Raw genomic sequence first — 56561 nt, 5'->3', positions numbered from 1 at the left:
CGGTTGGCGAGTTCGGCGATCTCCAGGGCGCGGGCCGCGTGCCGCATCGCGGTGAGCAGGGCGCCGACGCGGATGCGGTGGCCGTTGCCGCGGGCGATCCGCTCCCCTTCCCGGAAGCCCTCGTTGACGGCCTCGACGACCTCTTCGAGGGTCAGGCCCCCTTCGAGGTGCTGCTCGGGGGCGTAGCGCACCTCGGCGTAGACGACACCGTCCTCGGCGAGGTCCTCGGCGCACTCGGCGGCGACCCGGACGAGCGCGTCACGGGTCTGCATGACGCCGACGGTGTGCGAGAAGGTCTCCAGATACCGCTCCAGGGAGCCGGAGTCGGCGGCCTCGCGGAACCAGAGGCCGAGCTTGTCGGGGTCCGTGTCGGGGAGCCGGGAGATGGGGGCACCTCCCACGCCTTTCGGGCTGTGGGGGACGGTCGCGCGGGCGAGGTCGATGACGGTGCCGGGACGCAGCCCGCCGTCGAGGTGGTCGTGCAGCAGAACCTTGGGTGCCCGGCGGATCTGGTCCGGGCTCGGGGTGTGCCTCATCCGGTCAGTCTGGCTCGTCATTTTCGCACTCTAACTCCTACGCGCGTAGATCGCCGGGTGTGCGTTTCCGTCGATACGTAACGGTGACCGTGCGGACGGGTGGCGTACACCGGTGCTTCTGACACTGTTCTGTCATGGCACAGCAAGCGACGCCGGTTCGCACGGCCCGGCTGGGACGGGCACTCGGTCCGGAACCGACGGCGGTGAGCGGAGTGGTGCTGCTGCTCCCCGGCGGCGTGGAGGTCTCCACCCGCAGGCCCTCTGCGCTGCTCGCGGCCGCGTCCGTACGGGGGTTGGGGCGCCGTCTGGTACGCGCGGGGCGCGCGGAGGGGCTGGCCGCGCATGTCCTGTACTACCGCTGTCGCGGGTGGAACGGCAGCGAGGCGCATCTGGCCCGGGACGCCGCCTGGGCGGCGGACGAGGCGGTACGCCGGTACGGCGACGTCCCCGTCTGCCTGGTCGGGGTCGACATGGGTGGGCGGGCGGCGCTGCACGCGGGTGGGCACGAGGCCGTCAACTCCGTGCTGACGATTGCACCCTGGCTGCCGGAGGACGATGTGGCGGCCTCACCCGAACCGGTGAAACAGCTGGTGGGGCGGCGGGTGTTGATCGTGCACGGCACGAATGACGAGCGGACGGACCCTGAGCTGTCGTTTCGGTATGCGGCGCGGCTGAAGAAGGTCAATCGGGATGTGTGCCGGTTCGAAGTGCACTCGGACCGGCATGGGTTGCATCACCATCGGGACGAAGTGCTGGCGTTGGCCGCGGACTTCGTGATGGGGGTGTTGTTCGGGCGGGGGTTTTCCCGGCCCGTCGAGGACGCGTTGGCGGCTCCGCCGCCGTTGGGGTTGCGGATGCCGTTGGCTGCGGGGTTCGGGCGGTCGTTGCGGCGGTAGCGCCGTGGGGGTTCGGCTGTGTTCGGGGTGCGGCTGGTGGGGGCTGGTCGCGCAGTTCCTCGCGCCCCTTAGCGGCGAGTCCGCTCAGGCCGGGAGCAAGTTGCCCCTTCTTGAGAGGAGGAACTTTGTGAAAGCTGCCACCGGTGGAGTGTCCGGGCGGCCCTCCAGCCAGGCCACGCCGATTTCGCGTACCGCGCGTGGGGCCGTGACCGTCAGCTCCACCACGCCTGGGCGGGCCACCGCCGGGGGCGGGAGGAGGGCCACGCCCAGACCTGCGGCGACGAGTCCTCGTAGGGTTTCCGCCTCTTCGCCCTCGAAGGCGATGCGGGGCTTGAAGCCGGCCTCTCGGCAGAGGGCGTCGGTGATGCGGCGCAGGCCGTAGCCGGGTTCCAGGGTGACGAAGGTTTCCTCGGCGGCCTCGGCGAGGCGGATGCGTCTGCGGGTGGCGAGGCGGTGGTCGGCCGGGACGACGAGGCGGAGTTTCTGTTCGTCGAGGCGGCGGGCCACCAGGTCGGGGGCGTCGGGGACCGGCGAGGTCAGGCAGAGGTCCAGCTCGCCGGCGCGCAGGCGTTCGAGCATGGCCTCGCCGTAGTTCTGGACCAGGCTGAACCGGACCCGGGGGTGGTCCGCGCGGAAGGCGTGCAGCAGGCCGGGGACGGTCTCGGCGCCCATGGTGTGCAGAAAGCCGAACGCGACCTTGCCGGTGGTGGGGTCGGCGTCGGCGCGTACCTCGTCCGCGGCCCGCTCGATCTCGGCGAGGGCGCGTTCCACGGAGGCGAGGAAGGTGCGGCCCGCGGTGGTCAGGGAGACGGTGCGGCCGCGGCGGGCGAACAGGTCGACGCCCAGGTCCTCCTCGAGGCGGACCATGGCGCGGGAGAGGGTGGACTGCGGGACGTTCATCTCCTGAGCGGCCCTGGTGACGTGCTCGGTGCGGGCGACGCCGGCGAAGTACGCGAGACGGGGGGCGAGGAGGGTGACGATGTCCTGCCTGTCTTCCATGTCTTTTGTGTCACTGGTTGGTGACAGCCGGGGCTGTGAGCTTTGTTGATGCACCATGGGAATGATTATGGCGATTCCATGCATTGGACGGATGAGCGGGAGCGTACATAGCTTCGAGGCATGACTCCCGCCAGTACCGGGGCGTCCACCACCGTGGGCGCCGCCTCTTCCGTTCCTGTAGTCGACTCCCGTATGGCCCCGGGCGGCCCCGGCTACCGCCGGATGAGCTTCGCCCTCTTCCTCGCGGGTGTGGCCACCTTCGCGCTGCTGTACTCCACGCAGGCGCTGCTCCCCCTGATCTCCGGGGACCTCGGGGTGACGGCGAGCGAGGCGAGCTGGACGGTGGCGGCGTCGACGGGTGGTCTGGCGCTGTTCGTGATCCCGATGAGCGCGCTGTCCGAGCGGTTCGGGCGTCGTACGGTGATGACGGCGTCGTTGGCGGTGGCGGTGATCGTGGCGCTGCTGGTGCCGTTCGCCGGGTCGCTGACCACGCTGGTCGCGCTGCGGGCGGTGCAGGGGGCCGCGCTGGCGGGACTGCCGGCGTCGGCGACCGCGTATCTGGCGGAGGAGGTCCGGCCGAAGGCGCTGGTCACGGCGATCGGGCTGTTCGTCGCGGGCAACAGCGTCGGCGGGATGAGCGGTCGGGTCATCACCGGGTGGGTCGCGCAGGAGTGGGGCTGGCGGGTGGCGGTCGGTGCGCTCGGCGTGCTCGCCGTGGCTTGCGCGGTCGCGTTCCGGGTGCTGCTGCCCGCACCGAAGCACTTCACCGCGGGGTCACTGCGGCCTGGGGTGCTGTTCCGGGTGGTGCGGGGGCATTTGGGCGATCCGCTGCTGCGTCGGTTGTACGCGATCGGGGCGCTGTTCATGACGGTGTTCGGCGGGGTGTACACGGTGATCGGGTACCGGCTGACGGAGGAGCCGTTCGGGTTGCCGCAGGGTGTGGTGGGGTCGATCTTCCTCGTGTACCTGGTGGGTACGGTGTCGGCGTCCGCGGCGGGGCGGCTGGTGGGTCGGCTGGGGCGGCGAGGTGCGCTGTATCTGGGCGGTGGGACGACGGCGGCGGGGCTGGTGCTGTCGCTGGCCGACTCGCTGGTGCTGGTGCTGCTGGGGCTGGTGCTGATCACGGCGGGGTTCTTCGCGGGGCATGCGGTGGCCTCGTCGGCGGTCAGCAAGACGGCGACGCAGGGGCGGGCGCAGGCGTCGGCGCTGTATCAGTCGGCGTACTACGTCGGGTCCAGCGTGGGGAGCACGGTGGGGGCGATGGCCTTTCATGCGGGGGGCTGGCCCGGGACCGTGGGGGTTGGGCTGCTGGCGGTGGTGGGGGTTGTGGGGATCACGGTGCTGGGGTCGCGGGCGGCTCGGGTGGCTGCGGCGGCGCGGGGGGCGTAGGGGTGCCTGCGGCGGCCTGCTCGGCTGAGTGGGGGTTGCTGTAGCGCCTACGGTGCGGGTTGTGGTCGGGGCCGCGCCGGGGGGGTGTCCGTCCTAGGAACGGCGCGGAATCGGTCACTCACCAACTCACCCGGGTTGACGCGCCAACCGCTGCGGGCGGACACCCCCGACACGTCCCCTTCCGTGCGTACGCGAGTGCGGCTGTCGCGGTGGCGCGCGTGGCGCTCTGAGCTGGCCCTTTCTCCGCTCGGGGCGCCATTGTCAGTGGGCTGCGGTAGCTTCCGAAGTGCTGGACGCAAAGGCGTACGGGAACGGCCACAGGGGTGGGTGGACGATGAGCAACGGCACGGCGGCGACAACGGACCTCGACGCCATACTGGAAAAACACCGGGTCGAGCTGACGGGCTACTGCTACCGCATGCTCGGCTCCTCCTTCGAGGCGGAGGACGCGGTTCAGGACACGCTCGTCCGCGCCTGGCGCAGCTTCGACAAGTTCGAGGGACGGTCCAGCGTCCGGTCCTGGCTCTATCGGATCGCGACCAATGTGTGCCTGGACATGCTGAACGCGGGCAACAAGCGCGCCCGGCCGATGGACCTGTCGGAGTCGACCCCGCTCGCCCAGGCCGCGCTGTCCCCGCGCCCCGACCACACCTGGCTGGAGCCGATGCCGGACGCCCGTGTGCTGCCCTCGACCGCGGACCCGGCGGAGGCGGCGGTCGCCAAGGAGTCGGTGCGGCTGGCCTTCATGGCCGCCCTTCAGCAACTGCCGCCCAAGCAGCGGGCCGTGCTGATCCTGCGCGAGGTGCTGGCCTGGAAGGCGAGCGAGGTCGCCGAGTTGCTCGGCACGTCGGTCGCGTCGGTCAACAGCGCGCTGCAACGCGCCCGCGCGACCCTCGCCGAGCGGCACGACAAGGCGGCCGACGCGGTGGTGTCGGATCCGCTGGATGAAGAGCAGCGCAAGCTCCTGGAGCGGTACGTCGCGGCCTTCGAGGGCTATGACATGACGGCGCTGACCGCCCTGCTCCACGAGGACGCCGTGATGACGATGCCGCCGTTCGACCTGTGGCTGCGCGGCCCGGCCGACATCACCGGGTTCATGACCACCCTCGGTTCCGCCTGCGCGGGCTCCCGGCTGCGGCCCGTCGAGGTCAACGGGCTGCCGGGCTTCGCGCACTACAAGCCGGACCCGGAGTCGGGCGGCTTCGCCGCGTGGGCGGTGCAGGTGCTGGAGATATCAGACGGCCGGATCACCGGGTTCCACTGCTTCCTCGACACCAAGCGCTGGTTCCCGCTGTTCGGGCTGCCCCTCCACCTCGAAGCGGAGGCCGACCAGGTCGAGGAGGGCGTGTAGGGCGGGGTCGGGATCGCGGAGACGGATGCCGCGCCCGGCCCGCTTGGCCGTGAGCGCCAGCCGGGCCAGGAGGTCGACGGATGCGAGACCCGGTGGTCCGAGACCTCCGACGTCGCACACGATCACTGGCGCCCCTGTCGCCTCCAGCAACTCCCGCACGTCGTCGCAGAGCCCTGTCACCTCGTCCCGGGTGACGGGGCCGGCCAGCACGATTTCGGCGGGGGTGATGTCATCCACGTCCGGTAGACCGGCTCAGGTCGCATAACTCATCGCGGGCGACCACGCCGCGAGGATCACATTGACCTGGGCGAGGGCCGCCCCAGAGGGTTGAGTGTATGACCCATGGATCATTCCCGTCCGCGATGTCCGGTGCGCGTCTCCTCGCCGAGGAGGCTTTGTGCAGGGGGTTTTGAGCGGCTTCGCGGTGATCGCGGTGGTCATCGGCGTCGGTTACGCGATCGGGGTGCGTGGTCACCTCGGCGGCCAGGGGCGGGAGGTTCTGACCAGGCTCGCGTTCCATGTGGCCTCACCGGCTCTGCTCTTCACCACCCTGGCAGGGGCCGACCTGTCGGTGATCTTCTCCGGTCGGCTGCTGGTCACGGCGCTGAGCACGGCGGCCGCGGCGGGCGTGTTCGTGGCGGTGGGTGTCGTACGCCGCTGGGGGGTGGGCCGTACGACGATCGGCGCCCTGTGCTCCAGCTACGTCAACTCGGGCAACCTCGGCATCCCCATCGCGGTGTATGTGCTGGGCGACGCGTCCCTGGTGGCGCCGGTGCTGTTGTTCCAGTTGGTCGGGGTCACGCCGATCGCGCTGACGATCCTGGATCTCGCGGGTGGCGGGCAGCAGCGGCCGCTGTGGCAGCGGCTGCTCACGCCGCTGCGCAATCCGATAGCGCTGGGGTCGCTGGCGGGGGTGGCGGTGTCGGCGGCGGGTGTGCATGTCCCCGGTCCCGTCATGGATCCGCTGACGCTGATCGGGAACATGTCGGTTCCCGCTGTCCTCCTCGCCTTCGGGATCTCCCTGCGCGGCAGCACCCTCCCGTTGCGGGGCGGGGAACGCGGGCCGGTGCTCCTCGCCGTGGTCCTCAAGGCGGTCGCCCAGCCGCTGCTCGCCTGGCTGCTCGCGGCGGGTGTCTTCGGCCTTCGCGGGGCGGCCCTGCTCGACGTGGTGGTGACGTCGGCGCTGCCGGCCGCGCAGAACCTGTTCACGTACGCGAGCAGCTACCGGGTGGGCGAGGTGCTGGCGCGGGAGGCGATTTTGCTGTCGACGGTGCTTTCGGTGCCGGTTCTGGTGGTGGTGGCGGCGATGCTCGGGTGAGTCAGGCCTCGGGGAACTCGCTCGTGTCGAGGACCAGGTCGAAGGGTGCCGGCAGCTTGAGCGACTCGCCGAACTTGGCGGTGCTCAGGGGGCGGTACACGTCGCCCTTCGGCTCTCCGTAGAGCGTCGCGGTGGGGCCTTCGGGAGCCCACCGGTCGACGAGGAGGTAAAGCGGGATGCCCGCGGTGGCGTAGGCGGCGGGCTTGCTGATGCGGTCGTGGCGGGCGTTGGACTTGGAGGTCACCTCAACGACGAGCTCGGCGAGCGCGGCCGGGATGTGGGTGTCCGCCTCTGTGTGCTCCTGCACCGGGGCCACTACGAGGTCCGGGATGAGCATGCCCAGACACGACGGCACAGCGATCGCCAGTGTCTGAAAGATCTCCCAGTCCTCGGGGATCACGGAGTAGAGGCGACGCTGGATGCGGGCCGCGATCACGTTGTGACGGTACGCGGGAGCAGGTGACACGGTGATGATCCCCTCGATGATCTCCACCTTGCTGCCCTCAGGCCACTCCATCTCCTCCCAGAACCGGACGAGGTCGTCCCAGCTCTGCTCCGGGTCCTGGCTGACGGTGAGTGCGCTCATGGCGGTCTCCTATCGGTGCGTCACCGAGTCCAGCATGCCGAACGGGACCGGCGCCGGTCCACCGATCCCGTTCACCCGAATGGGAAAGCCGCAGGTCAGGCGATGCGTTCCAGCACCACCGGCGACGGTGTGAAGTCCGTGCCCGGGGCCGCGATGTCGTACGAACCCTCCACCGCCTGCAGGGCGTACTCGAAGCGTTCCGGGGTGTCCGTGTGCAGGGTCAGCAGGGGCCGGCCCTGCGTCACCGTGTCGCCCGGCTTCGCGTGCAGCTCGACGCCCGCCGCCGCCTGCACCGGGTCCTCCTTGCGGGCGCGGCCCGCGCCCAGGCGCCAGGCGGCGATGCCGATGTCGTAGGCGTCGAGGCGGGTCAGGACACCGGAGGACGGGGCCTTGACCACGTGCTGTTCCTTCGACGTCGGCAGCGGTGCGTCCGGGTCGCCGCCCTGCGCCGCGATCATCCGGCGCCAGACGTCCATCGCCGAGCCGTCGGCCAGCGCCTTCGCCGGGTCGGCGTCGCGGACGCCCGCCGCCTGCAGCATTTCGCGGGCCAGGGCGAGGGTCAGCTCGACCACGTCCGCGGGGCCGCCGCCCGCCAGGACCTCCAGCGACTCACGGACCTCCAGGGCGTTGCCCGCCGTCAGGCCCAGCGGCGTCGACATGTCCGTCAGGAGCGCGACCGTCTTCACGCCGTGGTCCGTGCCCAGGCCGACCATCGTCGAGGCCAGTTCGCGGGCGTCGTCCAGCGTCTTCATGAAGGCGCCGGTGCCCACCTTCACGTCCAGGACCAGGGAGCCCGTGCCCTCCGCGATCTTCTTGGACATGATGGAGGAGGCGATCAGGGGGATCGCCTCGACCGTGCCGGTCACGTCACGGAGGGCGTACAGCTTCTTGTCCGCGGGGGCCAGGCCGTCGCCCGCCGCGCAGATCACGGCGCCCACGCCGTCCAGGACCGACAGCATCTCCTCGTTGGAGAGCAGGGCGCGCCAGCCGGGGATCGACTCCAGCTTGTCCAGCGTGCCGCCCGTGTGGCCGAGGCCACGGCCCGAGAGCTGGGGGACGGCCGCGCCGCACGCGGCGACCAGGGGGGCCAGCGGGAGGGTGATCTTGTCGCCGACGCCGCCCGTCGAGTGCTTGTCCGCCGTGGGGCGGGACAGGGACGAGAAGTCCATGCGCTCGCCGGAGGCGATCATCGCCGCCGTCCAGCGGGCGATCTCGCGGCGGTTCATGCCGTTGAGCAGGATGGCCATCGCGAGCGCCGACATCTGCTCGTCGGCGACCTCGCCGCGCGTGTACGCGTCGATGACCCAGTCGATCTGCTCGTCGCTGAGCTCACCGCGGTCCCGCTTGGTGCGGATGACGGAGATGGCGTCCATGGCCATGGCTGGCGTTCCTTCCGGGGATTGCGAAGAGTACGGCCCCTGCGGACTCAGGTCCTGTCCAGGGGCCGTACGGGAGTTACGAGGAGAGATGCCCGGGCCCGAAGGCCTGCGGCAGCATCTCCGACAGCGGCAGGATGCCCGCCGGGGTGTCCAGCAGCAGGTCGGGGCCGCCGAACTCGTACAGCAGTTGCCGGCAGCGACCGCACGGGACGAGGAGTTCGCCCCGGCCGTCCACGCAGGTGAAGTGCGTCAGCCGGCCGCCGCCGGTGCGCTGCAGGTCCGAGACCAGCCCGCACTCGGCGCACAGGGAGATGCCGTACGAGGCGTTCTCGACGTTGCAGCCGGTGACCGTGCGTCCGTCGTCGACGAGCGCGGCGACCCCGACGGCGTAGCCGGAGTAGGGGGCGTACGCGTGGGTCATGGCCTCCCGGGCCACCGTGCGCAGCGCCTCCCAGTCGACGTCGGCCGTCGGTGTCACTTGCCTTGTCCCTTCCGGTACGGCAGCCCGTTGGCCTTCGGCATCCGCAGCCGCTGGGCGGAGAGGGCCAGGACGACGAGGGTGATGACGTACGGCGTGGCGGAGACGACCTGGTTGGGGACCTCGTCGGTGGTGGCGTACCAGGCGAAGACGAGGGCTCCGGCGACCAGGGTGATCACGGCGTGGACGTACTTCTTCCGGATCGCCAGCCAGATGGCACCGATGATCAGCAGCAGCGCGCCGAGCAGCAGCAGGGCGTGGACGTTCTCCGCGCCGCCGCGCAGGTTGAGGCTGTCGGTGTAGCCGAACAGGACCGCGCCGAGGGCGAGTCCGCCCGGCATCCAGTTGCCGAAGATCATCGCGGCGAGGCCGATGAAGCCGCGGCCGCTGACCTGGCCCTCCAGGTAGAAGGGGTTGGCGACGATGGAGAGGAAGACGCCGCCGAGGCCGGCCAGGCCGCCGGAGATGATCACCGCCAGGTACTTGTACTTGTAGACGTTGACGCCGAGCGACTCGGCGGCGACCGGGTTCTCGCCGCAGGAGCGCAGCCGCAGGCCGAACGGGGTGCGCCACAGGATCCACCAGGTGGCGGGGACCAGGGCGATGGCGATCAGGGTCAGCCAGGAGACGCTGGTGACCAGGCCGCCGAGCAGGCCCGCGAGGTCGGAGATCAGGAACCAGCCCTGGTTGTTCAGCTCTCTGAGGCCGTCGGAGAGACCGGGGACGGTGAAGCTGCCGAGGGACTCGACGGCCGGGGACTGCTTGGCGGAGCCGCCCGCGTGGCCCTCGAAGGCGAGGGGGGCCAGGTAGCGGGTGGCGCCGAGGGCGAGGATGTTGATGGCCACACCGGAGACGATGTGGTTGACGTTGAAGGTGACGGTCACGAAGGCGTGCAGCAGGCCGCCGAGGCAGCCGCCGATGATGCCGACCAGGACACCCGTCCACGGGCCCCACTGGAAACCGGCCCAGGCACCGAACCAGGTGCCGAGGATCATCATGCCTTCGAGGCCGATGTTGACCACGCCCGCGCGCTCGGCCCACAGGCCGCCGAGACCGGCGAGGCCGATGGGGACGGCGAGCTGGAGCGCGGTGGACATCTGGCTGACGTTGGTGATGCCGTCCGCGCCGGTGATGATCCGGACGAGCGAGGTCAGCGCCAGGACTCCGGCGATGACCAGCAGCACGACGGGCCACGACAGGCGGCGGCCGGTCCGCGCCCCGGACTTGAGCGTGGGCTGGTTGAGGTCGGTCGCGGTGGTCATCGGCCGGCCACCTCCTTCGTGTTGTGGGCGCCGAGGACGTGACCGGCGGCGAGTTCGGCGCCGACCCGGCGCTGCTGGCGGCGCAGGCCCCATTCGCGGACGGCCTCGTAGGAGACGACGACCGAGAGCACGATCAGGCCCTGCATGATGACCGCGATCTCCTTGTCGTAGCCGTGGAAGTCCAGCTCCGGCGAGGCCTTGTCGAGCCAGGCCCACAGCAGGGCGGCGAACGCGATGCCGACCGGGCTGTTGCGGCCGAGCAGGGCGATGCCGATGCCCAGGAAGCCGATGCCGGTGGGGAAGTTGAGGCTGTAGGTGTGGGTGTCGCCGAGCAGGATCGGCAGGCCCGCGAGACCGGCGACGGCGCCGGAGATCAGCATGGCGGTGAGGGTCATCCGCTTGGGGTCGACACCGGAGGCCGCCGCGGCGGTCTGCGAGGCGCCGGAGGCGCGCAGGTCGAAGCCGAAGCGGGTGCGGTTGAGGACGACCCAGTAGCCGATGCCGAGCAGCACGGCGAGGACGACCAGGCCGTAGATCTCGCCGGCCGGGCCCATGTCGATGCCGGGGATCCAGCCGGAGGAGTGCATCTCGCCGGTGGTGTTGTTGTTGCCGACCTTGACGCCGAAGACCGTCGGCAGCCACAGGTAGCCGATGACGGAGGTGGCGATCGCGTTGAGCATGATCGTCGCGACGACCTCGCTGACGCCCCGGGTGACCTTCAGGACACCGGCGATACCGGCCCAGAAGGCGCCGGTGAACAGCGCGGTGAGGAGCAGCAGCGGGGCCTGGATCAGGGCCGGCAGGTTCATGTGGGCGCCGACGATCGCGGTCATCATCGCGGCGAGCTGGTACTGGCCGTCGACACCGATGTTGAACAGGTTCATGCGGAAGCCGATGGCCACCGCGAGCGCGGCGATGTAGTACATCGAGGCCTGGTTGATGATCAGGACCTGGATGTCGGAGAAGCCGACCTGCTCGAACATCACGGCGAACGGCTCGACCGGGTTCTTGCCGGAGGCGATCAGCACGATCGCGCTCAGCACGAAGGCCACGGCGAGCGCGATGACCGGTCCGGCCACCGCGAGGAGCACACGCTCCTTGTCGAACTTCTTCATCAGCGGGCCTCGTCTTCCGGAGACTCGGGGGACTTGGACACGTCGGCCGAGGTCTCGGGGGTCTCTTCGTGCTCCAGGTGGCCGGTCGCGGCACCCGTCATGGCCGAACCCAGCTCCTCCGGGGTGATGGTGGCCGGGTCGGCGTCGGCGACCAGCCGGCCGTTGTAGATCACCCGGAGCGTGTCGGACAGGCCGATCAGCTCGTCCAGGTCGGCGGAGATCAGCAGCACGGCGAGGCCCTCGCGGCGGGCCTCGCGGATGTGGTCCCAGATCGCGGCCTGCGCGCCGACGTCCACACCGCGGGTGGGGTGCGCGGCGATGAGGAAGCGCGGCTTGTGGCTCATCTCGCGGCCGACGATCAGCTTCTGCTGGTTGCCGCCGGACAGCGAGGCGGCGGTGACGTCGATGCCGGGCGTACGGACGTCGTACGCCTCGACGATGCGGCGCGTGTCCTCCTGCGCGGCCTTCGGGTCGAGCCATACGCCCTTGGCGTTGGGCTTCTCGGTGACGTGGCCGAGGATGCGGTTCTCCCAGAGGGGGGCCTCCAGGAGCAGGCCGTGGCGGTGGCGGTCCTCGGGGATGTAGCCGACGCCCTGCTCGCGGCGCTTGCGGGTGGGCCAGGCGGTGATCTCCTCGTCGGCGAGGGCGATCGTGCCGGAGTCGGCGTGACGGAGGCCGATCAGCGCGTCGACCAGCTCGGTCTGGCCGTTGCCCTCGACGCCGGCGATGCCCAGGACCTCGCCCGCGTGGATGGTGAAGGTGATGTCGTCCAGCAGGGCCTTGCCGGAGGGGGCCGCGAGGCGCAGCTTGTCGACGGTGATGACCGGACGGTCGGTGACCGTGGACTCGGCGGTCTCCGGAGTGGGCAGCTCGCTGCCGACCATCATCTCGGCGAGCTGACGCGGGGTGGTCTCGGAGGGGACGGCCGTGCCGACCGTCGTACCGCGGCGGATGACGGTGATCTCGTCGGCGACGGAGAGCACCTCGCCCAGCTTGTGGGAGATGAAGATGACCGACAGGCCCTCGGACTTCAGCTCGCGCAGGTTGGCGAAGAGCGCGTCCACCTCCTGCGGCACGAGCACGGCGGTCGGCTCGTCGAGGATCAGCGTGGTGGCGCCGCGGTAGAGGACCTTGAGGATCTCCACGCGCTGGCGGGCGGCGACGCCGAGGTCCTCGACCAGGCGGTCGGGTTCGACGCCGAGGCCGTAGCGGTCGGAGATCTCCCTGATCCTGCGGCGGGCCTTGGCGCCGATGCCGTACAGCTTCTCGCTGCCCAGCACCACGTTCTCCAGCACGGTGAGGTTGTCGGCCAGCATGAAGTGCTGGTGCACCATGCCGATGCCGCGCGCGATGGCGTCGGCCGGGCTGTGCAGGGAGACCCGCTCACCGTCGATGGTGATGGTGCCCTCGTCCGGCTTCTGCATGCCGTAGAGGATCTTCATCAGCGTCGACTTGCCGGCGCCGTTCTCGCCGACGAGGGCGTGCACGGTGCCCTTGCGGACGCTGAGGTGGATGTCGTGGTTGGCCACGACGCCCGGGAAACGCTTGGTGATCCCGGCGAGTTCGACGGCGGTCGCCTGACCGTGGACCGCCGCTCCGGCCGGAGGGCTGCTGGACGCGTTGATGGCGCACTCTCCTGGGGACGGGGGCCGTCTACGCGCGTAGCGCCCCTTCGGCATACAAAGAGGTGACGCGCCGAGACAACGGGGTACAGGGAGACAGCCTCCCCGTACCCCGTTGAGCGGACGTAACCCCGCGGTTACCGACTGCTCGGCACCCGCATGTCAGCTGCTCTTGACCTTGATCTCGCCGCTGATGATCTTCTCCTTGGCCGTCGCGATGGCTTCCTGGAGCTCGGCGTTGTCCGCGAACTTCGGGTTGGAGTCCGCGAGGCCCACCTCGCCGGTCTTCAGATCGCCCCTGACGATACCGGTCTGGGGCTTGCCGTCCTCCACGGACTTCGCCAGGTTGTAGACCGCCTTGGCGACGTCCTTCGTGGCGGAGGTGAGGATGTAGTCCTTGTACTTGGCGAGGGCCGCCTGCTGGTACTGGTCGGAGTCGACGCCGATCGCCCACACCTTGTTGGCGGCGGCGGCCTCGATCACACCCTGACCGGACAGACCGGCCGCCGCGTAGACGACGTCGGCCTTCTTCTCGATCTGGCCCTCGGCGGCCGTCTTGCCCTTGTCGGGGCTGGAGAAGCCACCCTCCTCGGCGGTCTGGGTGAGGTACTGCGAGAGCACCTTGACCTTGGGGTTGGTGTCCTTGACGCCCTGCTCGAAGCCCGCCTGGAACTTGTGGATCAGCGGGATGTCCACGCCGCCGACGAAGCCGACGACATTGCTCTTGGTGCTCTTGGCGGCGGCCACACCGGCCAGGTACGAGGCCTGCTCCTCGTTGAAGACCAGGTCGGCCACGTTGTCCGCCTGCACCTGGGCGTCGTCGACGATGCCGAAGGTGGTGTCGGGGTACTTCTCCGCGACCTCCTTGACGGCCGGCGCGTAGGCGTAGCCGACGCCGATCACCGGGTTGTAGCCCTGCTTCGCCAGCGAGGCCAGGCGCTGCGCCTTGTCGGCGTCCGTCTCGCCCTCGGTGGGCTCGATGTCGGCCGTTTCGTACTTGAACTCCTTCTTCGCCTGCTCCAGGCCCGCGTACGCGGCATCGTTGAAGGACTGGTCGCCCTTGCCGCCGACGTCGTAGGCGATGGCGAGGCCCTTGTCGCCCTTCGACTCCGCGGACGAGCTCTGGGTCGAGGTGCCGCCGCAGGCGGAGAGGGCAAGGGCGAGGGAGGCGGTCGCTGCGCCTGCGACCGCGAGGCGGGAAACCCGGCGCATGGTGTGGTGCTCCTGTCGTACTGGCGGGTCCGGGGGAGTGCGGGTGGGTTCCCGCGTCGTTCGGCGCGTGCCGGGCGGCGTGGGAGCCCACCCGCACTTCCCCGAGGTCGCTCAGCGCCGGACGGTTCAGCTTCAGCGCTGGCTTCGCCGCAGATTAACGCGCGTAGACCAGCCTGAAAACCCCTTCTGTCCACCTTGTTATGCGGCCGTGGCCAACGACACTCGGGCCCAGGTCGGAGCCGGGTCACCCGCAACGGGGCGCCCGGCGCCGGGGAACGACGGAGCGGGCGGGTGCTCGCGCCACCCGCCCGCTCCGTACCGACCTGCCCTTTTCGCCAGTTCAGGGCGAACAGTGCTATTCGGTCCTGACCTTGATCGAACCGTCGATGATGCCTGCCTTGGCCTTCTCCACGGCCTCCTGGAGACCGGCGATCTTCGCGTACTCCGGGTTGCTGTCGGACAGGCCCACGCCGTCCACCTTCAGGTCGAAGGTCTGGACGCCGGTCAGCGGCTTGCCGCCCTCGACGGACTTCGCCAGTTCGTACACCGCACCGCCGACGTCCTTGAGCGCGGAGGTGAGGATGTAGTTCTTGTACGGCGCCAGCGCCTCCTGCTGGTACTGGTCGGAGTCGACACCGATCGCCCAGACCTTGGCCTTCGCCGCGGCCTCGATGACACCCTGCCCGGACAGACCGGCCGCCTGGTAGACGACGTCGGCGTTCTTCTCGATCTGGCCCTCGGCGGCGGCCTTGCCCTTGTCGGGGCTGGAGAAGCCGCCCTCCTCGGCGGTCTGCGTCAGGTACTGCGAGATGACCTTGACCTTGCCGCCGCTGGTGTCCTCGACGCCCTGCTTGTAGCCGGCCTCGAACTTGTGGATCAGCGGGATGTCCACGCCGCCGACGAAGCCGACGGTGTTGGTCTTGGTGGCCTTGGCGGCGGCGACACCGGCGAGGTAGGAGGCCTGCTCCTCGGCGAAGACGAGGGAGGCGACGTTGTTGCCCTCGACGACGGAGTCGACGATGCCGAAGGTGGTGTCCGGGTACTTCTTGGCCACGGCCTCCATCGCGGGGCCGTAGGCGAAGCCGACGCCGACGACCGGGTTGTAGCCCTGCCGGGCGAGGGAGGACAGACGCTGCTCCTTGTCGGCGTCGGTCTCGCCCTCGGTGGGCTCCACGTCGTCGGTCTTGTAGCCGAACTCGGTGGCGGCCTTCTGCAGGCCGGAGTACGCGGCGTCGTTGAAGGACTGGTCGCCCTTGCCGCCGATGTCGTACGCGATGGCGAGGCCCAGGTCCTCCTTGGAACCGGAACCGCCACCGCTTTCACCGCTGGTGCCACCGCAGGCCGTGGCGGCGAGCGCGAGCGACGCGACCCCCACCGCGACGCGGGTCAGGTTGGATATCCGACGCATCTGAAGTTCCCCATTCTCCAAAGCCCCGCAGTGGGCGCTCGGTTCGGCGCACATTAACGCGCGTAGACACTCCTGGGAACGGGGTTCTGCGTGGCCGTTATCCATTCGTGCCGGTGGCCGGTTACGTCCTTGTGAACCACCGGCTCGAATGGTGTGCACCTGGGGCGATCCCGGCGTGCTTCAGGGCAAGTCCGACCGCTACGCGCACAAGGCTGCCCCCGTCGCACAGGGCACGCAACCGGAAGGGTCCCTTACGACAGCGGGGCGCCCCCTGGGATGATTACCGGCCCGCGTCGAGGAGTGCCGCCGCCGTGAACAGTTCCACGCCCACCGCGATCGCGGACTCGTCCACGTCGAAGTCGCCCTGGTGGAGGTCGCGGACCGTGCGTTCGCCCGGGGTGCGGACGCCGAGGCGGGCCATGGCGCCGGGGACCTGTTCGAGGTACCAGGAGAAGTCCTCGCCGCCGAGGCTCTGGTCGGTGCTCTCGACCGACGCGGGACCGCGGCGGGCGGTCATGGCGTCGGCGAGGAGTGCGGTGACGCCGGGCTCGTTGACGACGGGGGGGACGCCGCGGACGTAGTTGATCTCCGACTTGGCGCGGTGCAGGTTCGCCACCTCGTCGATCGCCGCGTGGACGATGTCGGGGGCCTCCCGCCACGCCTCCATGTCCAGGCAGCGCACGGTCCCGGACAGCTCGGCGTGCTGCGGGATGACGTTCGGGGCGTGGCCCGACTCGATGCGTCCCCAGGTCACCGCCAGGCCGCTGCGGGTGTCGATGCGCCGGGCGACCAGCGCTGGCACGTCGGTGACCACGCGGGCGACGGCGGTCACCAGGTCGGTGGTCAGGTGGGGGCGGGCGGTGTGGCCGCCGGGGCCGTCCAGGGCGATCTCCAGGCGGTCGCAGGCGGAGGTGATCGGGCCCTCGCGCAGGCCGATCATCCCGGCGTCCACCCGGGGGTCGCAGTGCACGGCGATGATCCGCTTCACCCCGTCGAGCACCCCGCAGTCGATGGCGTCGGCGGCACCGCCGGGCAGCACCTCCTCGGCGGGCTGGAAGATCAGCCGTACGGGCTGCGGCAGCTGACCCTGCTGGTGCAGGTCGGCGAGGATCAGCCCGGCGCCGAGCACCACGGCCGTGTGGACGTCGTGGCCGCAGGCGTGCGCCCGGTCGGGGACGGTCGAGCGGTACGGGCAGTGGGTCTTGGCGTCCGGGATGGGCAGGGCGTCGATGTCGGCCCGCATGGCCAGCATCTGTGGCCCGCCGCGCCACTGGTCGCCGTCGACGCCGATGTCACAGACGAGCCCGGTGCCCGAGGCGAGGACGTGCGGCCTGAGGCCGGCCTTCTCCAGCCGGGCCTTGATCGCGGCGGTCGTGCGGAACTCCTGGTTGCCGAGCTCCGGGTGCATGTGCAGGTCGCGGCGGAACGCGACGAGTTCGGCACGCAGCGGCTCGGGAAGCGTGCCGGGAAGCGCGGCTCCCGCCGCTTCGGCCGCTTTGAGGAGATCGGCGTCGGACTCCAGTGACATCAGTTGCTTCACCCTCTGAAGGGTAGGACGCCCGGACGGTCAACTGCCCCGAGATCAACAAAAGTCAGCCCGTTTGGGGAAGAAAACCTGGCCGCCGGACGCATAGGTATCGGTCGGGGTGGGTAAACTCGCCCGTTTTCCTCCGGTCGGGCAGATCACGGGTACCACCCACTCCCCCACGCATACCACGCCCGGCCCCACCCGCGCGCATCCGTTCACCTGACGGACCACCGCCGCACGCGCGCGCCCGGTAGCCTGCGCGACCGTGAGCGATCTGGACACGGCCTTCTTGGCGGCCACCCGTACCTCGTACGACGCCATCGCCTCCGACTACGCGTCCCGCTTCCCGGACGCGATGGGCGGCGTTCCCCTCGACCGGGCCCTGGTCAGCGCCTTCGCGGAGCTGGCCCGCGCCCACTCCCCCGCCCCGGTCGCCGACCTCGGCTCCGGGCCCGGGCACGTCACCGCGCTGCTGCACGACCTCGGCGTTCCCGTGTTCGGCGTGGACCTGTCACCCAGGATGGTGGCTCTGGCCCGCCGCGCGCACCCCGGGATCCGCTTCCACGTGGGCACGATGACCCGCCTGGACCTGCCGGACGCGACGCTGGGCGGCATCGCGGCCCTCTTCTCGATCATCCACGTGCCCGACGACCACCTGCCGACCACGTTCGCCGAGTTCCACCGCGTGCTGCGGCCGGGCGCCCCCGTCCTGCTGTCGTTCCAGACCGCCGACGCGGAGGACCGGCGGCACCTGACGGAACGCTTCGGGCACGAGATCGCGCTGGACTATTACCTGCGTACGCCCGGAAAGGTGGCGGACCTGCTGGTCAACGCCGGTCTCGACCCGTGCGCCCGCGTGGTGCGCGAACCGGGGGAGGACGAGAAGCTCGCCAGGGCCTTCCTGCTGGTCCGCAAGCCCGCCGCCTAGACCGCCTGCACCGCCGACAGCCGGTGCACGTCCCGGGCGGTCCCGGTCACCCCGTCCAGGAATCCCTGGGCGCGCGGTGAGGCCGTCCGGGTGAGCCAGTCGGGGTCGATGTCGCAGACGGCGACGCGGACGTCCGTGCCGGCCAGGGCCAGCGGCAGGGTGTGGACCACCGTGGAGGGGAAGCTGAGGATGGTGCGGCCGACCGGGCCGCGGCGGGCGATCAGCTCCAGGGGAAGCTCGGGGCGGACCACCTCCAGGCCCGCCTCGACCGCCAGCCGGTGGAGTTTCTCGGCGCTCTCACGGCGGTGGGCGAAGTAGCGGCGGGCGCCGTGCGTCTTGGCGAGGGAGCGCACCGCCTCCAGATAGCGGTCGCCGTCCACCACGCCGGTCTCCACCAGCGAGGTGCCGACCATGTCCGCGCCCTTGGTGATGCGCGGCGGGCCGAAGCGGGCGCGGGTCCAGGCGAAGTGGTTCGCGGTGACCGTGACACCGCCCGGCGCCTCCTCGATCGGCATGGAGGAGAACACCTCGACCCGGCGGTGCCCGCCCGGCGTCAGACGGCGCCGGGCGGAGGAGGACACCGGGGCGAAGAGCAGGTCGCGCGGGCCGGGGCGGGCGCCCCGCCGGTGCCAGCGGACCAGGCGTTCGCCGCGGGCGAGCTGGGTGACGAACTCCATCGTCGCCGTCCCGTCGTCCACGACCACCAGCTCCCGCGCCCCCGTGATCGTCAGCAGCAGCTGTACGTACCGCGAGAACGGATCGCCCATCACGATCCGTTCCGCACGGCGCAGCACCCCCACGAGCCCGCCGATCGTCCGGAAGGGGGCCGACGCGCCGCCGCGCGCCTCCTCCCAGCGGACCTCGTAGCCCTCCTCGCGCGCCAGTTCCGCCATCCGCCGCAGCTGGCCGCGGGTCATCGGATCGACGGGCGAGAGGACCACGAGGGTGAGCCCCGCGCCGGGTGCGTGGACATGCGCCCACTCCAGCACGTTGAGCAGCTGTACCGGACTCTCGACGAAGGCGAGAGTGTGGGGGCCGGCATTCCCGGCGCGGGGGCTCATCGGCGTACGACCGTCCCGTCGTAGGGCGTTGTGGGGGTTGTAGCGGCTGACCTGGGCGTCAGACCTGGACCGGCTCGCCGGCCGCGGCGGCGATCTCCGCCTCGGCGACGACGCCCTGGACGCGGCGCAGCTTCTTCATCGGGCCGAGCTCGGACTCGTAGACCTTCTTGACACCGTCACCGAGGGAGGCCTCGATGGTGCGGATGTCACGGACGAGGCGGGTGAGGCCCTGCGGCTCGACGGAGGCGGCCTGGTCGGAGCCCCACATCGCGCGGTCGAGGGTGATGTGACGCTCGACGAAGGTGGCGCCGAGGGCGACGGCGGCCAGCGTGGTCTGCAGGCCGGTCTCGTGGCCGGAGTAGCCGATCGGGACGTTCGGGTACTCCTTCTCCAGCGTGTTGATCACGCGGAGGTTGAGCTCCTCGGCCTTCGCCGGGTAGGTCGAGGTGGCGTGGCAGAGCAGGATGTTGTCGCTGCCCAGGACCTCGACGGCGTGGCGGATCTGCTTCGGGGTCGACATGCCGGTGGACAGGATGACCGAACGGCCGGTGGCGCGCAGCGCCTTCAGCAGCTCGTCGTCGGTGAGGGAGGCGGAGGCGACCTTGTGGGCGGGGACGTCGAACTTCTCCAGGAAGGCGACGGCCTCGGTGTCCCACGGGGAGGCGAACCAGTCGATGTTCTTGGACTTGCAGTACTCGTCGATCTGGCGGTACTCGTCCTCGCCGAACTCCACGCGGTGGCGGTAGTCGATGTAGGTCATCCGGCCCCAGGGGGTGTCGCGCTCGATGTCCCACTGGTCGCGCGGGGTGCAGATCTCCGGGGTGCGCTTCTGGAACTTGACCGCGTCGCAGCCCGCCTCGGCGGCCACGTCGATGAGCTTGAAGGCGTTCTCCAGCTCGCCGTTGTGGTTGATACCGATCTCGCCGCAGATGTAGACGGGCTTGCCGGGGCCGACCTCGCGGGAACCGAAGGTACGGAGGCGGGTGTTGGTGCTCATGGCAGGAACGTTCCTTACTTGGTGGAGGGGTCGAGAGAGTCGAGAGAGGGTCCGAGGATCCAGCCGGCGATCTCTCGGATCGCGCCGACACCACCGGGGACGGTGGTGACCGCGCGTGCGGCGCCGCGTACGACGTCGTGGGCGCTCGCGACCGCGACGGGCCAGCCGACGAGGGCGAAGCACGGCAGGTCGTTGACGTCGTTGCCGACGTAGAGCACGCGCTCCGGCGCGATGCCCTGCTCCTCGCACCACTGCTTCAGCGCGAGGTCCTTCCGGTCGACGCCGTGCAGCACCGGGATCTTCAGCTTCCGGGCCCGGGCGGCGACGACCGGGTTCTGCTCCGTGGACAGGATCAGCATCTTCAGGCCGCTGCGCCTGAGGGCCGCGATGCCGAGGCCGTCTCCGCGGTGCACGGAGACGAACTCCCGTCCATCGGCATCGATCAGCACCCGGTCGTCGGTCTGGGTGCCGTCGAAGTCGAGCACGACCGCGTCGATGTCGGCGGCGGTCGGAAGGGCGCCGGGGCGGTCCGCGTCGAACAGCGGGGCCAGGGCGCGGGCGCGGGCGAGATCGTGCGGGTCGTCGATCTCCAGCACGCGCGCGGGGTCGGTGCGCACCAGCTCGGTGCGGCCGAAGAAGCGGTGCTGGTGCGCGCGGAAGCCGGTCGCGTTCATCGCGTAGGCGGCGCCGGTCTCCAGGAAGTCCTGCGGCCGGTCCTGGCGGCGGGGGCGGAAGGACTTGTCGTGGTTGACGCCGTAACCGCCGGTGGCGGGGGCGCCGGCGTCCTCCGTCGCCTCGTCGTCGGCGTTGCGCCAGACGAAGCCGTGGAACGGCGCGACGGTCACCGCGGTGTCCGCGCCGTTCTCCACGACGGCCGCCGCGACCCCGTCGATGTCCTCGCGGACCACGAACGGGCTGGTGCACTGCACCAGCAGCACCACGTCGACCGGGGAGCCGTGCAGCGCCTCGTGGGCGTCCATGGCGTGCAGGACGGCGGCCTCGGAGGTGGCGGTGTCACCGGCGATGGCGGCGGGGCGCAGCACGACCTCGGCGCCTGCCGAGCGGGCGGCGGCGGCGATGGCCTGGTCGTCGGTGGAGACGACGACGTCGGTCACCAGCCGGGCGGCCAGGCACTCGCGGACCGCGCGGGCCACCAGCGGTACGCCGCCGACCGGGGCGAGGTTCTTCGCGGGCACGCCCTTGGAGCCGCCGCGCGCGGGGATCACCGCGAGCACGCGGCGTACCGAAGCGCCTTGGCCCGCTTCCGGGTTGGACATGGGAACTACTCCTTGAGCAGGGTCGGTGCGGCTCACAGCTCCCCCATCCGCCGGATGACGGGCGCGACCCGCTGGACGCCGTGCCGGTAGGCGCCGCGTGCGGCGCGGCGCACGATCTGCCGCACCGGTCCGGGCTCCTTGTCGTGCGCGGGGGCGCCGGGCAGCGGGGTGCCGTCGGGGCCGAGGTGGTGGCGGGCGAGGATGCCGGGCAGATAGCCGGGGGCGGTCGCCGGTGTGTAGTACGGCGTCAGGGGCGGCAGTCCGCCGGGCTGCCGCAGCAGCTTGGCGATCCGCTCCCGGGCCGCGTCGAACGCGGTCTCGTACGAGCCGTCGGCGGCGACGCCCTGCCGGCCCACCCAGTCGGCGTCCGGCGTGGGGCGGTGCCCGGCGTCGAGCTGGTCCCAGGAGGCGAGGCAGCCGGAGCCGACGAAGTGGTGGTTGCCGAGTACCTCGCGCACGCCGAGGTCGGTGAGGACGACGGTGGGGATCCGGCGGTGGAGCGACTCCAGCGCGGCCGTCGAGCTGACCGTGACGAGCAGGTCGGTGCGGTCCAGGACCTCGCCCATGTTGCCGTAGACGAGCCGGAAGTTGGGGGGCAGCTCGCCGAGCCTCTGCGCCAGCTTCTGGTACGGCAGTTCCTCGATGTGGGTGGTGTGCTCGCCCGGCTTGGAGCGCAGCTTGAGCAGCACCTCGCGTTCGGGGTGCAGCCGCGCGTGCTGGACGAGGCGGTTCAGCAGGTACGTACGGTCCTTGCGGCTCTCGGGAACCGACGGCTGGGCGGCGAAGACGACCGTGTAGGGGTCGTGCTCGCCGGTGTACTTGGCGCCGCCCAGGAACGGCAGTGCCACCTCGGTGACCGCGGAGGAGTCCGCGCCCACGCCGTCGTACACCGCGCGGAAACGTTCGGCGTCCTGGCGGGAGTTGGCGAGGACGAGGTCCGCGCCGTGCCGCAGCAGCAGGCCGTCGGCGAGCTTCTCGTAGACGACGCCGACGTAGCCGGTGACGACGACGGGCCGCTGCTCGCGGTCCTCCCACACCCGCTTCAGTCCGTGCAGCATCGCCTGCACGCCGCCGCCGACCAGGGACAGGACCAGCACGTCGTACGACTCCCGCGCCATGGTGTGCAGGAATTCGACGGCCGTCACTTCCGTGAGCGAGTCGGCGCGGACGCCCACTTCCGCGAGCTGGCGGGGCGTGGGGGTCGCCCGGCCGCGCAGCAGGAATCCGTCCAGGGCAGGGGTGACTTGCGCCTCGCCTCGCGGTCCGGCTTCCATGGACGGGCCCGGAGCGATACGGCTCGCCGTCAGCGCACCCCATTTCCAGCGAGTGTCCGAGTCGGCGAGTACTGCGATCCGCGTGGGCTTCGTTGTACTTGGTGGCACGCCCAAGACGCTAGGAAGCAATTTCTAGTTGTTGGCCAACCTCGCCTCAACGAAAAGTTAACAGCAGCCCACCGAGAGCCGAACTGGCTCACCGAAGCCCAGGAAGTACACGGGATGCACCGTTCCGACACATTGAGTTCACCCGCAGTACCCTCACCGGAAAGTTCCGCAGCGGGGCCGCCTCCTAGGCTTTCGCAGGTGCCAAAGCTTTCCGTGATCGTGCCGTTCTACAACGTGCAGCAATACGCCCCGGACAACCTGAGAAGTCTTCGCGCGAACGCCCGGCCGGACTTCGAGTTCATCCTGGTCGACGACAAATCGAAGGACGAAACGCCGGCCATTCTCGAACGTGCGGCCGAAGAGCTCTCCGCGGTCGCTCAGGTGCGCTATATCCGCAGAGAGGAAAACGGAGGGCTGGCCACCGCCCGGAACACCGGCCTCGATGCCGCGACCGGCGAGTACATCACCTTCCTCGACGGTGACGACTGGCTCGCTCCCGGCTACTACAGCGAGCTGGTCGCGGCCATCGAGGAGCTGGGCTGCGACTTCGTCCGCACCGACCACGTCCAGGCCACCCACCGCGCCCGCACCGTCCATCGCGCGCCCGTCGGGCTCCGCGACGAGGTGATGAACCCGCGCGACGCCATCCTGCCCGCCGACCGCTCGACCTCCGTGGACTACGCCTACGCCTGGGCCGGCGCCTTCCACCGCCGGCTGCTGGACAAGGGCGTCCTGCACTTCACCGACGGACTGCGCACGGCGGAGGACCGGCCGTGGATCTGGAAGCTGCACCGCGAGGCGGAGTCCTTCGCCGTGGTCAGCCTGCTCGGCGTGTTCTACCGGCGCGGGGTCGCCGGGTCCCTCACGCAGATCGGTGATGTCCGTCAGCTGGACTTCATCCGCGCCTTCGACCAGGTGATCGAGGAGACGGCGGCGGACCGCGACGCCGACCGGCTGCTGCCCAAGGCCGTGCGCACCTACTGCGCGATCATCGCCCACCACCTGTCGGAGATCGACAAGTTCGAACCGTCCGTGGCCAGGAAGCTGCGGATCATGAGCGCGGCGGCCATAAAGCGCATGCCGCAGGACGCCCTCGGCGACGTGCTCGACACCATGGACCTGCAGCGCGCCTCCAAGCTGCGGCGGCTGCGGCGCCGGATCACCACAGCGAAGGCGGCTGCCTGATGTCCCGTACCACCCAGATCTTCTGCGTCTCCACGCTGTACGGCGCCGCCACACTCGCCGCCGCGATCGACTCCGAGTGCTTCGAGGAGCCGGACCGGCGGGTGCTGCTGGTGTTCAACAACTCGGCGACGCCGGAGACCACCCCGGCCGTCGACGAGATGCCGGGCTTCGGCACGCTGCGCGACCACTTCGACGACGTACTGTCGTTCAACGAGGCGATCCGCCCCTTCCACCCCGGCGCCTGGCAGCCGCGCCCCGACGACCTGCCGCTGTTCGAGCGCTATCTGCGGCTGCTGTGGGGGCTCGGCGACGACCGGGTGGAGCTGGTCGTGGAGTCCATCCAGGTCAACCCGGCGCTCGGCCTGGCCCAGATCTTCACCGGCGCCCCGGTGCACGTCTACGCCGACGGCCTGATGAGCTACGGCCCCACCCGCAACAAGCTCGACCCGCTGGTCGGCACCCGCGTCCGGCGTCTGCTCCACCTGGACCTCGTGCCCGGTCTCACCCCGCTGCTGCTGACCGAGTTCGACGTGCCGGCGCAGGTGGTGCCGACGGACGCGTTCCTGAAGGTCATGAGCGGGCTCACCGACTCCGCCGAGGAGCTGCCCGACCTCCCGGACAACGCCGCCCTGCTGCTCGGCCAGTACCTGTCCGCGCTGAACATCCTCTCCCCCGACGAGGAGGAGAACCTGCATGTGCGGATGATGCGCGGGGCGGTGCGGCGCGGGCACCGCGCGATCGTGTTCAAGCCGCACCCCACCGCGCCGGCCCGCTACAGCCGCGCCCTGGAGGCCGAGGCCGAGAAGCTGGGCGCCGAGCTCACCGTGCTGGACACCCCCGTCCTCGCCGAGGTGCTGTTCGCCAAGGCGCGGCCCGCGCTGGTCGTCGGCTGTTTCTCGACGGCCCTGTTCACCGCGTCCGCGTTCTACGACCTGCCGGTCGCCCGCATCGGCACCGAGCAGCTGCTGGACCGGCTGACGCCGTATCAGAACAGCAACCGGGTACCGGTCGCGCTGGCTCACGCCCTGCTGCCGGGCCTGGAGGAGACCAAGGACGCCGACACGCTGCCGGGCGAGTTGCTGAACGGCCTGATCAACACGCTCGGGTTCACCATGCAGCCGCAGATCTGTCCGAGCCTGCGCCCGGCAGCAGAACGGTTCCTCGGTCAGCACTTCGGCCCGCACACCCAGCACTACTTCAAGAAGCGCCGACTCACCTCGCTGGGGCTGCCCGGCGGCATCCCCGAGCGGCTGTCCTTCCTGCCCCGCAACTCCGCGGCCCGCCGGGTGGTGCGCCGGGCGCGGGCGCTCAGGAAGGCCGTGAAGCGGTAGGGCGCGAGAGCCGAGTCTCCGTGCGGCGGCTTCCCTGCTTTTTGATCCAGGGAGCCGCCGCGCTCCGACCAGCGTTTGTGGGAAATTCCGCGGGGAATTCCGCACGGAATACGTCCGAGTCCTTCAAGAGACGATGATCGCGACCCTACGATCGCGGCCATGCGTATCTCCCAGGTCGAAACTGCCAACGCCCGGATGCTGGCCCACGCGACGTCCGTCCGGCCGGTCTCCACGAGCGACATCATCCGCACCCACCGCAAGAAGCACCCGTACCGGGGCCTCGCCGAGATCGACTCCCCGTACTGCCCGCCGTTCGTCATGTTATGCGTGAACGATGACGCGGTCGCCCTGGACACCTTGTGGAACGGGAGATTCAGGTACGAACCCGGCAGCCTGGCCACCTGGTCACGGCTGGCCGCGAAGAGCGCGACGATAGCCGACGTCGGCGCGCACGTCGGGTACTTCTCGATGATCGCGGCACTCGCCAACCCGAAGGCGAAGGTGCACGCGTTCGAGCCGGTGGACCAGGTGCACGCGCGGCTGGCGGTGAACATCCGGCTGAACAACGTGCAGAACATCCGCCGCTACCAGGCGGGCGTCTCCAGCGAGCCGGGCTGGGCCGACATCGGCGTCCGCTTCTCCGGAAACCTGCTGTCGACGGGCTCCTCGCTGGAGCACGCGGCCGGGGACGCCGAGCTGAAGCGCGTCGAACTGCTCACGCTGGACGAGGTGTTCGCCGACACCGGGCTCGACCTGATCAAGATCGACGTCGAGGGTCATGAGATGTCGGTGCTGAAGGGCGCCCGTCGGGTGCTGAAGCGGGACCGGCCGACCGTGATGCTGGAGGCACTGCTGGGCGCCCCGCTGGACCCGCTCCTCGCCGAGTTCGGACCGCTCGGCTACGACGCCCACTGGGTGGCCGAGGAGGAGGACACGCTCATTCCCTCGGACCGGCCGCGGCCGACCGGAACACGGAATCTGCTCTTCACGCCGCGCGATTAAGTGAAACAGGGAAGACGACTCCTCGTCGCGGCTCGTTAGTCATATGTTCATATACTTTCCATAGCTTCCCCCAATGGTTCAACCCCCTTTTCCTTTCACAGCGTGGGCGCAAGCGGGCGGATCGAGATGACCCAGCAGGACATACGTCCGCCCGCCCGGACCGCGGTTCCGGCCCCGCTCACGCCGGCCGAGCCCGAGCAGCCCAGCGGGCGCCCCCTGATCTCGTACGTGCTGCCGGTCTACAACGAGCAGGACGGCATCGCCGCCTTCCATGCCGAACTGACCGCGGCCCTCGCCGAGCGCCCGGAGCTCGACTTCGAGCTGGTGTACGTCAACGACGGCTCCGCCGACGGCTCGCTCGGCATCCTCAAGGACCTCGCGAAGAACGACGAGCGGATCCGGGTGGTCGACTTCGCCCGCAACTTCGGGCACCAGATCGCCATCACCGCCGGTCTCGACATCGCGCAGGGCGACGCCGTGATCGTCATGGACACCGACCTCCAGGACCCGCCCAGGGTCAGCCTGGAGCTGGTCGACGCCTGGCGGGAGGGCGCGGAGATCGTGCACGCCAGGCGTCGTACCCGGCAGGACACCGCCTTCAAACGGGCCACGGCGTCGCTGTACTACCGCGTCCTGCGCGCCTGCGCCGAGGTCGACATCCCGCTGGACACCGGCGACTTCCGGCTGATCGACCGGCGCGTCGCCGACGAACTGCGCAAGTACCGCGAGCGCAGCCGGTTCGTGCGCGGCATCGTCGCCTCGATGGGCTTCAGGCAGGCCGAGGTGAAGTTCGACCGCGACGAGCGGTTCGCGGGTGAGACCAAGTACCCGCTGAAGAAGATGGCCAAGCTCGCCATCGACGGCGTGACCAGCTTCTCCACGGTGCCGCTGCGGATGATCACCCGGCTCGGCTTCATCGTGCTGGTGCTGTCGCTGATCGGCATCCTCTACGCGCTGGGGATGAAGATCTTCCGGCCCGACATCACGGTCTCCGGCTGGACGATGCTGATGGTCGTGGTGCTGTTCCTCGGCGGCACCCAGATGCTGTCCCTGGGCGTGCTGGGCACCTACATAGGGCGCATCTACAGCGAGGCGCAGGGGCGTCCGCTGTATCTGGTGCGTGAGGTGATCGGCGGTTCCCGGGCCGATGACTGAGACCGCGGTCAGGACCCAGGCGCCCGAGTCCTCCCGGACCCTGCGCCAACTGGTCCGCTACACCCTCATCGGGGGCAGCGGTGTCGCCCTCGACCTCGTCGTCTTCCTGCTGATGCACAACGTCGTGGGGCTGGACGAGCAGTTCGCCAACGTGATCAGCACCACGCTGGGCATCACCAACAATTTCGTCCTCAACGCACGGTTCACCTTCGAGCGGCGGGACCGGCTCTTCGTCCGCTTCCTGCGGTTCTACGCCGTAGGGCTCACCGGCATCGCCCTGACGAACCTGCTCTTCCTCGCCTTCACCGACGGGCTCGGGATCGACGCCAACATCGTCAAGGCGGGCTCGATGCCCCTGGTCCTGGCGCTGCAGTTCGTGCTCAACAGAAAGTGGAGCTTCGCATGAACCTCGGCATCATCGGCGCGGGTGCCACCGGCCTGACGGCCGGCTGGGACGCCGTACGGGCCGGGCACCAGGTGACCATCCTGGAGGCTGCCGCCGAACTGGGAGGTCTGGCAGCCTCGCTGGAGGTGGGCGGGGTCCCGCTGGAGCGCTACTACCACCACATCTTCCGCAGCGACAAGGCGATGATCGCTCTGATCGAGGAGCTGGGGCTCGGTGACGCGCTGCGCTTCCACAAGCCGACGACCGGCATCTACCGGGATGGAAAGCTGATCGACTTCACCTCGCCGGTGGACATGCTGCGCTTCCCGGAGTTCTCGCCGGTCGACGCGGTGCGGTTCGCCGGGTCGTCGGCGGTGCTGAAGGCCGTGCGCAGCGGCGAGCGGTACAACGACCTGACCGCGCTGGCCTGGCTGCGCAGGTGGGCCGGCAAGAAGGCCACCGCGGCGATCTGGGAGCCGCTGCTGCGCGGCAAGTTCGGCGACCGCGCCGAGCAGGTGTCGATGGCGTGGCTGTGGGCCCGGATCCACTGCCGTACGTTTGAACTCGGCTATGTGGACGGCGGGTTCGAGCGGGTGTACGCCGCGCTGCGCGACCGGATCGAGGAGCGCGGCGGCAAGGTCGAGTTCGGCAAAGCCGTGCGGACCATCCGGCAGGACGGGGACGCCGCGCCCGCCGTGGTGGACTGCGCGGACGGCTCGCGCTACGAGTTCGACCAGCTGATCGTCACCACCCCGCAGCCCGCCTTCGCCAAGGCGGCCGGGCTGCCCGCGAACGACACGGTGTGGAAGAACCAGTACCTGGGCGCCACCTGCTTCGTGCTGGAGCTGGACCGCAGCATCATCCCGTACTACTGGCTCAACATCAACGAGCCGGACTTCCCCTTCCTCGCGGTGGTCGAGCACACCCGGATGATCGACCCGGCCGTCTACGGCGGTCGGCACGTCCTCTACGTGGGCAATTACGTCGAGCGCGAGGACTGGCGCTTCACCACCGAACCGGCGGAGCTGCTGAAGGCGTTCGTGCCGTATCTGAAGCGGATCAACCCGGCCTTCGAGGAGTCCTGGATCCAGAACTGGCACTTCTCGAAGGCCGGGTTCGCCCAGCCGGTGGTGACCCCGGAGTACCGGTCGCTGATCCCCGGCCACGACACGCCGATGAGCCGGGTCACGCTGGTCACGATGGCGCAGATCTACCCGCAGGACCGGGGCCAGAGCTACTCGGTGGCCCTGGCCCGTAAGGTCACCGCCTCCCTGGGCCTGCGCTAGCCCCCCGCGACGCCGGAGCGGCGCGGATCAGTTCGCCTGGTCCGCGCCGCCCGTGCGTGTGCGGCTCAGCCCGCCTGACCCTCGCCGCTCCTGCGGGTGCACAGCACCGTCTTGTCGCCGGCCGCCGGGGCGGGCGGGCAGTCGTACACCGCGAAGATCCGCCGCTCGAGCGCCGGGTCGACGCTCCCGGGCCGGAACCAGCGCCAGTCCAGCACCGCGTAGGGCGCCGTGTCGTGGTCGACGCAGTCCGCGTTCTCCTTGTACGACGGCAGCTCGGCGACGTCCGCGATGTAGCGGGTGCGCTGGAGGAACGTGGCGATCGGGTAGCGGCACTGGGCCGGGTGGTCCAGGTAGTACGCCGAGTCGCCGAACACCAGGTAGAGCACCGGCGCGTCCTTGGGCATCTCGGCGTCCAGCCGCTCGGCGACAGCCTCGCTGTTGCGCATTCCGCGCAGATACTCCGCGCTGGTCGCCACCACCTTGCCGTCCAGCACCCGGTGCGGCGAGCCGGGCCAGATCGCCCCGGCCAGGCACACCACCCCGGCCAGCGCGATCACCGCGCCCGCCCACACGCCCCGCGGGCCCGTGCGACCGGCCCGCTTCCGGCGCGCCTCGACCAGCGCGTCCACACCCGCCGCGAGCAGCGCGACGAAGCCCAGCGCCCAGAGGGTGGCGGGCCGTTGCAGGAACGCCGGAATGTCGGTGTACAGCACGGGCAGCACGCCGTACACGAGGGATACGGCGCCGAAGAGCCACGGCGGCGAGCGGCGGGCGCCGCCCACTGCGAGGCCCCACAGCGCGGCGGCGAGGACGGGCAGCTGGGCTCCGTGGTACGAGAACCAGTTGCCCTGCACGACCACGACCGCCAGTGCGCCGAGCCCGATCGTCACGGCGACCAGGAGGAGTTCGGCCAGCCGGCGCCGCCCCCGGACCCGCGCCAGCACCAGCAGCAGCGCTCCCGGCAGGAGCAGCAGCACCGGGGAGAGCAGGGCCCGGTCGGCGAGCCAGTCCACGGAGGTCTGGAAGGTGGCCGGGAGGTCGAGGCCGGTACGGCTGAGCGCCCTCTGGTTGATCTGCGGCATGTCCTCGGTCCACTGCCACTCGCGGGACCCGGCGAGCAGGCTCAGCCCGAACAGGGCGATCGAGCCGACCGCCGTGAGCAGACCGAGCCGTACGGCCCGCCCGCGGTCCACGACGTACACCAGCAGCAGCCCGATGGCGGCCGTGGCGGCGGTGGAGTACTTCATCATCACCGCGAGGCCCATCGGCAGCGTGCCGAGCAGCGCCGCGGGCCAGGGGCGGTCGACGCCGAGCACGGCGGCGATGCCGAACACCGTCAGCACCACGGCCGCCCACTCCGGCTGGAGGAAGTCGGTGCGCGGGGCCAGCGCCAGGGCGAGGCCGGTGGCACCCGCGGTGAGGGCGGCCTCGCGGCCGGTCAGCCGGCGCAGCAGCGCGCTGTGGAGTGCGTAGGCGGCCGCGGCGGCCAGCAGGACGCCCGCCGCCTCCATGATCGTCTCGCGGGCGATCATGCCGCCGAAGGTGAGCCCGTCGAGGCCGGCGACGAACCAGCGGTAGAAGAACGGCCGGTGGGTGAAGACCTCGGACGGTGAGTAGCCCGCGGCCTCGCCGGTGCGCAGGGCGCCGAGAACGTAGTGCAGGTCGCCGGTGAGACGGCGGGTGAGGACGGCGTACGCCACGGCCGCGGCGGCGGGCAGGGCGACCACCGCCCACCACAGGGGTGAGTGACGCACGCGCTTCCGGGACCGGGTGGCCCCGGGAGCGTCGTCGACGACAAGGGCCGTCATGGATCAGCCGCCCAGGAGGGTGCGCAGCTCGGCCGCGTTGGCCTGGGTGACCTTCCACAGCTCCTGCTGCCGGTCGTGCACGTCCGCGACCGTCTTGGCGTGGTCGGCGAGCAGGTCGCGGGAGCGTTCGGCGAGGACGCCCGCGAGGTTGCGGTCGTGCACGGAGACACCCCACTCGGGGCGGTCGATGTCGCGCAGGAAGTACGCCATCTTCGGGTGCGAGATCAGGCTGATGATGGGCGTGCCGCAGCCGAACGGGATCATGCCCGCGTGGCCGCGCATGCCGATGACCAGCTTGGTGCGCGCGTACAGGTCGCGGATGTCGTCGTTCTCGAAGTCGTACATCGGGATGACCGGCATCGACACGCCGTGCTCACGGCGCAGGTCGAAGGCGAGCTTCTCGTCGTCGAGGGAGTGTGCCACGCACTGCACCTCGCCAAGCGTGCCGAGGTCCTTGACGGCCTTGGCCATCTGCGCCAGGAAGTAGGCGTAGTCATGGCCGAAGCGCAGGCCCGCACGGTCGTAGGCGGCGTTGATGAGGATGGTGTCGTCGCGTGTCGCCGGGTCCTGCCAGTTCGCCACCAGCTGGCGGGTGACCGTGGTCGGGCACGGCTGGAAGCGCACCTTGTCGTGCAGGTGCGCCGGGAGCATGGCGCGCACCTTCTCGATCGAGCCGTGGTTGCGCAGCCCGAAGAAGGCGGAGCGCTCCACCAGCTTGCGCAGCGACTCCCGGAACCGCTGGGCACGGTAGGACTGCCCGTCGAAGGCGTTGAAGCCGACGGCGTACACCGCGATCGGGACGTCGATGCGCTCCAGCAGCTCGTCCGGGACGTTCCACTGCCAGGCGCTGTTGCCGTTGGGCATGGTGTCCGGGATGAACAGGCCGCCGCCGCCGATGACCAGGCCGCGCCGGGCGTTGACCCGCTCCAGGGCCGACTCGTCGAACAGGCGGTGGGCGTGCACCGAGTGCCAGCGGCGGGAGGTGGTGTCGGGGTCGAAGGCGAGCCGGACACTCTCCGGGAGCAGCTTGTCGCCGGCGTTGCCCTGCCGGTCCATGTAGAAGGCGACGTGCGCGAGCTGGTCGTCGGGGCTGCCCTGCGGCTGGGCCGGAACCCCGATGGCGCGCTGGTGCCAGATGCGGCTGGCCCGGTGCGTGGGGTCGACGGTGAGGCCCTGCAGCGCGTACTTCTGCGCGGTGGCGTCGTCGCCGTGCACCCAGGCGATCTGGGCGAGGCGGGCGAAGGCGGTAGCGGCGCGGTTGGGCGCGGAAGTGGCGAGGAGCAGCTGGGCGCGGGCCTCCTCGTAGCGGGAGACGCTCATCAGGGCGTGCCCGTAGACCTCGTGCGGCCAGGCCTCGTCGACCGGGATGTGCACCTGCTCCAGGATGTCGACGGCGGCCTGGTAGTCGCCGGCGCCGATGTGCGCGAGGGCTACCTTGCGGGCGGTGTCGACGTCGCCGGTGCGCTCCACGTGCGGGGTGCCGAAGTGCACGAGCAGGTCGTGGTGGAGGGCGCCGGGGCGGGACACGTAGGCGGCGTGCAGTTCGGCGTCGCTGATGTCGAACTCGCGCCAGCGCTCCTGCGCCTGGTGGTAACCGGCCTCGCCGCCCTGCCAGGGCTTGTGGCGGCCGGTGAAGTGCAGGATGGCGGTGTCGTCGGGCACCGGCAGGTCGCCGGACAGCCGCCGCTTGACGAAGTTGTACTTGGGGTCGAGGTCGACGAAGTCGCCGTCGAGCAGGGCGTTGAGGATGCCCTGGTCGTGCTTGTCGAGCTCGTACGCCCCGCTGCGGCCGACCTGGTCCAGCCTGGCGCAGAACTCGTCGGTCAGGAACTCCTTCTGGATGACGAGCAGACCGCTGTTGAGCATGCGGGTGCTGTCTCCGTGGAAGAACTGGGCGACGGCGCCGAGTCCCTTGCGCATCGACAGCAGTTCGTTGATCGGGCCGAGGACCACCATGTCGGTGTCCAGGGTGATCACGGTGTCGTAGTCGCGGATCTTGAAGACGTCGAGGATGAAGTACGCCTTGCGGACCAGGTAGTTGTCCTGGTCGCCCTTCTTGTACGAGTCGTAGTGGTCGGCGTCGACCCGGCGGAAGACCACCCGCGGGTGCAGGGCGCGGATGCGGGCCACGGACGACGGGCGCAGGTCGTCGTGGAGGACGATGAAGTCCTCGCACACGTCCGGGTTCGTCAGGGCGAGGGAGCGCAGCAGCACGAGGAAGCCGGGCAGGTAGTTCTCGTCGACGAAGCTGGCGAAGGCGATCCGGCGCTTGCCGGTGAGCGCGCGGGCGGAGCCCTCGTCGGGGGTGGGTGCCGCTGGTCGGGCGGCGGTGACGGGGGCGGATATGTGGGTCGCGGTCATCTCAGGGAAATCCTCACGCCGGAGACGCTCTGGGCCCGTTCCATGACCCATGCCTTCTCGCTGCTGTATTCGTGAACGTTCGTGATCGGCAGCTTCATCGCCTCGGGGATGCGGTAGGCGCCGCTCTCGTAGAAGTCGAAGCCGATCAGGTCGATGGTGGGGCTGACGTCGAGGAAGTCGAGCAGCCACAGCATGTTGAAGCCGGACGTCGGGATGCCGGGGAACTGCTCGGAGGTCCAGCCGCCGATGTTGCGCACCGGCCAGCGCAGCGACTCGTCCCCGACGTACGTCTGCGCGCCCGGGACGAGCTTGTTGCGCATCGAGTACTTCCAGTCGGCCGAGTTGCCGCCGGTGATCAGGCGGATCTCTACCGGCTTGTCCCAGTTGAAGGCGTGCTTGTGGATGGAGACGTGGATGTCCGTCTTCTTACCTGTGTGCACCGGGTCGATCCGGTACGAGTTGAAGCGCATCACCAGGTCGTACGAGTCGATCTCGGCGCCCATCGAGCTCTCGCCCACCCTGGCGGAGTTGGCGATCAGGCAGATGGACTTGCCGGCGATCCGGTTGCGGAACTCGCCGAGGCTGAGCCACTGCACACCGCCGAAGAGAGGGTCGACCACGGGGCCGCGCATCCGGATGCGGCGCGACTCGGCGTACAGGCCGATCGCCTCCGTCAGCTCGGGCGTGGGGCGGCCCGCGACGCCGGTGCACAGGTCCAGGTAGTGGCCGAGCGCCTCCTGGAAGTCCTGCTCGGCGGCCTCCCCGCGGTCCATGGCGATGAGCGCGCCGACCAGCCGGGCACAGGCGGCGTCCCAGTCACCGGCGGCGTGCTTGGCGAGTCCCTCGGCCCAGACGTCGGTCGCCGGACCGCCGGTGAAGCGGGTGGCGTCGGGAGTGGAGCGCTCCAGCAGGGCGAGCAGTTCGGCGCGCCGGTCCAGGGCCGTGCGGATGCCGGTCACCCGGGCGCGGACGCCGTAGCCGTCGTCCTTGGTGAGGTCCAGGTAGCGCTCGAAGGCCTCGGCCGCGTGCGCCGGACGGCCCATGGCCTCCAGCAGTCGGCCGCGCAGCCGCCAGCCGGCGCGGGAGTTCTTGCGCTGGGTGAGGATGGTGTCGCTGATGAGCAGGGCGAGGTTCAGCTCGTCGTCATAGCCGCAGTCCACGGCCTTGTTGCCGACGGCGAGGAGGGCGTCGAGCAGTTCGTTGGTGATGCCGCCACCGCCGCCGACCGCCTTCGCGCCACGCCGGAGCAGTCCCCCCGCCGCCGGCGCTGCCGGGGCGGCCTGCGTCTGGGTGGCCCAGACGGCGAGCAACTCGCGCAGCTTCTCGGCGAGGCCGATGCGCCGGGAGTGCAGGCTCCCCACGAGCTTGCCGCTGTGCACGGCGCATGCGCGCAGGCAGTCGTCCAGCTCGGCCGGGGTGACTTCGGCGGTCGGCGGGCCGGCGTCGGTGGGCGCGGATGCCAGGTCCCCGGTCCGGGGACGTGACCATCTGCTGCGAACCCTCGTCATGGTGCTCCTGCTCTGGGTGTGACGAAAGATGGCAAGACTTTGCCAAGAGGTCGAGGAAGGTTGGAGAACACTAAGAAACCAAGACGACAATCTGATGAACTGCGTGGGACCGGGGAGCAAATCGTCTCCTCCTACAGGCACGCCATTCGCACAGGTGGATGGCATTTGCACCCCACCGCCACGCACGAGGCATTCAGAGTTCGGTAGAAGTTTTCCAGCAGGACATCTTCGCGGACCTTCCGTTCGACAGTCGCACGCCTAGCCTGTGCCCCAGCCGTGATCCGAACTGACGCCGGGTCACTCTCAGAGAGATGTAGAGGTCATCGGTTCCATGAAAAGCCGCTCCCTGCTTCGCAGCTCGGCCTCCCGACGCGTCCTGCGCCCCGTGGCCGACCTCATCGACAAGCGCATCGAGCGGCAGGTCCGCTCCACAGTCGCCCGGGCACAGCTGGAGAACGAGGAACTCAAGCGGGACATCCAGCTGCTGCGACAGCATCAGTTCACCTTCGACCTGCTGGTCGGCCCGCGGGCGCGCGGTATCTCCCGGGTAGTGGTCCCCGGCGCCCTGGACCGCCTCCAGGCCGAGGTCGCGAAGCTGGGCGGCGGTGACCGCGAGGCGGCGGAACGCAATGTCGCCGCGGCCTTCCGGCTGCTGGTCGCGCTGGAGTCGCTGGGCGTCGGCCGGATCGCCGGCGGCACCATGAACATCTGCGGCAAGCTGGGCACGATCCCCCTGCTCGACCCGCCGAACGACGAGATCCTGGAGATCGGCACGCTGTACGGCATGTTCTCCGCCGGGCTGATCCGGATGATGGAGCGCTCCGGCCGCAGCCCGAGCCTGACCATCGTCGACCCGTTCGCCGGTGTGCAGCTCCAGCCCGGAACCCAGCAGCGCAACGACCCGACGGGCACCCCGGTCGACGAGCACGCCGTACGCACCAACCTCGCGCTGGCCGGGCAGGCGGGCAGTGCCGCCCGCATCCGGCAGGGCTTCTCCGAGGACCCCGAGACCCGCGCGGCCGTCTCCGACCGCAGCTACGGCGTGATCATCGTGGACGGCGACCACTCCGCCGAGGGCGTCCTCGCGGATCTGCAGTGGGCCGAGGAGATAGCGGCGCCCGGCGCGATCGTGGTGCTCGACGACTTCGGCGACCCGAACTGGCCGGGCGTCAAGGACGCCATGGACAAGCACCTGGCGGGCGAGACGCGTTTCACCTACCTCGGCAAGGCGGCCCGGTCGGCGTTTCTGCGGGCTTCTTGATCATCTTCCGGCCCCGGGCATCCCTCCTGTGATATCGAACTCACAGCAGCCCCTCATCTTTCCAGAAGATGAACTACAGGGTTCCGATGGGCTAATCACACCCCCCGTGAACGGGAGCACGCCGTTTCGGCCCCTAGGGTTGGCGCGTACATTCGTTCTTTTCGGCCCGGCGCATTTCGATCACCGGCTGCGCCGGAAACGGCCCGCAGATGCGGTACGAGGGGTGTCAGCGTGACCGAAACGGTCGTGAGCACGACGAAAGCGCAGTCCGGCACGACAGCGCTCACGAACGCACCGGCCGGGCAGACCTCGTCGCTGCCGGAGCATCCGAAGCCGAAGAAGAAGCAGCAGCAGGACAAGTCCGCGGGCGGCCGGCTCCGGGCCCTGGACGGACTGCGGCTGCTGGCCGCGCTCATGGTGGCGGGGTACCACTACGGCGGCCGGGGCGGATACGTCACCGAGGCCTGGGGGTCGTCGCCGAAGCTCCAGTTCCCCACCCTGCACTCGCTGCTGGCCTACGGCTGCCTCGGCGTCCAGATCTTCTTCATCATCAGCGGTTTCGTCATCTGCATGAGCGGCTGGGGCCGGTCGCTGCGCTCGTACTTCGCCTCGCGCGTGGCACGGCTGCTGCCCGCGTACTGGGTGGCGGTCGTCCTGGTGACGGCGGTGTTCGCGCTGCCCGCGGTGGCCTACGAGGCGGTGTCGCCGAGCGACGCGCTGCTGAACCTGACGCTGCTCCAGGAACCGCTGGGCGCGGACCGGGTGCTCGGCGTGGACTGGACGCTGTGGGTGGAGGTCCGCTTCTACGCGCTGTTCGCCCTGTTCATCGTGCTGCCCGGCGCCAACCGGCGGCGGATCGTGCTCTTCTGCGCGGTGTGGACGCTGGCCGCGGCCATCGCGCAGTCCTCCGGCGAACCGATTCTGTCCCTGGTCCTGATGCCCGAGTACGCGCCGTTCTTCATCGGCGGCATCGGCATCTACCTGCTGCACCGCGACCGGCGGGACATCACCGCGTGGGGCATCGTGGCGGTGAGCTGGCTGACCGGACAGCACTACGCGGTGGACAACCTGTGGCACCCGCAGACGCCGGACCAGTTCTCCTACCGCTCGTCCTTCGTCATCATCCTCATCGTCACCCTCGGCTTCGCCGCGGTCCTCGCCGTCGCCCTGGGCTGGCTGCGCTGGGCGGACTGGCGGTGGCTGACGGTGGCGGGCGCGCTGACCTACCCGTTCTATCTGGTCCACGAGCACCTGGGGTGGGTCGTCATCAAGGTCCTGCACCAGGACTTCGGGCTGTCGTCCTGGGTCACGGTCACCTCGACGGTCACGCTGATGCTGCTGGTGGCGTGGCTGCTGAACCGGTACGTGGAGAACTGGGCGACGCCGCTGCTGCGCCGGTCGCTGACTGGCTTTCCCGTCAAGAATTGAGGCAGCGGTACAGCACCTGCAGTACGGTCACCTGCCCTGGCCGCGGGAAGGAGTTCATGCTGCCCCCCGGATCACGAGGTCAGCCATGAGGGGGTCGGCTCAGCAGGTTCGCGTCGTCGCCGGTGCAGTTGGCCTCGACGCTGACGAACGTGCCGCTCGGTGCGGGCTCGCAGCTTGCCCTCGTGCGTGCTCGTGGCGCTCGGCTCGGCGGCCACGTACTTGTCGTTGACGTGCGCCTTGAGGGACCACCGGGCGACGTGGGCGCCGATCCGGCCCGCGAGGTTGTCCACACGGGTGTTGACGGCTCTGGTGTCGGTGACGGTCTCGTCCGTGCCGAAGCAACCACCTCGCCAGGAGCGGCTGTTGATCGCGCCGAGTTCGACCGCTCCACCGCCTTCACGGAAGGCGGGGCCCCCGGTGTCGCCTGCGCAGACGGCGGCGCCGTCCTGCCCGGTGATGTCGGGATCGGTTTCGTCGACCCCGTCGACGGCGAAGGTGCCGGTGTGCAGTTTCAGCGGCGCCCACTGTCAGCAGCCGGCACGGCAGTCGGGGTCGCGGCCCGCACGGGACGCTGCTCGCCATGGGCACGGACGCGGAACTCCCCGCGCTGCCCGCCCCCACCCTGCGGATCAAGGCGTACGAGCCCTACGGCACCGGCGTCTTCCTGATCCGGCCCGACGGCTGTGTCGGCTGGGCGGGCGTGACGGGCGCGGGGCTCACGGCATACTCGGGGCCGGACGGGGGTAGCTGAAGCAATCCGGTAATCGTTCACCGGGCGCGGTGCCATTCGCACCACCGGCACGACCAAGACCGCGTACGGTACGTAGGGAATTGACCCGGTATTCACCTTCTCGGGGGTTGGACGGGTTGTCCACCCGGGCAGGCGCCGGGCAGCTCCTGACCGGATCACCGCAACGAGGAAGTGCTCGCCTTCCATGACCACTGCACATGAGGCACCCCCGCGGCCCCGCCGACTCGACGACGTCCCGGGCTGGTTCCCCGTACTCGACCAGGTGCTCTTCGACTGGCTCCTGAACCGGCAGGAGGCCGCGGGCGTTCGTGGCGACCTGCTGGAGGTCGGGGTCTACATGGGCAAGAGCGCGATCTTCCTGGGCCGCCATGTCCGGGAGGGCGAACGCTACACCGTGTGCGACCTCTTCGAGGGCGACGCCCCGGACGACGCCAACCGGGCCGAGTCCACGAAGTCCTACAGCGCACTCACCCGCCAGGCCTTCGAGGCCAACTACCTGGCCTTCCACGACGAACTCCCGCGCGTCGTGCAGGGCCCCAGCTCACTCGTGCCCGGCGAGGTCGAGCGGGGCTCCTGCCGGTTCGTGCACATCGACGGCTCGCATCTGTACGAGCACGTGTACGACGACATCGGCGCCGCACGGGATGTCCTGCTGCCGGACGGGATCGTCGTCCTGGACGACTTCCGCTCCGAGCACACGCCCGGTGTCTCCGTCGCCGTCTGGGAGGCCGTGCTCAGCCGGGGGCTGCGCCCGATCTGCCTGAGCACGCAGAAGCTGTACGGCACCTGGGGCGACCCCGAGCCGGTGCAGGAGGAGCTGCTGGCGATGGTCCGCGGCCGCGGCGACTGCGGGCTCAGCGTGCAGCAGGCCGCCGGACACCGCCTCGTCCGTCTGAAGTCCAAGGGCATGAAGTCCCCCGACTTCCCGTCGTCCCGTCACGCGGTGGAGGACCCCGAGCCCACCGTGCCCAGGCCCGCCGCCTCCGCAGCGACCCGCCCGGCCCCGCCCCGCACGCCCCGCAGCCACGCCCGCCGCCTGGCCGCCGACCTGCTGCCCCCACTCCTCACCCGCGCCCTCCGCAAGGCCCGCGCCGCCCGGCGTTCGGCGGCGCGCTGAACGGACGGGGAGACGGTCAGCCGTCGAGGAGGGTGTCGACCGGGAGTTCGACGCGAACGCCGACGGATTCCGGCACCGGCACCCTCTGACCGCGCTGGAAGCGCTGTGGGTCGGGGTACTTGCCGTCGGCCGGGTCGGTGTAGAGGAGTACCTCGTCGTGCTTGCGGTCGGCGATGAGGTAGGCCGGGATACCGGCCTCCGCGTAGCACTCGACCTTGGGACCGAGGTCGTCGGACCAGTTGGACGACGTCACTTCGACGACCAGCCGAAAGACGTTCGGGGCGTAGTAGTCCTTCGTGACGTGGGCGTCGCGGAAGTCCTGGTCGACGACGGAGAAGTCAGGGACCGCGAAGTCCGCGGGCAACGTGGGCAGCCAGAGGCCGACACCCTGGACGTACTCACGCCCTGCCTCGACGATGCCCGCCCGGTCGAATGCCCTGCCGAGTTTGGTCAGCGCCAGCTGATGCGAGCCATCCGGCGGCGGTGTCACAGTGAGCCTCCCCTGGAGAATCTCCACGCGGTGGCCAGGCAGTGCGCGGGCAAGCTGGTCGGCAGCCTCGCCCAGGGTCAGCTCCTGCTGCAGTACGGCCATGGCGTCCTCCTTTTCGGGGCCCACTCTCCATGAGAGTAACCGGCGGCGTGCCCAGTCCGCCCTTGATCACCCATACGAGGTATTACCGCTGGTCAGAAGGCATCGCTAGGCACGTACGTCCCCCACACGCCCCGCAACGCATTGCACACCTCCCCCACGGTCGCCCGCGCCCGCAGCGCCTCCCTCATCGGGTAGAGGACGTTGTCCTCGCCCCCGGCCGCCTTCCGCAGCGCCGCCAGGGCCGAGTCCACCGCCTGCTGGTCGCGTTCGGCGCGCAGCTTGGCCAGGCGTTCCGCCTGCTGGGCCTCGATGGCCGGGTCGACGCGCAGCGGCTCGTACGGCTCCTCCTCGTCGAGCTGGAAGCGGTTCACGCCGACCACGACCCGCTCACCCGCGTCCGTCTCCTGGGCGATCCGGTAGGCGTTGCGCTCGATCTCGCTCTTCTGGAAGCCGTGCTCGATGGCGTTGACCGCGCCGCCCAGTTCCTCGACCTTCGTCATCAGCTCCAGCGTCGCCGCCTCGACGTCGTCGGTCATCTTCTCGATGGCGTAGGACCCGGCGAAGGGGTCGACGGTCGCGGTCACGTCGGTCTCGTGGGCCAGCATCTGCTGGGTGCGCAGGGCGAGGCGCGCGCTCTTGTCGGTCGGCAGGGCGATGGCCTCGTCGAAGGAGTTGGTGTGCAGGGACTGGGTGCCGCCGAGCACCGCGGCCAGGGCCTGGACGGTGACGCGGACCAGGTTCACCTCGGGCTGCTGGGCGGTCAGCTGGACGCCCGCCGTTTGTGTGTGGAAGCGCAGCATCATCGACTTGGGGTTCTTCGCGCCGAACTCCTCCTGCATCACCCGGGCCCAGATCCGGCGGGCGGCGCGGAACTTCGCGACCTCCTCCAGGATCGTCGTACGGGCGACGAAGAAGAACGACAGACGGGGCGCGAAGTCGTCGACGTCCATCCCGGCGGCGACGGCCGTGCGGACGTACTCGATGCCGTTGGCGAGGGTGAACGCGATCTCCTGCGCGGGGGACGCGCCCGCCTCGGCCATGTGGTAGCCGGAGATCGAGATGGTGTTCCACTTGGGGATCTCGGCCCGGCAGTACTGGAAGATGTCGGCGGTCAGTCGCAGGGAGGGCTTGGGCGGGAAGATGTACGTCCCGCGCGCGATGTACTCCTTCAGGACGTCGTTCTGGATCGTGCCCGTCAGCTGGTCCGCCCGCGCCCCCTGCTCCTCCGCGACCAGCTGGTACAGCAGCAACAGCAGCGCGGCCGGGGCGTTGATCGTCATCGAGGTCGACACCTGGTCCAGCGGGATCCCGCCGAACAGCACCCGCATGTCGTCGATCGAGTCGACGGCGACGCCCACCTTGCCGACCTCGCCGTGCGCGAGGGGCGCGTCGGAGTCGTGGCCCATCTGGGTGGGCAGGTCGAAGGCGACCGACAGGCCGGTCGTGCCGTGTGCGATGAGCTGCCGGTAGCGGGCGTTGGACTCCGTCGCCGTACCGAAGCCCGCGTACTGGCGCATGGTCCAGGGGCGGCCCGTGTACATCGTCGGGTACACGCCCCGTGTGAAGGGGTACGCGCCGGGCTCGCCCAGCCGTACGGCCGGGTCCCAGCCGTCCAGGGCGTCCGGCCCGTACACCGGTTCGATGGGCAGTCCGGACTCCGACTCGCGCGCCATGGTGGGTGCCTTCCGCCGAGCAGTGACTCACTCCTTCCTTCATAACGATGCCGCGCCGTTCGCAACCCGTCACGCGCGGGAAGCCATCTCAGGGGACACCGGTGCACTTCGGTGAGAAGGCGGGGACTGGCATGGGCACTGCTGGTACGGGGAGGGCGATCGCCGCGCTGGCGGCGCTGGTGACGGTGTGCGGCTGCACCGCGCAGGCCGTGGACGCGGACGGAGAGCCGCGGGGGCCGATCCACATCGACGTCACCGGCACCGTGCCCGCGGCACCGCCACCCGCCACATCCAAGGCCCCCGAGAAGCCCGCCGCTCCGGCTCCGGTCCCGGCCCCGGTCCTGTGGTCACGCGGCGACTCCGGCCGTGACGTGCGCGAACTCCAGGCCCGGCTGCGGCAGATCGCCTGGCTGTTCGACGGCCCGACGGGGACGTACGACGAGCTGACCGAGCAGGCCGTCCGTGGCTTCCAGGGCAAGCGCGGGCTGCCGCGGACCGGCTCCACGGACACCGTCACCTGGCAGCGGCTGCTGAAGATGACCCGCGAGCCCGGCCAGTGGGACCTGTACCTGATGGGCGGCCAGCCCGCCGACGCACCCGACGCGCGGTGTCTGACCGGCCGCGTGCTGTGCCTCAGCAAAACGAGCCGCACCTTGCGCTGGATGATCGACGGCCGCACGGTCACGACCCTGCCGGTGCGCTTCGGCTCGGAGTACACACCCACCCGGGAGGGCGAGTTCCGGGTGTACTGGAAGTCCCGCCACCACCACTCCACGCTGTACGACTCGCCGATGCCGTACGCCATGTTCTTCAGCGGCGGGCAGGCCGTGCACTACTCGTCCGACTTCGCCGCCCGGGGGTACGCCGGGTCCTCGCACGGGTGCGTCAACGTCCGGGACGAGGCGGCGATCGCGCAGCTGTTCGGGGAGGTGCGGAACGGCGACAAGGTCGTCGTCCACTGGTGAGGTTCGGGGCGCGGGCGGGACCGGGGGAACGTGTCCCGCCCGCGCTCAGGTGCACGAGCCGTGGGTACGGGGGGAACCCCGGCTCCGTGCGACAGCCGATGACCAGTCGGCTCACTCAGTACTGCGCCGCCGCGGCCGAAAGTGTCACACCCCTGGAGAAGAAATATCTACGGAACTACGGAACCGCAGGTCAGAGGGTGGAGTACGAGGGGTTCGGGGCCGGCTGCAGCGACTGCGCCCTCCTGGGCAGGTCGGGGCCGAGGGCCGGCGGCCACGAGGAGGTGCTGGAGCCGGTGCGGCCGGGGGAGGTGTCGGCGGCCCCGTCCTCGTCGCCGCTGTCCTCGCCGCCGTCGCCGCGGCTGCTGCCGCCCTCGGCGTGGCCGTTGCCGTCCGCGTTCTCGCCGCCGCCCTTGCCGTCCGCGTTCTCGCCGTCGGCCTTGTCGTCCTTGCCCCGGCGCGTGTCCTCCTGGGCGTCGGAGCCGCCGAGGACGGCGTCGCAGTACTTGCCCACCCGCGTGGAACCGCCCGCCGCCTCCTTCAGGGCCCGCTTGCGGCCGGCGTCCAGGCTCCGGCCCTCGCGCAGGTCACGGCAGGCGGAGGTGACCGCCTCCCACCGGCTGCCGGGGTCGCCCGTCCGCTCCTCGGTGTCCCCGCCGGTGGCGGGTGTGTCGTCGTCGGACGGGTCGGGGCTGCCGGTGGCGGGGCCGCTCGTGGTGCCGTCCGGCGTGGCCGAGCCGGGCTGCTCGCGCTGCGTCGGCGGGGGCGTCTCCAGCGCGCGCTCGGGCGGTTCGGCGGCCGAGACCGAGGCGGCGGGGCCGGGTTCGTCGTCGAGGAAGGGCGTGCCCAGCACTCCGGTTCCGGCCGCGACGGCCACCCCGCCGGCCATGGCGGCGGCCAGCGCCGCGGCCACCCCCAGCCGCACGGGACGGCCCCAGCGCGGGCGCCGGGCCGTGGTCGTACGGCCACCGGTGCGGCCGCCGATGCGCACTACTCCGGCGTCGGACGGCCGTGCCCGGCCGGGTGAGCCGAGGGCGGCGCGCTCGCTGTCGCGGTCCGCCCGCACCTTGCGGAAGGCGGCCAGGGCGGCGGCCTCGCCGGGGAGTTCGTCGCTGGTCAGCGGGGGTTTCGCGGAGAGCCCGCCGAGCGTGTGGGCGAGCCGGGCGGCCTGCTCGTGGGTGGCGGCGTCGGCAGCGTCCAGTGGCTCTCCGCTCAGCAAACGCTCCGCCGTTTCGCGGTTCAGCCACCTGTACTGCTCATCGGCCATCACATGTCCTTCTGCGTCCGCGTGCGCGTAGGCGTCACACTCGCGGACGTCACCGCGCGGTCGCGCGGTTCTCGCTGGGGTGGCAGGGCATCGAGCACACCGGCCGATTCCGGATCGCCGCCGCCATCGCCGAGCAGCTCGGCGAGCCGCTTCAGCCCCCGGTGCGCGGCGGTGCGCACGGCTCCCGCCCGCTTGCCGAGCGTCTCGGCGGCGGTCTTCGCGTCGAGGCCCACCACCACCCGCAGCACCACGGCCTCGGCCTGGTCCTGCGGCAGCCGGGCGATGAGGGAGAGGGCGCGGTCGGTGGCCAGGGCCTCGATGGCCTCGCCGGCCGTGTCGGACTCGGCGGCCCGGCCGGTCAGCTCGGTCTCGTCGCCGCCGATCGCTGGCCGCCGCCCGCGCATCCGTATGTGATCCAGCGCACGGTTGCGGGCTATCCGGGCGGCCCACCCCCGGAACCGGTCCGCGTCACCGCTGAACCGCTCCAGGTCCCGGGCTATCTGCAGCCAGGCCTCGGACGCCACGTCCTCGGCGTCGAGGTCGCCGACCAGCGTCCGTACGTACCCCAGCAACCGCGGGTGCACCGCGCGATACACCGTCCGGAACGCGGTTTCGTCCCCGCCCTGTGCCGCGAGCACCGCGGCCGTCAGCTCCGCGTCGTCCCCCACCGCGCGCGCCCTTCTTTGCGCCCAAGCCGGCGCCGCTCTCGCGGACCGGGTTCTCGCCGTCGTGGTTCCTCAATGAGTGGTTGCCGTTCAAGGAGGGCTGTGGTTGCGGCGGTCTTCCGCCTCCCCACTCCGGCGCGAAAGGCACGTTACGTCTTGAAACCGCTCCCCGTCCATGTGCGTAGCCGATGCAACTAACTCGTGACGCGCCGGGGTGTGACAGAAAACGCAGTCCCGACGCTGAAGAAGGTACGGGCCGCGCGGCCCGTGCCGCGCGACGGCCGGGGCCTCTCCTGTGGGGGGTGGCGGCCCCGGCCGTTGCCTTGGCGCATGGCTCGCGGCGCTCGCGAGTGGAGACACCGGAGCGCGCGAGGCCAGGGCACTTTTCCCGTGGGTCAGTTCTTCTTCCCGTTGCCGGTGGCCTTTTCGGCCTGGTCGCCGCCCGTGCCGCTGTTCGCGTTCCCGGCGCCGCTGTTCGGGTTCCCCGCGCCGCTCTCCGCGTTGCGGGCACCGTTGCCTCCGGCACTGTTGTCGCCGCCACCGTTGTCACCGGCACCGTTGTCACCGGCACCGTTCGTCGCGTTGGCGGCTCCGCCGCCCGGCGTGGCCGCCTGGCTCGGCCTGCCCTTGGCCGCCGCCCCCGCCAGCTGCTCGGCGCAGTACGCGGCCACCCTGTCCTCACCGCCCGCCTCCGTGGCGAGCCGCCGCCAGGCCGTGGCGTCCAGCGCGTTGCCGCGGCCCTCGACCTGGTCGTAGGCGCGGCACCTGGCCTCGGTGTCCTGAGCGGTGGACGGGTGGCCGGGCTTCGCGGAGGCGGAGGCGGCGTCGGACGCCACGGAGGACGGCTCGGCGCCCGGCAGGTCGGGGGCGCCGGCCGGCGGGGTGGGCCTGCCCCGGTCGTCGGCGGGGCCGTCAGGCGAGTCGGACGAGCCGATCGCGGCGACCGCTACGCCGCCCAGCGCGAGGCTCGCGACGAACAGGGAGAGCGTGGTCTTCACTGGCAGCACCAGCCGCCGCCGCTCGCGGGGCCGCCAGTCGTCCCGGCGCCGGGTGCGCGCCCGGTGTGCCCCCGCGTCCCGGGCGGCCCGGAACGCGGCGACGGCCCGCTGCTCGCCCTCGGTGTCCGGGCGGTGTCCGCGCGGCACGGCGGCGGAGAGCAGCGCCTCCAGCGCGGCGGTGTCGGTGGCTGTTTGCGGGCCGGGCACGTGCCCGTGCCCGGAAGCGAGGCCGTCAGGGTGCACACGCCGACGGCCGGGGGACCCACCGCCGATCTGCCGTTCACCCATGTCTGCTTCCCGTCCTTGTCCGACCTGTTTGCGATGTGGCCGGGGTTTTATGTGACAGCCGTGACTCGTGACCCCGTAGAGCTCTACGTCCCTCAAGCCCCATACGACTCACCGCGCACGTCGCGATATGCCGCTCCGGCCGCCGCCGTCGCACTCGCTGTTCATTTCGATTCCCCCAGCGTCCGAGGGCCGGTATCCGTCACACCTTCGACGCCCAGCTGCTTGGCCAGGCGCTTCAGCCCCCGGTACGCGGCCGTCCGCACCGCGCCCGGGCGCTTGCCGAGGACGCGTGCGGCCGCGGGGGCGTCGAGGCCGACGACGACCCGCAGCAGCACGGCTTCGGCCTGGTCCCGTGGCAGCCCGCGGACCAGCTCCAGGGCACGCTCCGTGGAGATCGACTCCAGCGCCTGGTCGTGCGTGCTGTGCGGGCCGGGCAGGTCCAGCATGTCCTGTTCGAGCGCCGACGACTGGGGCCGCACTTTTTGCCGCCGCAGATGGTCCAGCGCCCGGTGCCGGGCGATGGTCGCCGTCCAGCCCCGGAACCCGGCTCCGTCGCCCTTGAACCGGCCCAGGTCCCGGGCGATCTCCAGCCAGGCGTCGGACACGACGTCCTCGGCGTCGTCGCCGACCAGCCCGCGCAGGTACCCGAGCAGCGCTGGCTGCACCAGCCGGTACGCGACCGCGAAGGCGGCCTCGTCACCTTCCTGGGCCCGCGCGACGGCCGCGCCCAATTCCCCGTCGTACGCGTGCACGCGGCGGGGTTCGCCTGCCTGGCCCAAGAACTGTCCTCGTCCGTACCGGTTCACAGCGGGTCCGTACCGTGCGGCACGGACGCCCTTGCCCTCCACGGTCCTCAGCGTCGGTGCGGAGGCAAGTGTCACAGCGCGTCCGTCACCCCACTCCATCCGGCAGCACGACGGCTGCCACCAGGCACGCAGCGAAGCCACAGGACGCGTACAACCTTTTGGCGTCTCACGCGTCCGCGACGCAACACATCCACCGCCCTTCAGGGGACCGGCGGGCCCGCCCGGGTTGCGCACCCGGGCAGAACGGCGTCAGCGACTCGCCCCACACGGCAGCGAACGTACGGATGGACACCCACGCCCGTTCCCGGCCGGAGAGCCCGCCCTGCGAGGTCGCCCTGACCGGCGAGAACCTGCACACAGTCCCGTCACAGGAGTGACGTACGATGCGCACGCCCGTCATAAAAATCCCGTAAGAGGATGTGCACGTCATGGCAATTCGCGCCCCATACCGCCCTGTTCGCGGCATAGCTGCCGTCATCGCCCTGCTCGCGATCGGCGCGGTGGGGTGCTCGGACGTCTCGGATGCCGTCGACAGCGCCAAGGACGGCGCGAAGAAGGTGGCCCGCCAGCGATCGGTGTTCTCGCTGGGCATCGGGGACTGCTACAACCCGAACGGCAAGGTCGAGGGCGAGGCGTTCGCCGTCGAGATCGTGCCCTGCGGCGAGGCGCACGCGGGTCAGGTCGTCGGCGAATTCAACATCGACGGAGAGAAGACGTACCCCGGCGACGACGCGGTCGCGGCGATCGCCGACGAGCGATGCCCGGTCGAGGCAGGGAAGTTCGCCCAGGACACCTGGGCGCTCCCCAAGGGGGTCGACCTCTACTACTACACCCCGACCAAGGAGAGCTGGGCGACGGGTGACCGCGCCGTGAGCTGCACCTACACCAATGAATCGGGCAAGTTCACCGGCTCACTGCAGGCCGACGCGAAGTCCCTGAAGCCCGAACAGACCACGTACCTGAAGGGTGCGAACGCCGTCTACGACGCTCTGTGGGCGAACCAGCCCGACGCGGATTCCGTCGAGGAGGACCTGGACGGCTACAAGACGCAGGCCAAGGCCGTCGCAGCCGCCCTCGATACCCACCTCGAAGGCCTGCAGGACATCGAGGGCACGGAGATCGGCAAGCTCCGCGAACAGCTGAAGAAGACGGCCGAGCACTGGAAGAAGGCCGCGAGCGCCACCGACGTCGACGCGTTCTACCTCGCCTACGACCCGGCCTTCACCGGCCTCGACCCGAACAAGACGGTCGCCGCCCGCAAGGAACTGGGCCTGGCCACCACCGTCCCGGCCGACGATGCCGAGGTCTGGGCGGCCTGACGCCCTGCGGGCCGCGTCCACCAAGGACGCGGCCTCGCTTCCTTGAACTCACCTTCCCCGCCACGGCATTCGACGCGTTCATCACGGCACTGAAGCTTCCGGGTGTGGGACTGGAGCATTCGTAACGCCCGAAGTGGTTCAGGCCCGGGTTGTAGTCGCCGACGCCCATACCATGCATGCCGGACTGGGGTCCCAGCGCTTGGCGTTGCCAGTCGTCATTGGATGTCGAGGACGGGTCGGTGTCGGTCGTCCTCGCAGCAGACGAAGACGCGAAGCTCGCCGAACCGGCCGACCTCTGCGCCAGTCGGTGAATAGGCGAGCTTCAGTGCCAACTCGGCCACCCCCCAATCTTCCAGCCGTACGCGACCGACAGGGCGTACTGATAACGCAACCGTCGGTCCTGGTCCGCCGCGACGGGGCCCGGCCGCGTCATGCCTCGTCGGCGCTACCCCCGCGACTCCTCACTCGTCGCGTCCCGGCACAGCAACCGCAGCGAGCCGTCGCCCGCGAAACACCGCCGCGCCTCGTCGATCGGATCCCACAGGCGGCCGTCCGGCGTCCGGACCCAGTGGTCACCGCCGCTCGCCCACCACTCGGCACCGGCCTGACGGACGATGACCTCACCGGCGTACGCCCCGAGCCCGCGCAGTATGTTCTCCGCGGCGGCGTACGGCGTGCCCTCCCGGCGCAGGTCGTCGATCATCCGGTCGGCACGCCACAGGGACGGCGCGGAGTAGTCGAGCCGCAGCCGCGCTCCCTCACGCAGGGTCGCCACCGCGTCCGCCGCCCACCGCACCGGCTTCGCCGCGGCCGAGGGCCTGTTCTCGGGGGTCGCCCCCGCCTGGGTCGTCGTCACAGTCTGGGTCGTCACACTCGGAAAAGCGCCCCGCGGCAACGATTCGTCACCCGTTTCCGACCACTGCCCGCAACCGGCGCAGGACCGCCCCAACGCGCCCTCAGGACAGCCACAGGATCCTTGCGCCAGGGCGGGTTTACGATCCCGGATCCGGGGCTCAGGCAGCTTGCCGGGCCCTCCGGGGCCTAGCGCGCCAACCTCGGCGTCACGCGGACCCCGACACCCTCGCGGGACAGTCACAAGTCCCTTCCGGCGACCGGATGACGCCCCGGGCCCCGGGACTCAGCCCTGCCGGACCCTCCGGGGGCCAAGCCCGCAGACCTCAGCGCCACGCCGCCCCTGAGCCACCAGACACACAGCCCACAGGACCCCGCGACACCCTCTCGGACACCCTCGGCGCCACGCCACCCCCGAGCCACCCAGCACACCGCCCACACGGCCCCCGCGACACCCTCTCGGGCACGCTCGGCACCACGCCGCCCCCGAGCGACCCAGCACACCGCCCACACGGGTCCCCGACACGCTCCCAGGACAGGCACACGTCCCTTCGCAGGGGTCCGGCGCCTCAGGCCTGCCGGGCCCGGCGGGACACCACCGCGCGCAGGACCCGGCGGCCCTCCGTCGAGATCTCCAGGGCGCGGCGCAGGCCGGCCGTGCCGTGTTCGGTGAGGAGTTCCAGGACGGTGATCTGGCGGCGCAGTTCGGCGGCGACGAGCGGGGACATGGCCTCCGTACCGCCCTCGCGGCGCGTGTCGACGGAGGCCGCGCCGTCCTCCGCGGGGTCGAGCAGGCGGTGGACCTGCAGGGACGCCACCGAGCAGCCGTCGGCCCACACCCGCGCCTCGGCGCCGGAGCGCATGGCCGGGGCGGCGGCCAGCATCCGCCGGACCAGCAACGCGGCCTCGTCCTCGGCATCCTCCGCGTCCATGACGTCCGCGACGCCCAACTGCCCGCGCGCCTTGTCCAGCAGCGCACCCCACTCGCCGGCGTCGCCGTTGTCCGCCAGGTTCGCCCACAGCGGCCGCAGCACCTCGTCGTCGCCGCCCAGCAGAGGCACGCACCGATCCAAACAAGCCAGCGCGCTGACGGCCAGCCCCCGCTCGTCGGCCTGCGCGATCAGTTCCACCAGGCTCATCCACGCCTCCCGTCCCGGGGCGCCATCCCTTACGGAGCCCGCACTTCCCCTTACTGCGCGCCATACTGCCGTACTGTCACACCCGCACGACACCGAGTGGTCGAAGGAACTGGAAGAACAGCTTTCGGCCAACGGGTCAGCGCCCCTCGGCCCTTCGCACCCGCAGCCGCTAGCAGGGCTCAGTCGAGCTGATCCGCCAGTGTGCGGAACTCCGCCCAGGAAAGCTCCGGTTCACCCGCGTCCCACAGCTTCTGGACGGTCGCCCGCAGCGGCATCCGTATCCCCGCCGCGACCTGGGCCTGCGTCTGGGAGTTCGCGAGGTCGCACCACACCGCGAAGGAACCGCCGAGTATCTGCCCGTCGTAGCGCGCCGCGACCGGCTGCGTCCCGCGCAGCACCCGGGGCGTCCACTGCTCGTATATCCGCTGCCCCGTCGGATAGACGAAGGTCTGCGGCTGACCGAGGACGTAGTACAGGAACTCGTCGTTGTAGTTGATGACCTGGCGCCCCGCCCTCAGGTACTCGACCGGCCGGCGCGCCCCGATCTCCTTGCCCGTCCAGTAGGCGACCTGGATGTCCTGGTCGGGCTGCACGGACGTACCGGTGTAGAAACCGTCGTTCCAGGCGCGCGGGGTGCGGTCGTGGGCGCGGACGGTGGCGGCGCGGTCGTTGAGCCAGCCGGTGGCGAGGTCGGCGACGGTCCCGCCGGAGCCGTACTCCTCGCGCGCGGCGGCCGCGAGCCGCGGGTACGAGGCCTCCGGGTCGGACGCCATGAGCGCCCGGTACTCGTCGCCGCCGAGGTGCCACTGGTTGCCGGGGAAGAGACCGGCGTACTCGTCGAGCAGCTCGTCGACGATCTTCGCGGCCGCCGGATCGGAGATGTCCACGGCCCCGGTGGCCGCGGTCCCCTGCGCATTGCGCAACTGCAGATCGGGATGCGCGGCGATCACCGCCCCCAGATGCCCCGGCGAGTCGATCTCCGGTACGACGGTGATGTGCCGGCTCTCGGCCAGCTGGACGATCCGCCGGACCTCCGCCTTGGTCAGATGCTGCCGCGACACGACTTCGGGATGCGAGTCGGACTCGATACGAAAGCCCTGGTCGTCGGAGAAGTGCAGCCCCAGCTCGTTGAACTTCAGGTCGCCCAGCTCCCGCACCCGGTCCTCGATCCAGTCGGCCGTGAAGTGCTTGCGGGCGATGTCCAGCATCAGCCCGCGTCGCTGCTTGGCGGGCCCGTCCCGCACGACCCCCTCCGGTGCCGTACCGCCACCGCGCACGGTCTGCTTCAGCGTGCGCGTCCCGTAGAAGACCCCCGCCTCACCGGCCGCGCTGATGCTGACCCGCCCGCCGCGGACGGTCATGGTGTACGACTCCTGGTTCGCGCCCGCCGCCCCGCTCAGCGCCAGCCGCAGATCCCCCGCCTTCGTGTCCCCCTTCTCGCCCGCGTACGTGAGCCCCAGCTCACCGGCTATCAGCCGCCCCTCGTCGGCCAGCCCGGCGTCGTTCACCACGACCCGCTGCCCCCGCTCGGGACGCCAGCCGGGACCGCGCGCCGGGGAGTGGTCGCGCACGGCCGGAATGGTGCGCGGGGCCGTCGACAGGGGGTACGAGCGGGTGGGCGTCGGGGTCGGCGCGGCCGCCGCCGCGGGGTCGGACGGGCTCGCGGACGTGACGCCCGGCGCCCGGGCCGCCGTACCGGCCGGCCCGGCACCGTCACCCCCGGACCACAGCCCCAGGCCCAACCCGGTCAGCACGACCGCGGCGACGACCACCGCGATCAGCAACCGCCTCTGCCTCACGCTCCGCGCCGCCCGGCGCCTGTGCTGGCTCACCCAGCCAACGTACGACCCCGAGCGTCCACCGCGCGTCCTCAAACTCTCCCGTCCGGGTGAAATTCAGGCATCCCTCGGACACGCCGTGACCACTCTCGATAACGTGACGGGCACATCTCTCACAGCATCCCCTGCCGACACACGTGACGCCCACGAGGACCCACGCTGCCTGCGCACCGTCTCCCAGACCTCCCCGGCCGTACCGCCATACCGGTGGAGCACTTCAACACCGCCCCCGCCGAAAACCTGCGGCACATGCTGCTGAGCTGCCTCCACAGCCTCCGCTGGGCCCGGCGGGTCGCCGACCACCGCCCGTACCCGGACGCGGACGCGCTGCTGGCGGCGGCGGACGAGGCAGCGTACGACCTGACATCGGCAGATTTGGCGGAGGCCCTGGCCGCCGAGTGCCTGCCCTCCCTCCCGGCGGACACGTACTCCGCCGCCCATACGGCCCTGAGCGCGGCGCACGCGGCATACGAGGCCAGATTCGGGCATGTGTTCGTCATCTGCCTGGACGACGCACCCTCGGACGAGCTCCTCGACCGCCTCCTGGCAGCCATCCGGTCACGATTGACAAACGATCCGGAGGAGGAACGGGCCATAGCGGCAGAAGAACTCCGCCGCCTTGCAAGAGGACGGCTGGTGAACGCCCTGAGGAGCGCTGGGCTGTAACGATGTGCGGCTCCGCCGCGTGGGCGTGACCAGCCACAACACACCCGCACCCGGCACATAACAGCACACTCCACCCCCAATAGCCCGATCGACTGCCAGTTTGATCACATCCCCAGACCCCGGCTCAGCCCAGCGGCAGCGCGTCGCTACGATGCTGGGGGCCGGTGGACCGTACCCGGCCGGGCCCGTCCGACACCGAAGCCGGCAGGCCCCAGTCCCCGCTCCCGGAGGGTTCTTCCGTGCCGGCTGGAACGCTGTACCGCGGCCGGGAAGGAATGTGGTCCTGGGTGGCTCACCGAGTCACCGGCGTCCTCATCTTCTTCTTCCTGTTCGTTCACGTGCTGGACACCGCTCTCGTCCGTGTCTCCCCCGAGGCCTACGACGAGGTCGTTGCCACCTACAAGACGCCGCTCGTCGCCGTGCTGGAGTACGGCCTCGTCGCCGCCATCCTCTTCCACGCGCTCAACGGCCTGCGCGTCGTCGCCGTCGACTTCTGGTCGAAGGGCGCGCGCTACCAGAAGCACATGCTCTGGACCGTCATGGCCGTCTGGGTCGTGCTGATGCTCGGGGCGATCTACCCCGTCCTCGGCCACGCCGCTCGTGAAGTCTTCGGGAGCTGACGCGCATGTCCACCACTGAGAGCACCGCTTCCGGTATCGGCCCCGTCGAGGGCGCCTCCGTCTACACGGTCGACAACCCGGCGCCGCTGATCGAGCCGCCGCGCAAGCGCACCAAGAAGACCCCGAAGACCACACGCGGCAACTTCGAGATGGCCGCCTGGCTGTTCATGCGGCTGTCCGGCATCGTGCTGGTCGTCCTGGTCATCGGCCACCTGCTGATCCAGCTCGTGCTGGACGGCGGCGTCTCCAAGATCGGCTTCGCCTTCGTGGCCGGCCGCTGGGCGTCCCCGTTCTGGCAGGTCTGGGACCTGCTGATGCTGTGGCTGGCGATGCTGCACGGCGCCAACGGGCTGCGCACGATCATCAACGACTACGCGGAACGCGCGAACACGCGCCTGTGGCTGAAGGGCCTGCTGTACACCGCCACGGTGTTCACCATCCTGCTGGGCACGCTGGTGATCTTCACCTTCGACCCGAACATCCGCTAGGCACGGGGCTGAGGTACTCCTGATGAAGATCCACAAGTACGACACCGTCATCGTCGGCGCCGGTGGCGCGGGCATGCGCGCCGCCATCGAGGCGACCAAGCGCAGCCGCACCGCCGTGCTGACCAAGCTCTACCCGACCCGCTCCCACACGGGCGCCGCGCAGGGCGGCATGGCCGCGGCGCTGGCCAACGTGGAGGAGGACAACTGGGAGTGGCACACCTTCGACACGGTCAAGGGCGGTGACTACCTGGTCGACCAGGACGCCGCCGAGATCCTGGCGAAGGAGGCCATCGACTCGGTCCTCGACCTGGAGAAGATGGGCCTGCCGTTCAACCGGACCCCGAACGGCACGATCGACCAGCGCCGCTTCGGCGGGCACAGCCGGAACCACGGCGAGGCCCCGGTCCGCCGCTCCTGCTACGCCGCCGACCGCACCGGCCACATGATCCTCCAGACGCTGTACCAGAACTGCGTCAAAGAGGGTGTGGAGTTCTTCAACGAGTTCTACGTCCTCGACCAGCTGATCACCGAGGTCGACGGCGTCAAGCGCTCGGCCGGTGTCGTGGCGTACGAGCTGGCGACCGGTGAGGTCCACGTCTTCCAGGCGAAGGCCGTGATCTACGCGTCCGGCGGCTGCGGCAAGTTCTTCAAGGTGACGTCGAACGCGCACACGCTGACCGGTGACGGCCAGGCGGCGGTCTACCGGCGGGGCATCCCGCTGGAGGACATGGAGTTCTTCCAGTTCCACCCGACCGGCATCTGGCGCATGGGCATCCTGCTGACGGAGGGCGCCCGCGGTGAGGGCGGCATCCTGCGCAACAAGGACGGCGAGCGCTTCATGGAGAAGTACGCGCCGGTGATGAAGGACCTGGCGTCCCGTGACGTCGTGTCCCGCTCCATCTACACCGAGATCCGTGAGGGCCGCGGCTGCGGCCCCGAGGGTGACCACGTCTACCTGGACCTCACCCACCTGCCGCCGGAGCAGTTGGACGCCAAGCTCCCGGACATCACCGAGTTCGCCCGCACCTACCTGGGCATCGAGCCGTACACGGACCCGATCCCGATCCAGCCGACCGCGCACTACGCGATGGGCGGCATCCCGACCAACGTCGAGGGTGAGGTCCTGGCGGACAACACCACCGTCGTCCCGGGCCTGTACGCCGCCGGCGAGGTCGCCTGCGTGTCCGTGCACGGCGCCAACCGCCTCGGCACCAACTCGCTGCTGGACATCAACGTCTTCGGCAAGCGGGCGGGCATCGCCGCGGCGGAGTACGCGCAGAAGGCGGGCTTCGTCGAGCTGCCGGAGAACCCGGAGTCCTTCGTTCTGGAGCAGATCGAGCGGCTGCGGACGTCGACGGGCAACGAGCGGGTGGCCACCCTGCGGCGCGAACTGCAGGAGACCATGGACGCCAACGTCATGGTGTTCCGCACCGAGCAGACCATCAAGACGGCGGTGGAGAAGATCGCCGAGCTGCGCGAGCGGTACAGGAACGTGGCGATCCAGGACAAGGGCAAGCGGTTCAACACGGACCTGCTGGAGGCCATCGAGCTGGGCAACCTGCTCGACCTGGCCGAGGTCATGGCGGTGTCCGCGCTGGCCCGCAAGGAGTCCCGCGGCGGTCACTACCGCGAGGACTACCCCAACCGCGACGACGTCAACTTCATGCGCCACACCATGGCGTACCGCGAGGTCGGCGCCGACGGGTCCGAAACCGTCCGTCTCGACTACAAGCCGGTCGTCCAGACCCGCTACCAGCCGATGGAGCGTAAGTACTGATGGCTACCCCCGTTCTGGACAAGGTCGAAGCGGACTCCGCCGCCTCGCCTTACATCACCGTCACCTTCCGGATCCGCCGCTTCAACCCGGAGGTCTCGGCGGACGCGACCTGGGAAGACTTCCAGCTGGAGATCGACCCCAAGGAGCGTGTCCTCGACGGTCTGCACAAGATCAAGTGGGACCTGGACGGCACCCTGACGTTCCGTCGCTCCTGCGCGCACGGCATCTGCGGCTCGGACGCCATGCGGATCAACGGCAAAAACCGTCTCGCCTGCAAGACCCTGATCAAGGACATCAACCCCGAGAAGCCGATCACGGTCGAGGCCATAAAGGGCCTGACGGTCCTGAAGGACCTGGTCGTGGACATGGAGCCGTTCTTCCAGGCGTACCGGGACGTGATGCCCTTCCTGATCACGAAGGACACCAACGAGCCGACGCGTGAGCGTCTGCAGTCCGCCGAGGACCGGGAGCGGTTCGACGACACGACGAAGTGCATCCTGTGCGCGGCCTGCACCTCCTCGTGCCCGGTGTTCTGGAACGACGGGCAGTACTTCGGCCCGGCGGCGATCGTCAACGCCCACCGGTTCATCTTCGACTCGCGTGACGAGGCCGGTGAGCAGCGTCTGGAGATCCTCAACGACCGCGACGGCGTGTGGCGCTGCCGCACGACGTTCAACTGCACGGACGCCTGCCCGCGCGGTATCGAGGTCACCAAGGCGATCGCGGAGGTGAAGCGGGCGCTGATCACGCGCCGCTTCTGACCTCCTGCTCGCTCCGTCCCGCTCCGTGCGGTGAGGGCCCCGTCTGCCGGTGACGCACCGGAGGCGGGGCCCGGCGCGTCTACGGCTGGTGCACATCGGTGAACCTCGTCGACGATCGTCACGACTGCCATGCCGACGACAGTACGGGCCGCCACTGACAATGCCGGGGTTCGGCCACTCACCGCCCTACCCTGACGGCATGTCAGATGACGAGTCGTACGAGCTGCTCGGTTTCGACAACGTGCTGTTGCCCGTCGGGAACCTCGGTGAGGCCGTGGCGTTCTACGAGCGGGCCGGGTTCACGACGGGGTTCCGGCTCGACGAGGCCGGGATCGCGTTGCTGAAGGTCGGGGGTGAGACGCCCGGGCTTCTGCTGCGCCAGGAGGAGGAGTTCGGACACCGCCCGCCGCCGTGGCCGTCCCCGCGGGTGTGGGTGGAGGTGCCGGACGCGCGGGCGGCGGCCGAGGCGCTGACCGCCGCGGGGATCCCGCTGCTCGACGAGCCGAGTCCCGTGGCGACCGGGTGGGCCGTCGAGATCGCCGATCCCT

At 70.5% G+C, this 56561-nt stretch carries 52 protein-coding genes (2 of these 52 cut by a window edge); 23 read left to right on the top strand and 29 right to left on the bottom strand.

The features are described from left to right. Positions 1-557: the start of an adenosine deaminase gene (locus KWI83_RS26825; protein WP_218516947.1), read on the bottom strand. The gene continues 640 nt to the left of window position 1, outside the view; only the first 557 of its 1197 coding nucleotides appear in the window; the start codon lies at positions 555-557; its stop codon lies beyond the left edge, outside the window. A gap of 113 nt (positions 558-670) precedes the next feature. Here KWI83_RS26825 and KWI83_RS26820 point away from each other — a divergent pair, with 113 nt between their 5' ends. After that, positions 671-1432, top strand: coding sequence for an alpha/beta hydrolase (locus tag KWI83_RS26820; protein WP_218516946.1), 762 nt, complete (start codon positions 671-673; stop codon positions 1430-1432). A gap of 84 nt (positions 1433-1516) precedes the next feature. Here the strand turns inward: KWI83_RS26820 and KWI83_RS26815 are convergent, their stop codons facing one another. Then, positions 1517-2488, bottom strand: a complete 972-nt coding sequence (locus KWI83_RS26815; protein WP_218516945.1) for a LysR family transcriptional regulator — start codon at positions 2486-2488, stop codon at positions 1517-1519. Positions 2489-2551: 63 nt separating this feature from the next. Between KWI83_RS26815 and KWI83_RS26810 the strand changes: the two genes are divergently transcribed. Beyond that, positions 2552-3820, top strand: coding sequence for an MFS transporter (locus tag KWI83_RS26810; RefSeq protein ID WP_218516944.1), 1269 nt, complete (start codon positions 2552-2554; stop codon positions 3818-3820). A gap of 334 nt (positions 3821-4154) precedes the next feature. Beyond that, on the top strand, positions 4155-5171 hold the full coding sequence (locus KWI83_RS26805; RefSeq protein ID WP_218516943.1) for a sigma-70 family RNA polymerase sigma factor: 1017 nt from the start codon (positions 4155-4157) through the stop codon (positions 5169-5171). Here KWI83_RS26805 and KWI83_RS26800 read toward each other — a convergent pair. Next, entirely contained in the window at positions 5055-5399 is a 345-nt protein-coding gene (locus KWI83_RS26800; RefSeq protein WP_374106386.1) for an STAS domain-containing protein, read from the bottom strand. The two genes, KWI83_RS26805 and KWI83_RS26800, sit on opposite strands and share 117 nt — an antisense overlap. A gap of 169 nt (positions 5400-5568) precedes the next feature. On the opposite strand from KWI83_RS26800, the gene KWI83_RS26795 reads away from it, so the two are divergent. Further along, positions 5569-6489, top strand: coding sequence for an AEC family transporter (locus KWI83_RS26795; protein WP_218516941.1), 921 nt, complete (start codon positions 5569-5571; stop codon positions 6487-6489). A 1-nt stretch (position 6490) separates the two neighbouring features. Here KWI83_RS26795 and KWI83_RS26790 read toward each other — a convergent pair whose 3' ends face one another. From KWI83_RS26790 to KWI83_RS26750, 9 genes are all read right to left on the bottom strand, one after another. Then, on the bottom strand, positions 6491-7075 hold the full coding sequence (locus tag KWI83_RS26790; protein WP_218516940.1) for a Uma2 family endonuclease: 585 nt from the start codon (positions 7073-7075) through the stop codon (positions 6491-6493). Positions 7076-7170: 95 nt separating this feature from the next. Continuing rightward, positions 7171-8454 (bottom strand): thymidine phosphorylase, encoded by a 1284-nt coding sequence (locus tag KWI83_RS26785; protein WP_218516939.1) that lies wholly within the window; start codon positions 8452-8454, stop codon positions 7171-7173. 76 nt (positions 8455-8530) lie between these two features. Continuing rightward, a complete protein-coding gene (locus KWI83_RS26780; RefSeq protein WP_171134029.1) occupies positions 8531-8932 on the bottom strand; it encodes a cytidine deaminase in 402 nt (133 codons plus the stop codon). Next, positions 8929-10194, bottom strand: a complete 1266-nt coding sequence (locus KWI83_RS26775) for an ABC transporter permease (protein WP_218516938.1) — start codon at positions 10192-10194, stop codon at positions 8929-8931. Before KWI83_RS26775 ends, KWI83_RS26780 begins: the two co-directional genes overlap by 4 nt. Further along, positions 10191-11309 (bottom strand): ABC transporter permease, encoded by a 1119-nt coding sequence (locus KWI83_RS26770; protein ID WP_218516937.1) that lies wholly within the window; start codon positions 11307-11309, stop codon positions 10191-10193. Before KWI83_RS26770 ends, KWI83_RS26775 begins: the two co-directional genes overlap by 4 nt. Next, on the bottom strand, positions 11309-12988 hold the full coding sequence (locus tag KWI83_RS26765; protein WP_256362843.1) for an ABC transporter ATP-binding protein: 1680 nt from the start codon (positions 12986-12988) through the stop codon (positions 11309-11311). Before KWI83_RS26765 ends, KWI83_RS26770 begins: the two co-directional genes overlap by 1 nt. A 105-nt stretch (positions 12989-13093) precedes the next feature. Then, the gene (locus KWI83_RS26760; protein WP_218516936.1) at positions 13094-14143 is read right to left on the bottom strand and encodes a BMP family protein; all 1050 of its coding nucleotides are present in this window, start codon (positions 14141-14143) and stop codon (positions 13094-13096) included. Positions 14144-14498: 355 nt separating this feature from the next. Beyond that, complete coding sequence (locus tag KWI83_RS26755) at positions 14499-15551, bottom strand: BMP family protein (RefSeq protein WP_218516935.1); 1053 nt, start codon at positions 15549-15551, stop codon at positions 14499-14501. 280 nt (positions 15552-15831) lie between these two features. Then, positions 15832-17079 carry an amidohydrolase gene (locus tag KWI83_RS26750; RefSeq protein ID WP_218516980.1) on the bottom strand — a complete coding sequence of 416 codons (1248 nt, stop codon included), beginning with the start codon at positions 17077-17079 and terminating at the stop codon, positions 15832-15834. Between the two features lie 265 nt (positions 17080-17344). Here KWI83_RS26750 and KWI83_RS26745 point away from each other — a divergent pair, with 265 nt between their 5' ends. Further along, positions 17345-18007 (top strand): class I SAM-dependent methyltransferase, encoded by a 663-nt coding sequence (locus tag KWI83_RS26745; protein WP_308122198.1) that lies wholly within the window; start codon positions 17345-17347, stop codon positions 18005-18007. Here the strand turns inward: KWI83_RS26745 and KWI83_RS26740 are convergent. The 4 genes from KWI83_RS26740 to KWI83_RS26725 are packed head-to-tail and all read right to left on the bottom strand — an operon-like array spanning position 18004 to position 22724. Then, the gene (locus tag KWI83_RS26740; RefSeq protein WP_218516934.1) at positions 18004-19068 is read right to left on the bottom strand and encodes a hypothetical protein; all 1065 of its coding nucleotides are present in this window, start codon (positions 19066-19068) and stop codon (positions 18004-18006) included. The genes KWI83_RS26745 and KWI83_RS26740 overlap by 4 nt on opposite strands. Before the next feature lie 58 nt (positions 19069-19126). Continuing rightward, a complete protein-coding gene (locus KWI83_RS26735) occupies positions 19127-20065 on the bottom strand; it encodes an N-acetylneuraminate synthase family protein (RefSeq protein ID WP_218516933.1) in 939 nt (312 codons plus the stop codon). A 14-nt stretch (positions 20066-20079) separates the two neighbouring features. Further along, on the bottom strand, positions 20080-21342 hold the full coding sequence (locus KWI83_RS26730; RefSeq protein ID WP_218516932.1) for an N-acylneuraminate cytidylyltransferase: 1263 nt from the start codon (positions 21340-21342) through the stop codon (positions 20080-20082). Positions 21343-21374: 32 nt separating this feature from the next. Then, the gene (locus tag KWI83_RS26725) at positions 21375-22724 is read right to left on the bottom strand and encodes a DUF6716 putative glycosyltransferase (protein WP_218516931.1); all 1350 of its coding nucleotides are present in this window, start codon (positions 22722-22724) and stop codon (positions 21375-21377) included. A 198-nt stretch (positions 22725-22922) separates the two neighbouring features. On the opposite strand from KWI83_RS26725, the gene KWI83_RS26720 reads away from it, so the two are divergent. The 6 genes from KWI83_RS26720 to KWI83_RS26695 all read left to right on the top strand — a co-directional run bounded on the left by KWI83_RS26720 (position 22923) and on the right by KWI83_RS26695 (position 29068). Beyond that, entirely contained in the window at positions 22923-23909 is a 987-nt protein-coding gene (locus tag KWI83_RS26720; RefSeq protein ID WP_218516930.1) for a glycosyltransferase family 2 protein, read from the top strand. Beyond that, positions 23909-25240: an alpha-2,8-polysialyltransferase family protein gene (locus KWI83_RS26715; protein WP_218516929.1), complete on the top strand. Its 1332-nt coding sequence runs from the start codon at positions 23909-23911 to the stop codon at positions 25238-25240. The genes KWI83_RS26720 and KWI83_RS26715 overlap by 1 nt, the downstream gene beginning before the upstream one ends. Before the next feature lie 159 nt (positions 25241-25399). Then, complete coding sequence (locus KWI83_RS26710; RefSeq protein WP_218516928.1) at positions 25400-26242, top strand: FkbM family methyltransferase; 843 nt, start codon at positions 25400-25402, stop codon at positions 26240-26242. A 102-nt stretch (positions 26243-26344) separates the two neighbouring features. Continuing rightward, positions 26345-27397, top strand: coding sequence for a glycosyltransferase family 2 protein (locus KWI83_RS26705; protein WP_308122197.1), 1053 nt, complete (start codon positions 26345-26347; stop codon positions 27395-27397). Then, positions 27390-27803 (top strand): GtrA family protein, encoded by a 414-nt coding sequence (locus tag KWI83_RS26700; RefSeq protein WP_218516927.1) that lies wholly within the window; start codon positions 27390-27392, stop codon positions 27801-27803. The genes KWI83_RS26705 and KWI83_RS26700 overlap by 8 nt, the downstream gene beginning before the upstream one ends. Next, complete coding sequence (locus KWI83_RS26695; protein ID WP_218516926.1) at positions 27800-29068, top strand: NAD(P)/FAD-dependent oxidoreductase; 1269 nt, start codon at positions 27800-27802, stop codon at positions 29066-29068. The genes KWI83_RS26700 and KWI83_RS26695 overlap by 4 nt, the downstream gene beginning before the upstream one ends. A 65-nt stretch (positions 29069-29133) precedes the next feature. Here KWI83_RS26695 and KWI83_RS26690 read toward each other — a convergent pair whose 3' ends face one another. From KWI83_RS26690 to KWI83_RS26680, 3 genes are read right to left on the bottom strand one after another with little or no spacing between them, the layout of a single operon-like run. Then, positions 29134-30822, bottom strand: a complete 1689-nt coding sequence (locus tag KWI83_RS26690) for a hypothetical protein (protein WP_308122196.1) — start codon at positions 30820-30822, stop codon at positions 29134-29136. Between the two features lie 57 nt (positions 30823-30879). Then, positions 30880-33237, bottom strand: a complete 2358-nt coding sequence (locus tag KWI83_RS26685) for a glycosyltransferase (RefSeq protein ID WP_218516924.1) — start codon at positions 33235-33237, stop codon at positions 30880-30882. Then, on the bottom strand, positions 33234-34745 hold the full coding sequence (locus tag KWI83_RS26680) for a tetratricopeptide repeat protein (RefSeq protein WP_218516923.1): 1512 nt from the start codon (positions 34743-34745) through the stop codon (positions 33234-33236). The genes KWI83_RS26685 and KWI83_RS26680 overlap by 4 nt, the downstream gene beginning before the upstream one ends. Before the next feature lie 331 nt (positions 34746-35076). Here KWI83_RS26680 and KWI83_RS26675 point away from each other — a divergent pair, with 331 nt between their 5' ends. Both KWI83_RS26675 and KWI83_RS26670 read left to right on the top strand, forming a co-directional pair. Continuing rightward, positions 35077-36006, top strand: coding sequence for a class I SAM-dependent methyltransferase (locus tag KWI83_RS26675; protein ID WP_218516922.1), 930 nt, complete (start codon positions 35077-35079; stop codon positions 36004-36006). 231 nt (positions 36007-36237) lie between these two features. Further along, positions 36238-37434, top strand: a complete 1197-nt coding sequence (locus tag KWI83_RS26670) for an acyltransferase (protein ID WP_218516921.1) — start codon at positions 36238-36240, stop codon at positions 37432-37434. A 71-nt stretch (positions 37435-37505) separates the two neighbouring features. Here KWI83_RS26670 and KWI83_RS26665 read toward each other — a convergent pair whose 3' ends face one another. Then, a complete protein-coding gene (locus tag KWI83_RS26665) occupies positions 37506-37724 on the bottom strand; it encodes a hypothetical protein (protein ID WP_218516920.1) in 219 nt (72 codons plus the stop codon). Positions 37725-38014: 290 nt separating this feature from the next. Between KWI83_RS26665 and KWI83_RS26660 the strand changes: the two genes are divergently transcribed. After that, positions 38015-38185, top strand: a complete 171-nt coding sequence (locus tag KWI83_RS26660; protein WP_218516984.1) for a hypothetical protein — start codon at positions 38015-38017, stop codon at positions 38183-38185. Between the two features lie 184 nt (positions 38186-38369). Then, positions 38370-39302 carry a class I SAM-dependent methyltransferase gene (locus tag KWI83_RS26655; protein ID WP_218516919.1) on the top strand — a complete coding sequence of 311 codons (933 nt, stop codon included), beginning with the start codon at positions 38370-38372 and terminating at the stop codon, positions 39300-39302. 16 nt (positions 39303-39318) lie between these two features. Here the strand turns inward: KWI83_RS26655 and KWI83_RS26650 are convergent, their stop codons facing one another. After that, positions 39319-39894: a Uma2 family endonuclease gene (locus tag KWI83_RS26650; protein WP_218516918.1), complete on the bottom strand. Its 576-nt coding sequence runs from the start codon at positions 39892-39894 to the stop codon at positions 39319-39321. A gap of 92 nt (positions 39895-39986) precedes the next feature. Further along, on the bottom strand, positions 39987-41567 hold the full coding sequence (locus KWI83_RS26645) for a methylmalonyl-CoA mutase (RefSeq protein ID WP_218516917.1): 1581 nt from the start codon (positions 41565-41567) through the stop codon (positions 39987-39989). Positions 41568-41698: 131 nt separating this feature from the next. On the opposite strand from KWI83_RS26645, the gene KWI83_RS26640 reads away from it, so the two are divergent. Beyond that, on the top strand, positions 41699-42532 hold the full coding sequence (locus KWI83_RS26640) for a L,D-transpeptidase family protein (RefSeq protein WP_218516916.1): 834 nt from the start codon (positions 41699-41701) through the stop codon (positions 42530-42532). Between the two features lie 190 nt (positions 42533-42722). Here KWI83_RS26640 and KWI83_RS26635 read toward each other — a convergent pair whose 3' ends face one another. The 4 genes from KWI83_RS26635 to KWI83_RS26620 all read right to left on the bottom strand — a co-directional run bounded on the left by KWI83_RS26635 (position 42723) and on the right by KWI83_RS26620 (position 46526). Beyond that, entirely contained in the window at positions 42723-43796 is a 1074-nt protein-coding gene (locus KWI83_RS26635) for a hypothetical protein (RefSeq protein ID WP_218516915.1), read from the bottom strand. Then, positions 43796-44464, bottom strand: a complete 669-nt coding sequence (locus KWI83_RS26630) for an RNA polymerase sigma factor (RefSeq protein WP_218516914.1) — start codon at positions 44462-44464, stop codon at positions 43796-43798. Before KWI83_RS26630 ends, KWI83_RS26635 begins: the two co-directional genes overlap by 1 nt. A gap of 392 nt (positions 44465-44856) precedes the next feature. Beyond that, positions 44857-45747, bottom strand: a complete 891-nt coding sequence (locus tag KWI83_RS26625) for a hypothetical protein (protein ID WP_218516913.1) — start codon at positions 45745-45747, stop codon at positions 44857-44859. Positions 45748-45908: 161 nt separating this feature from the next. Next, positions 45909-46526: an RNA polymerase sigma factor gene (locus KWI83_RS26620; protein WP_218516912.1), complete on the bottom strand. Its 618-nt coding sequence runs from the start codon at positions 46524-46526 to the stop codon at positions 45909-45911. Between the two features lie 455 nt (positions 46527-46981). Between KWI83_RS26620 and KWI83_RS26615 the strand changes: the two genes are divergently transcribed. Continuing rightward, on the top strand, positions 46982-47872 hold the full coding sequence (locus KWI83_RS26615) for a septum formation family protein (RefSeq protein WP_218516911.1): 891 nt from the start codon (positions 46982-46984) through the stop codon (positions 47870-47872). 445 nt (positions 47873-48317) lie between these two features. On the opposite strand, the gene KWI83_RS26610 is transcribed toward KWI83_RS26615, so the two are convergent. The 3 genes from KWI83_RS26610 to KWI83_RS26600 form a co-directional block, all read right to left on the bottom strand. Next, positions 48318-48728, bottom strand: a complete 411-nt coding sequence (locus KWI83_RS26610; protein ID WP_218516910.1) for a hypothetical protein — start codon at positions 48726-48728, stop codon at positions 48318-48320. A gap of 565 nt (positions 48729-49293) precedes the next feature. Then, positions 49294-49863: a hypothetical protein gene (locus KWI83_RS26605; RefSeq protein WP_218516909.1), complete on the bottom strand. Its 570-nt coding sequence runs from the start codon at positions 49861-49863 to the stop codon at positions 49294-49296. A 179-nt stretch (positions 49864-50042) separates the two neighbouring features. Further along, entirely contained in the window at positions 50043-51695 is a 1653-nt protein-coding gene (locus KWI83_RS26600; RefSeq protein ID WP_218516908.1) for a glycoside hydrolase family 20 protein, read from the bottom strand. A gap of 213 nt (positions 51696-51908) precedes the next feature. On the opposite strand from KWI83_RS26600, the gene KWI83_RS26595 reads away from it, so the two are divergent. The 6 genes from KWI83_RS26595 to KWI83_RS26570 all read left to right on the top strand — a co-directional run. After that, positions 51909-52367 (top strand): 2-oxo-4-hydroxy-4-carboxy-5-ureidoimidazoline decarboxylase, encoded by a 459-nt coding sequence (locus KWI83_RS26595; protein WP_374106385.1) that lies wholly within the window; start codon positions 51909-51911, stop codon positions 52365-52367. Positions 52368-52606: 239 nt separating this feature from the next. Beyond that, positions 52607-52987, top strand: coding sequence for a succinate dehydrogenase, cytochrome b556 subunit (sdhC, locus tag KWI83_RS26590; protein ID WP_218516907.1), 381 nt, complete (start codon positions 52607-52609; stop codon positions 52985-52987). Positions 52988-52992: 5 nt separating this feature from the next. Then, positions 52993-53475, top strand: coding sequence for a succinate dehydrogenase hydrophobic membrane anchor subunit (locus KWI83_RS26585; protein WP_218516906.1), 483 nt, complete (start codon positions 52993-52995; stop codon positions 53473-53475). 22 nt (positions 53476-53497) lie between these two features. Next, a complete protein-coding gene (gene sdhA, locus KWI83_RS26580; protein WP_218516905.1) occupies positions 53498-55252 on the top strand; it encodes a succinate dehydrogenase flavoprotein subunit in 1755 nt (584 codons plus the stop codon). Continuing rightward, complete coding sequence (locus tag KWI83_RS26575) at positions 55252-56013, top strand: succinate dehydrogenase iron-sulfur subunit (protein ID WP_218516904.1); 762 nt, start codon at positions 55252-55254, stop codon at positions 56011-56013. The genes sdhA and KWI83_RS26575 overlap by 1 nt, the downstream gene beginning before the upstream one ends. 199 nt (positions 56014-56212) lie before the next feature. Continuing rightward, positions 56213-56561 carry the 5' portion of a VOC family protein gene (locus KWI83_RS26570; protein ID WP_218516903.1) on the top strand. 62 nt of this gene lie beyond the right edge of the window, so 349 of the gene's 411 nt are visible here — the first part of the coding sequence; the start codon lies at positions 56213-56215; its stop codon lies off the right edge, out of view.

Origin of the sequence: Streptomyces sp. TRM70350, assembly GCF_019219825.1 — a bacterium.
Taxonomy (GTDB): domain Bacteria; phylum Actinomycetota; class Actinomycetes; order Streptomycetales; family Streptomycetaceae; genus Streptomyces.
This window is presented reverse-complemented; position numbering and strand designations above follow the sequence as displayed.

What these genes read in the sequence shown, in the direction of transcription:
- KWI83_RS26715 (WP_218516929.1), top strand. Translation starts at nt 23,909, where the DNA reads ATGTCCCGTACCACCCAGATCTTCTGCGTCTCCACGCTGTACGGCGCC.
- KWI83_RS26585 (WP_218516906.1), top strand. Translation starts at nt 52,993, where the DNA reads ATGTCCACCACTGAGAGCACCGCTTCCGGTATCGGCCCCGTCGAGGGC.
- KWI83_RS26615 (WP_218516911.1), top strand. Translation starts at nt 46,982, where the DNA reads ATGGCAATTCGCGCCCCATACCGCCCTGTTCGCGGCATAGCTGCCGTC.
- KWI83_RS26660 (WP_218516984.1), top strand. Translation starts at nt 38,015, where the DNA reads ATGGGCACGGACGCGGAACTCCCCGCGCTGCCCGCCCCCACCCTGCGG.
- KWI83_RS26735 (WP_218516933.1), bottom strand. Translation starts at nt 20,065, where the DNA reads ATGAGCACCAACACCCGCCTCCGTACCTTCGGTTCCCGCGAGGTCGGC.
- KWI83_RS26785 (WP_218516939.1), bottom strand. Translation starts at nt 8,454, where the DNA reads ATGGCCATGGACGCCATCTCCGTCATCCGCACCAAGCGGGACCGCGGT.
- KWI83_RS26740 (WP_218516934.1), bottom strand. Translation starts at nt 19,068, where the DNA reads ATGAGCCCCCGCGCCGGGAATGCCGGCCCCCACACTCTCGCCTTCGTC.
- KWI83_RS26685 (WP_218516924.1), bottom strand. Translation starts at nt 33,237, where the DNA reads ATGACCGCGACCCACATATCCGCCCCCGTCACCGCCGCCCGACCAGCG.
- KWI83_RS26700 (WP_218516927.1), top strand. Translation starts at nt 27,390, where the DNA reads ATGACTGAGACCGCGGTCAGGACCCAGGCGCCCGAGTCCTCCCGGACC.
- KWI83_RS26775 (WP_218516938.1), bottom strand. Translation starts at nt 10,194, where the DNA reads ATGACCACCGCGACCGACCTCAACCAGCCCACGCTCAAGTCCGGGGCG.
- KWI83_RS26815 (WP_218516945.1), bottom strand. Translation starts at nt 2,488, where the DNA reads ATGGTGCATCAACAAAGCTCACAGCCCCGGCTGTCACCAACCAGTGAC.
- KWI83_RS26730 (WP_218516932.1), bottom strand. Translation starts at nt 21,342, where the DNA reads ATGTCCAACCCGGAAGCGGGCCAAGGCGCTTCGGTACGCCGCGTGCTC.
- KWI83_RS26750 (WP_218516980.1), bottom strand. Translation starts at nt 17,079, where the DNA reads ATGTCACTGGAGTCCGACGCCGATCTCCTCAAAGCGGCCGAAGCGGCG.
- KWI83_RS26765 (WP_256362843.1), bottom strand. Translation starts at nt 12,988, where the DNA reads ATGCCGAAGGGGCGCTACGCGCGTAGACGGCCCCCGTCCCCAGGAGAG.
- KWI83_RS26820 (WP_218516946.1), top strand. Translation starts at nt 671, where the DNA reads ATGGCACAGCAAGCGACGCCGGTTCGCACGGCCCGGCTGGGACGGGCA.
- KWI83_RS26625 (WP_218516913.1), bottom strand. Translation starts at nt 45,747, where the DNA reads ATGGGTGAACGGCAGATCGGCGGTGGGTCCCCCGGCCGTCGGCGTGTG.
- KWI83_RS26760 (WP_218516936.1), bottom strand. Translation starts at nt 14,143, where the DNA reads ATGCGCCGGGTTTCCCGCCTCGCGGTCGCAGGCGCAGCGACCGCCTCC.
- KWI83_RS26695 (WP_218516926.1), top strand. Translation starts at nt 27,800, where the DNA reads ATGAACCTCGGCATCATCGGCGCGGGTGCCACCGGCCTGACGGCCGGC.
- KWI83_RS26680 (WP_218516923.1), bottom strand. Translation starts at nt 34,745, where the DNA reads ATGACGAGGGTTCGCAGCAGATGGTCACGTCCCCGGACCGGGGACCTG.
- KWI83_RS26710 (WP_218516928.1), top strand. Translation starts at nt 25,400, where the DNA reads ATGCGTATCTCCCAGGTCGAAACTGCCAACGCCCGGATGCTGGCCCAC.
- sdhA (WP_218516905.1), top strand. Translation starts at nt 53,498, where the DNA reads ATGAAGATCCACAAGTACGACACCGTCATCGTCGGCGCCGGTGGCGCG.
- KWI83_RS26810 (WP_218516944.1), top strand. Translation starts at nt 2,552, where the DNA reads ATGACTCCCGCCAGTACCGGGGCGTCCACCACCGTGGGCGCCGCCTCT.
- KWI83_RS26790 (WP_218516940.1), bottom strand. Translation starts at nt 7,075, where the DNA reads ATGAGCGCACTCACCGTCAGCCAGGACCCGGAGCAGAGCTGGGACGAC.
- KWI83_RS26605 (WP_218516909.1), bottom strand. Translation starts at nt 49,863, where the DNA reads ATGAGCCTGGTGGAACTGATCGCGCAGGCCGACGAGCGGGGGCTGGCC.
- KWI83_RS26805 (WP_218516943.1), top strand. Translation starts at nt 4,155, where the DNA reads ATGAGCAACGGCACGGCGGCGACAACGGACCTCGACGCCATACTGGAA.
- KWI83_RS26755 (WP_218516935.1), bottom strand. Translation starts at nt 15,551, where the DNA reads ATGCGTCGGATATCCAACCTGACCCGCGTCGCGGTGGGGGTCGCGTCG.
- KWI83_RS26655 (WP_218516919.1), top strand. Translation starts at nt 38,370, where the DNA reads ATGACCACTGCACATGAGGCACCCCCGCGGCCCCGCCGACTCGACGAC.
- KWI83_RS26770 (WP_218516937.1), bottom strand. Translation starts at nt 11,309, where the DNA reads ATGAAGAAGTTCGACAAGGAGCGTGTGCTCCTCGCGGTGGCCGGACCG.
- KWI83_RS26675 (WP_218516922.1), top strand. Translation starts at nt 35,077, where the DNA reads ATGAAAAGCCGCTCCCTGCTTCGCAGCTCGGCCTCCCGACGCGTCCTG.
- KWI83_RS26650 (WP_218516918.1), bottom strand. Translation starts at nt 39,894, where the DNA reads ATGGCCGTACTGCAGCAGGAGCTGACCCTGGGCGAGGCTGCCGACCAG.
- KWI83_RS26645 (WP_218516917.1), bottom strand. Translation starts at nt 41,567, where the DNA reads ATGGCGCGCGAGTCGGAGTCCGGACTGCCCATCGAACCGGTGTACGGG.
- KWI83_RS26575 (WP_218516904.1), top strand. Translation starts at nt 55,252, where the DNA reads ATGGCTACCCCCGTTCTGGACAAGGTCGAAGCGGACTCCGCCGCCTCG.
- KWI83_RS26635 (WP_218516915.1), bottom strand. Translation starts at nt 43,796, where the DNA reads ATGGCCGATGAGCAGTACAGGTGGCTGAACCGCGAAACGGCGGAGCGT.
- KWI83_RS26640 (WP_218516916.1), top strand. Translation starts at nt 41,699, where the DNA reads ATGGGCACTGCTGGTACGGGGAGGGCGATCGCCGCGCTGGCGGCGCTG.